Here is a 57,671-nt window from a genome sequence, read left to right as displayed (position 1 = left end):
CACGCTTCCCAGAGCAAGATTTTCCGTTGTTACACTGCCCGCTGAGAGTTGCTTCGATCCCACGCTTCCGAATGCCAGCTTCTCCATCGTTACGCTGCCTGCCGACAATTGCTTCGTTCCAACGCTTCCGAACGTTAGCTTATCAGATGTTACGCTGCCTGCCGAGAGCTGTTTCGATCCAATGCTTCCATGCGCAAGCTTCTCCGTCGTTACGCTGCCTGCCGACAACTGCTCCGTACCCACGCTTCCATGATCTATTTGTTCGGCTTTCACACTTCCCAGCGCTAGCTTATCCGTCGTAATACTGCCTGCCGAGAGCTGCTCATTTCCCACGCTTCCCTGTGCCAATTTCTCCATCGTTACACTGCCGGCTGACAGTTGCTCTTCGCCTACGCTTCCAGGTGCCAGCTTCTCCGTCGTTACACTTCCTGTCGACAGCTGCTCCTCGCCTACGCTTTGGGGCGCCAGCTTCTCCGAAGTCACACTGCCCGTCGACAATTGCTCTGCTTTAACACTTCCGAATGCCAGCTTTTCCGTCGTTACACTGCCTGCCGAGAGCTGCTCTTCCCCTACGCTTTGATGCGCCAACTTCTCCGTCGTTACGCTGCCTGTTGCCAGCTTTTCCTCACTTATACAGCCAAGTGCAAGCTTCTCCGTCGTTACGCTGCTAGCAGCAAGCTGATCCGAACCTACACTTTCCAAAGCCAGCTTTTCTGTCGTTACGCTGCCTGATAACAACTTCTCCGTACTTACACTTTGGGACGCCAGTTTCTCTACACTCACGCTACCGGGTGCTAGCTTCTCCTCCGTTACACTATCTGCGGACAGCTGCTCCTCGCCTACGCTTCTTAGCGCCAACTTCTCCGTCGTTATGCTGCCTGCCGTTAGCTGTTCCTCACCTACGCTTCTGAGAGCCAGCTTCTCCATCGTTACGCTGCCAGCTTCCAATTGTTCAGTTCCAACGCTATCGAGCGCCAGCTTATCCGTCGTTACACTGCCTGTCGAGAGCTGCTCTGTACCTACGCTGCCGATTGCCAGCTTCTCGGTCGTTACGCTGCAAGCTTCCAGCTGCTCTTCTCCTACGCTCCCCAGCGCGAGCTTCTCCTTCGTTACGCTGTCTACCGCCAACTGTTCAGTTCCGATTGCACCCGATTCGATTTGCTCACTGCCGACCGCAGCCGCGAACAACTTCTCACGCGTTACAGCACCTAAAGCCAGCTGCTCCTCTCCTACACTGTTATCAGCTAGTTGCTTCCGGCTAATCGTTCCTTGCCTGACCTTGCTGCCGGGAATCGTATCATCCGATATTTTCTCGAACGCAAGCACTTCGTCTGAAAGATGCCCAAGCGTAATCGTACCCTTACGAATGTGATACCCATGAATCGTATCAGCCTTAAAATGTTTACCCGCTAACGATTCCAGCTGCACGTGCTCTGCCGACACTGCCCCGAAATCAATCTTCACTCCAGTTACACTGCCGTCTGACAGCTGCTCCTCGCCTACGCTTTGGTGTGCCAGCTTCTCCGTCGTTACACTGCCTGACGCCAGCTGCTCCTCACCTACGCTTTGGGGCGCCAGCTTCTCCGAGGTCACACTGCCCGTCGACAATTGCTCTGCTTTAACACTTCCGAATGCGAGCTTTTCCGTCGTTACACTGCCTGCCGACAATTGCTCTGTCCCTACGCTTCCGAGCGCAAGCTTCTCCGTCGTTACGCTGCCTTCTAGCAGCTGCTCTTCGCCCACGCTTCCCATTGCAAGCTTCTCCGTCGTTACGCTGCTTGCAGCAAGCTGATCAGAACCTACGCTTTCAAAAGCCAGCTTTTCTGTCGTTACGCTGCCTGCTGACAGCTTCTCCGTACTTACGCTTCCCAGCGCTAGTTTCTCTACAGACACGCTTCCTGGTGCTAGCTTTTCCTCCGTTACACTACCTGCGGACAACTGCTCCTCGCCTACACTGTTTTCGGCTAATTGTTTCTGGCTAACCGTTCCTTGCCTAACTTTGCTGCCGGGAATCGTATTATCCGATATTTTTTCGAACTCAAGCACTTCGTCTGAAAGATGCCCAAGCGTAATCGTGCCCTTACGAATGTGATACCCTTGAATCGTATCGGCTTTAAAATGTTTACCCGCTAACGATTCCAGCTGCACATGCTCTGCCGACACTGCCCCGAAATCAATCTTCACTCCAGTTACCGCACCATCCTGCAGGGCCGACTCACTTACGCTCGCCGTATCCAAATTCGCCGCCTTCACAGCAGCTGGCTGTAACTGCTTCGAGCTGATTGACAGTTCCGCTATTTTATCAGAGGTAATCGCACCATCTGCCACATGCGCTGTGTTTACAGCGCCTGGCTGCAATGCCGCAGCCCCGACTGATCCGATCTGCAGCTGTTTTTTTCCTACACTGTCTAGAGATAGCTTCTCTTCTGTGATTGAATCATCCACAATATGGCTACTGTGCACACTATTGTCACTTAAATGAATGCCGAGCACCGAAGCATCGGCCAAATGACGGCTCCGCACGGCTTCATCCCCAATTTGTTTGGACTGGACAGAGCCGGCTGATAACTTTTCAACCTTTATCAATCCATCCTGCAGCGCATCTGTTCCAATCGAGTGGGCAATCAGATGATTCGCTCCAATGATACGATTCTGTAAATGCGATGAATCAATCGCACCAAGCCCGATATGCCGATTCAGCACAGCCCCATCCGAAAGATGCTCAGATTGAACCGTATTCGGCGCAATTTTTGTGCTTATTACGCTTCCGTCAGCAAGCTTCGAAGCTAATACACTTAAATCAGCCAGCTTATCTGAAGTTACAGATTCTGGGGACAGCTTGAGTGAATTGACGATATGATCGGCCAAATGATGTGAGAATATGACTCCTGGTGCGATATAACGCTCCGTCACTGAACCATAAGCCAGCTTACTGCTCGTTACCGATCCGTCCTGCAGCTTCTCCGTATCAACCGCATCATTCGCCAGATGGCGATTGTCTATGAGACCAAGCTGAAGGTGCTCCCCGCTCACGGCTTTCGGCGAAATGGACTCCTCCGTTACAGCACCAGCCGAAAAATGATACGCTCTTAGCGCTTCCGGAGCTATTTTCTGAAAAGTAATACTATCATCCTTCAAATGTCTCGACTCCACTGATCCATTCGCCAAAATGGACGCCGTCACCGCACCTTCGGTTAACTTGCTCTTCGTAACGGACTCATCGGCTAATTGCGTCATGCCGACAGCGCCATAACTGATATGTTCCTTCTTAACAGCATGAAGAGCAAGCTTATCTTCATTAATAATTCCATCTTGCACATGCTCTCTCAAAATTGCGTTCGGCGCGAGCTGCTCCATCGATACGGAATCGGCTGCCAGATGCCACTGCAGCACTTGAGCTTCGGCGATTTTGTCTGAAGTGACGCTGAAACGTCCCAGATGTCGTGTAAGTACTGCATCATTTGACAGCTTTTGCGCGTTCACACTTTGATCGGACAACTTTGATAAAGTAATCGAATGATCGACAATTTTGATCGTCGATACCGATTGATCAGCAAGCTTCGCGGATGTAACTGACTGATCAGCAAGATTTCCGCTTTGGATTTGTTCCGCTCCGACATGGCCGCTTCTAACGGCTCCCGCTTGCAGGTGTTCCGAAGTTACCGACCCTGCCGTTAAATGCTTGGCTTTGACGGCGTCGGCTTGCAGTTCTCTAGTACCTATTGCTCCCTCAACCAGATGCTCGGCTGTAATTTCGCCCGGGGACAAATGATTTCCTTGAATGGCACCAAGCGCAACGTGCTCTGCAAGTATTAAGCCAGGTCTCAAATGAACAGCGTTAATCGCTTCCGGCGCAATCTTCTCTCCTGTTACAGCCTCATCGCGCAGCTTGGAGCGAGTAACGGCACCTTCACCCAGTTTGGAGTTGTTAATGATCTCATTAGACAAATTATCAGTACGGATCGCTCCGCTTTTTATTTTATCCGACGTAATCGACTGGTCTGCCAGCAGCTCTGAATTAATAATAAACGATTTTAAATGTCTGGATTCGATCGAGCCTTCAGCTAATTTGTGTGAGCTTATCGTCCGATCTGCTAACTTCTCTGACGAAATGCTCCCGTCCTTCAGCTTGCTTCCGTAGATGGAGTGATCCAAAATTTTATCGCCGGATATCGAATTGTTAGTCAAATGGTTCCCCGTTATCGACTCCAACGCGATTTTAGAAGATTTTATGGCACCGTCCGCAATATGGATACTATCTACCGCGTAATCTGCAATTACGTCTGAATCGACACTTCCCGCTCCGAGCTTACTGTTTTCGATTGCGCCTGATGCAATTTTTTCGGCGGTAACTGCGAAGTCGACCAAATCATCCGTATAAATAAACGGCACAGACGATTCCGGGCTTTTCTTTTCCACAAGCTTCTCCAACTTCTGTTCCCGGCTAATTTCATCATTATCTTCAATCACTTCAAATATTTCTATTAGATCAGACTCTTCAATCTCGATCAAATCCGGCTGTTCTTCGTCTAACACTTCATCTTCAATGATTTCCGTTTCTAATTCCAAAACAGTACTAACTGCATTAATATTCAAAATCGGTTGTTTTTCATCCGCTTCTTTTACCGGTCGTTTGACTACCGAATCTTGTGCAGCCACCTTCTTCCTGTTCAAATCGTCTAGCCACTTTAACTCGGAAGCATTCGGATTATCAACATAAAAAAGCGGCTTTCGCCCCTTCGGGCTTTTCCCTTTTCTGTTTTTTGTCATAGTCCTCTCCTTCTTCCACCTGAAATGTCATAGGTAATATATGCAGATACCCATGGGCTGGCTACTAGGAGTGAAGACAAATATCCATGTACGATTTTCCACAAACAAAAACCGCGGGAGCATGACGCTCTCCGCGGTTTAGAGTGGCTTTCGCCGATTATTTCGATCTGGACAACAAATATAAGAAATAAGGGGCCCCGATAACAGCAACTACGATGCCTGTTGGTATCTCGTGCGGCTGGAACGCCCATCTGGCAAGCGTATCCGCCACAATTACGAGTAATCCCCCGACGAATGCCGACGCTGGCAATAACACTTGATGCTGCGGACCGACAAGTCTTCTTGCCAGATGCGGAGCAATGAGCCCAACGAAACCAATGCCACCGCCGACAGCGACACAAGATCCAGCTAATCCTACGGCTGCTGCAAGAAGCCATGCTCTTTCCTTGTTCACCTGAGCTCCGAGTCCTACCGCCAATTGATCGCCTAGATTCAAAGCATTCAAAGCTTTCGCCTTAAATTGCACGAACGGTAAAATAATGATTAACCACGGCAGAAGCGCTAATACATATTTCCAGTTCGTTCCCCATATGCTGCCTGCCATCCAAACAGCAAAAAATTGATACTTTTCCGGTGTTAAACGTAATATTAACAGCTGCATCGCAGCGCTAATACCCGCCGCTACGGCGATACCTACCAATATCATCCGAGTAGGCAATAGCCCGCGATGCCTTTTATATGAAAGTACGAATATAAGCAATGCCGTAAGTGCCGCACCGATCAGAGCAAGAAAAGGCATCAGAAAGATAGAGCCCTTCTCCGTCGAAGGGTAAAACGAAATAAACAAAATTACAGCTAAACCAGCACCTGCGTTTATACCAAGCAGCCCTGGATCAGACAGCGGATTACGTGACAATCCTTGAATAATGCAGCCAGAAACGGCAAAGCCTGCACCAATAAGAATAGAGATGACGATACGAGGCAGACGAAAATCAAATAAAATAAGCTCCTGCTTTTTCGTACCTTCTCCAATTAAAGTTTTCAAAACATCGATGGGCGCTAAACGGATGTAGCCTGTATTCATACTAATGATAATCGATAGGATAATAAGTGCACCAAGCACCGACATCACTAGAATAGCGCGTTTTATTCTACGCTGCTCCGTTGCTGTAATAAAGTAATTATTCAACACTATTCCCCCTTCATCTTTGTAATAAGATAGAGGAAGAAGGGAACACCAATTACCGCGATAATGATGCCGATGGCTACTTCCTGTGGCGGATTAATCATTCGCCCGCCTATGTCCGCCAGCACCATAAGTAAGCTTCCGAGCACAGCTGAGCAAGGAATGATCCATCTATAATCTACACCGACGAGAAAGCGTGAGATATGAGGAATGATCAAACCGACAAAACCAATCGAGCCTACAGCTGAAACCGCTGTTCCTGCCAGCAACAAAACAATAAGGACGCCTGCCGCCTTCACTAAGCCTGTTCGTTGACCAAGCCCTGCAGCAACATCATCACCTAAGCTTAAGAGTGTAATAGAACGAGATAGAACTAGAGCGCCAAGGAGACCGCCGATGACCCAAGGGGATACAATCTGAATTTGCTCCCATTTCGTTCCGGCTACCCCCCCAGCGTACCAGAATGCCATATCTTGTCCAATTTTATAATAAATCGCTACACCTTCGGTTAGCGCTAGCAGCAACGCTCCGACAGCGGCACCCGCTAACGTAAGACGAACAGGTGTTAAACCGCCCTTCGCTAATGAGCCGATTCCATATACGAGTCCCATAGCAACAGCCGCCCCTGCAAAACAAACAAACATGAGCCCTAAATACGATATCGATGGAAAAAAAGCAAAGCATAAAGCCAACATAAAGCCTGCTCCCGCATTGATGCCAAGCAAACTCGAATCTGCTAGCGGGTTTCTAGTCATCCCTTGCATGACTGAACCTGCGACAGCAAATGCAGCACCTACCAAAGCGGCTGCGAGTGCACGCGGCATGCGAAGCTCCTTAATAATCTGATGCTGAATATTTTCCTCATTGAAGTGGAATACGCTCCCCCACACCGTAGAGAGACTAATATCTGCTGCTCCGACCGAGATCGATAATGCCAACGATAATAATAATGCTGCTATTCCGCCAAATAAAATAATCGTGGCCATCAATGGCCGAGTGCGCAGCTTCGTGCCTGCCAGCTCTTTCGTGTTTGATGAAGAAGCCATCTTCAAACTACCCTTCTGTATGTATTCTTTGGTTGAAAATAAGAGTAATACCTTTACGTTAGGCTATGCTTCACGAACGTATTACTAATTTAAGACATAAAAAAAACCCGCTCCACTGATAACGATTCTCGTTTTCAATATAGCAGATTTTTCATTCATTTTCAATGTAATTATTAAGGCAATTCATACTGATATTAAACTGCACCTATCTAATAGAAAGACTTCCCCTATTAACTATCGTCGTAAAGCGATTTGGAGAAAACCTGCTGATCGAGTGCCTCTCCTTCTTCTCCTCTAACAAATCCGCAACAATGAGTGCTGTTATCGGACTTAACAATATACCGTTGCGATAATGTCCTGCTGCCATAATTACAGTCGGCATACCCTCCACTTCTCCAAGCAGCGGCAGACCATCACGTGTTGCAGGCCGCAAGCCAGCCCACCGAGACGCAGTCTGTTTTCCTACGAGAAACGGAAAGAGCTGATTGCTGCTGCGAATTAAACGGCCAATCCCTCGCTCGGTAACGCTTGTCTCGAAACCTGCAACATCTTCCGATGCTCCGCACACGAGCCGGGCATTTTTTTTGCCTACCCAATAAGCTTGACTGGAAAATATCATATGACGCACCTCAGCAGCCTCATGCTCATAAGAACATATTTGTCCGCGAATCGGATGAATCGGAATCGACAGTCCAAACCATCTTTCGTATACACCTGACCAGGCGCCAGCACATACGACCAGCCGATCTGCGTGAATAGGCTTCACGACAGCTTCTGCACTTACGGATACGCCTCCGCTGGAGTGAACAATCACATCTTCAATCTGTCCGGCATGCGCTAGAATGGCGACCCCAAGTTTACGGCATGCTTCTTCCAATGCCTTAACGAGCTTTGGTGCGTATACATGGCTCTCCTTCGGTGTAAACACACCGGCAACTGCCGAGTGTGAGATCATCGGCTCAAGCTGCCGGAGCTGAGCCGCATCAATAAGCTGCGCCTCCGCGCCCCGTTCATTTTGCCATTGCAATCTAGACTGTATTGGGAGCGCGTCCGCTTCGTGCATGAATACGTTAATACTCCCGCTTTGAACCCACTCCGTCGACATGCCGGAATGCTCCTCGACAGCCCTTATCCACTCCGGATAGTTGTGGTGGCTGTTTAAGCACAGATGAAAAAATTCATCCGGCTGCTCCGTATTTTCAGAATATGGCGCTAACATGCCGGCTGCTGCACCGGATGCTTGCCCACCCAGCTCGCTTGGCTCAATGAGCGTCACACTCATTCCTCTTCGCGCCGCCTCGAAAGCACAGGACAAACCGATGATTCCGCCTCCGAGTATAATGACCGACTGCGACATTACTGCTCGCCTCCTGCGCCGACCCCTGATTCAAACAAAGAACCTGCCCAATCACTGCTGGCAGATGCATAACGTTTCTTCGGTATACGGCCAGCCAACCTAGCTAATCGTCCTGCTTCAATCGCTAATCGGAAAGCACGAGCCATCATAATTGGGTCTTGTGCCTTAGCAATTGGTGTATTCGCCAATATGCCGTCCGCACCGAGCTCCATCGCTTCTGCAGCGTCCTTGGCCGATCCAATTCCAGCATCAATGATAACAGGAACAGTCGACTGCTCAGCAATCAGTCCGAGATTATAGGGATTGAGCAAACCGAGTCCTGACCCGATTGGCGAACCGCCCGGCATAATTGCTGCTGCACCCGCTTGCTCCAGCCTTCGGCAAAGAATAGGATCATCTGAGGTATAAGGGAGTACAATAAAACCTTCGTTCGCGAGCTGCTCCGTAGCACGAAGCGTTTCTATTGGATCGGGCAGCAGCGTGCGGTGATCACCGCTGATCTCGACCTTTATCCAATTTCCCAGCCCTGCTTCTCGCGCCAGCCGCGCAATCCGCACAGCCTCCTCTGCCGTTCTCGCTCCAGATGTATTCGGTAAATAAATAATCGATCGATCCTCAAAATGCTGGAGTACTGAATCGTCCTCCACACTATCCAAATTAACTCTTCTAACTGCAAATGTAATTACTTCAGAACCCGATGCTTCAAGCGCTTGCTGCAGCACTGCCGGACTTGGAAATCTTCCGGTTCCGAACAAGAAACGTGAGCGCAGCGCATGGCCTCCTATTATAAGCGGGTCATCGTTTTTCCAATTCTGCATGCCATTCAACCCCCACCAACAAAATGTATAAGCTCTATGGAACTGCCGCTGGGCAATTCGGTTTCTGCCCATGACGCCCGCTGTACAAGCATCCCGTCAAGCTCAATAACGAGCTTCTTATTTTGCTGTCCCAGCTGGATAACCAGCTCCTCTATCGTCGCTGCGTTAGTCCGCTCCTCGCGACCGTTTATTTTCAGCGTCTTTGATGAAAGTTCCCGCTCATATCGCGACGCATCTATTCGTTCTATGAAAGCGCGGCATACGCTAGCAGGATCAGCATCGCCAACAATTGCTGAAACCGCACAAATCCGCGTAGCTCCAGCCGCAAGCACGGCATCGACATTATCTAAAGTAATGCCGCCTATTGCTACAAAAGGTATAGATACATGACGAGCTGCATCTGTCACATAGCTTGTTGTAACAGCGGTGCGTCCCGGCTTCGTATTCGTTGGATACACAGGTCCAACACCGATATAATCAGCACCATCCTTCTCGGCTGCCAACGCTTGCTCCAGGCTATGCGTGGAAATACCGATAATGCGGTCTGGCCCAAGCAATCCTCTCGCTACGGCAATAGGCATATCATCTTGCCCCAAATGAACACCGTCAGCATCTGTTTCTAGAACGATTTCTGGGTAATCATTGATAATGAATGGAACGTTATACTTTCTCGTTAGTATACGCAGTGCTTTCGCTTGCTCCAGCACCTCGTCCCTCGTGCCTGTCTTATTACGAAGCTGTACTATTTGCGCTCCGCCAATCAATGCTTGTTCGATCACTTCAACGACCGATTTTCCAGGGTGATTGGATTCCGCTGTGATGGCATACAATTGAAAGTTTCGCCATTCTGCTCTACTCATCGTTACTCACACATCCTTCTATCGGTATAATCAATCATTTTTCATTTAGTAAGTAGCTCCTGCAAAGGTTAATGGCGTGCTCAGCATCTGCCGTCCCCTGCACGAGCACACGCCCATCTGGAAATAGAATCAGCTGCTCGCCGCTTTGCAGCAAGGCCTTCACTAAATACCGATTAACCGTAAGCTGACAGCCAAGCTCCTTCAATGATTGCTCTAACCCCGTCATAGGAAGCGGCATGCCTAATGTCACCTGCACCGTATCTCTTCCGCATAGGACAGTCGTGCTAATGGGAGAAGCTTCTGCTATTCTATGATCCAAAATAGTTCTATCGTCAATGGCTGACTTCTGCCTTTGACCGCAATAAGGACATTCCGTTCTACCAAGCGGCAGCTCCGATTCTCGCACTCGGAATGACCATAAATCAGCGCTTAACCATGTTTTACGTATGGCCCGTTGATTACCCGTGAGCAATTTGATCGCTTCGCCCGCCTGCAGCGAAGCAACAAATTCAACCGCTGGTGCGAGTACCCCTACTGTATCGCAAGTATCTACCTCGTTCTCCGAATCGGCAGCGCCGATTAAGCAGCGTAAGCAAGACGTCTCCCCCGGGATAAGTGTGGCTTGCATCCCTTGCGCCCCAGCTACACCGCCATAGACAAATGGAATCCGCTGATTAAAGCATAGATCGCTTAGCAGCAGCCTTGTCGCAGCATTGTCCGTCCCGTCAAGCACGAGCCCCACACCTCCAGCAAAAAGGCCGATATTCGATGTGTTCACATCCGCTACTGTGGCTATTATTTTAACGCTGCTGTTGATCTCGCGAAGCTTATTTGCAGCAGCAATCGCCTTGGGCAGTACAGCAAGCGCATCCGCTTCGTCAAATAGCATTTGGCGCTGTAAGTTGCTGGGCTCGACAAAATCCCTATCGACCAGCCTCACTTCTCCCACCCCAGCTCGAACCATATGCTGCGCAAGCGATGCCCCTAACGCGCCTACACCGACGATGAGCACCGAAGCATCGGCCAGCTTACGCTGGCCTTCTTCTCCGATTTGAGCAAATCTCGTTTGCCTGGAATAACGATTAGCAAATGCCGACTGAGCTGTATTAACCATAAATCATGCTTCCAGCCGCTTTGAATGCATCCGCCTTTTCCTTCATACCCGCTTCAATTGCCTCCGTCGTTTCCATTCCGTTTTGCGCAGCATACTCCCTTATATCTTGAGTAATTCGCATACTGCAAAACTTCGGTCCGCACATCGAGCAGAAATGAGCAGATTTGGCTGCATCCGCTGGCAGCGTCTCATCGTGATAGGCCATCGCACGTTCTGGATCAAGCGACAGATGGAATTGATCACGCCAACGGAATTCAAACCTTGCTTTGGACAACGCATCGTCACGCAGCTTCGCCCCGCGATGTCCTTTCGCCAAATCTGCCGCATGTGCTGCAATTTTATAAGTAATAACGCCTTCCTTCACATCCTCCTTATTCGGAAGACCGAGATGCTCCTTTGGTGTTACGTAACATAGCATAGCCGTTCCGAACCAACCAATCATCGCCGCCCCGATTGCTGAAGTAATATGATCATACCCCGGTGCGATATCCGTAGTTAGCGGACCTAGTGTATAGAAGGGCGCCTCATCGCAAACCGCCAGCTGACGATCCATATTTTCTTTGATCAAATGCATTGGGACATGCCCTGGACCTTCGATCATCACTTGAACATCATGTTTCCACGCGATCTTTGTAAGCTCGCCGAGTGTATCCAGCTCTGCAAACTGAGCAGCATCATTCGCATCGGCAATTGAGCCTGGTCTCAGCCCGTCGCCAAGCGAGAATGACACGTCATATGCCTTCATAATTTCACAGATCTCTTCAAAATGCGTATAAAGGAAGTTTTCTCTATGGTGCGCAAGGCACCATGCTGCCATAATCGATCCGCCCCTTGAGACAATTCCGGTAACACGCTTAGCCGTTAGAGGTATGTAACGCAGCAGCACGCCCGCATGAATCGTAAAATAGTCAACGCCCTGCTCGGCCTGCTCGATTAGCGTATCGCGGAACACTTCCCAGCTGAGGTCTTCTGCTTTGCCATTTACTTTCTCTAGCGCTTGATAAATCGGCACTGTACCGACCGGCACTGGTGAATTGCGTACAATCCACTCTCGTGTCGTATGGATGTTTTTTCCCGTGGACAAGTCCATAATGGTATCGGCTCCCCAGCGAGTCGCCCAAGTCATCTTCTCAACTTCCTCTTCAATCGAAGAGGCGACAGCGGAATTTCCAATATTCGCATTGATTTTCACATGAAACTGACGTCCAATAATCATCGGCTCACTTTCAGGATGATTGATGTTCGTCGGAATAATGGCGCGACCAGCTGCGATTTCGCTGCGAACAAATTCGGCGCTCATCCCTTCGCGGATGGCGATATACTCCATCTCCGAGGTGATGATTCCTTTGCGGGCATAATGAAGCTGCGTAACATTTTGTCCCGCCTTTGCCCGGAGCGGCCTTCTAGCTAAACCTGGAAAGCGTTCAGCACCTCGCTCCTCCACCCTGTCTAACGTTTTAAATCCATTGTCCTCTGGCTTTATTTCTCGGCCCTCATAATTTTCCACGTCGCCGCGCTCCACAATCCATTCGTTGCGAATGGCTGGCAAGCCGCGTCTCACATCTACTTCATATTCTTCATCGGTATAAGGACCGCTCGCATCATATACTCTTACTGCTTCATTCGGCGTCTCTTCGCCGTTTCTACCTGTACTAGCCTCGAGTGCAATTTCCCGCATCGGAACTTGGATGTTTTCCTTCGAGCCTGAGACATATACTTTACGGCTGCCCGGAAGCGGAGTTGTAATTATGGACATAACAAAAACCTCCCAATAGAATGAATTGAATTTCTCCTGGAGGTTAACGCAAGCATATTAGAAAGTATAAAGCACCGCTGAAATACACGTAGCAAGCTGGCTACATGAGCTGCAATCACTGAAGCGTGTTTGGTTAATAGCGAAGCCTCTCATTACGATACGCTTCACTATCAGCCAAACAAAAAAAACCGCTCCAGTGAAGGAGCGGTCGAAGAGTGTCGTTATGCGAGTGTAATCTCGCCGAGGTCTCCCTCAGCAGATTAAGTCATACCTAATTCAACTGACGCATCCGTTGATTTCGGCATACCATGTCACACGCATTGCATAAACGCACAATCCCACTTTCCTACGCTGGCATAACCCAGATCAGGTTCAAAGGGACCAAAGCGTTTCGCTTTATCTCAGCCATGACGGCGCCCCTAGTGGATTTCCTTGTTTGACTATAACGTTTAATAAAGAAGAGTGTCAACCCTCTTTTTTCCATCCACTGCAAAAGTAAGCTAACTACTCCTTCAGCAGCTTCACCCAAAGATCAGCCGTATGGCGCCATGTGAACGTCTGTTACACACGCTATATCTTAAACTTCACTTGGAACAACCCTGCCTTGCGAGCTGCCATATAGATAATAACGACCAGCGGCCCGATGAATACACCAATGACGCCGACCAGCTTGAAACCTACATATAAACTCACAAGCGCGGACAATGAGCCGATACCTACAGAATCACCGAGAATTTTGGGCTCTACGATGCGGCGGAATACGGTGATCACGAGGAACAAAATGATAAGACCTACACCAGCGTAAAGATCACCCGTTAATATTAAATAGCTTCCCCATGGAACAAGAACAGAGCCCGTTCCCAGAATCGGCATAATATCAACGATAATAATAAGCAGCGCGATGGCAAGAGGATACTTAATGTCAAGTACCAGCAAACCGACTAAGGAAATAATATAGGTAAGAGCACTCAAAATAAACTGCGAACGCAAAAAACCAAAGATCGATTTTTTGAGATTAATCAGCAAATTATCAACCTTTGACTGCGACTTCTCATCAAACAGTGATAGTACCGTTGCCCTCATCGTATTCAGACTGAAGCTCATCATGTATACCGCCACCAAAAAGACGATAAAGAAGATAAACATTCCAGGAATGCTCGAAGCGAAAGCGATGACTGAGTTCGATAATGTACCAACCATTTTTGCCAAAGCACTCGTTAGTTCCTTCAGCCAATTTTCTAACGTTTGAATCGTATCAGGCGGAAAGTTCTGATATAACGATTGTGCCTGGAGCATGAGATCGTCGATCATGCCACTGGCATTTTCGAAATAATGGGGTACTTTTTTGAAGAAAGCTATTAACTCAGCTACAATCTTCACGCCTAGCAAAGCGATTAGGCCAATGAGTATAATTGTAAATAAGCTGCTGGTTATCGTAGCTGCTAGCAGTCGATTCATGCGAAACTTCTTCATAAACAGCAGGTTTACCGGCTCTAGAAAAATAGCTACAACAAGCGCTAATAAGAAAGGAGCACCTACCGTAAAAAACAAATAGAGCAACAGCAACCCTAATGCGATAAATACGATTGTCTTAATCGACACAGCTTCTCCTCCTTTCTATTCTTTTATATGCGCTTTATTCCACTCTTAAACCTGGATCTATATACTAATCAAGCACCGCGCTGCGTTCATGGAAGTTTACATCCTTATAGTACATATCCTTGACAAGGAGGTTCGGTCCACAGCATGAGGCAACCGGGCAGTGACAATTCACGCTTTGTGCTAGAGAATGGTCCAGCCATTTATCGAATAAATCTTCCAGTTTTGATTCACCGATGTTACCAAAAGCGGGTACATCTGAGAAATCCGTTACGAACACATCGCCCGTAAACAAGTTGACGTTTAATCGATTGCGGCCATCAGGATCATTACGAACCGTAACATTTGGCTCATTCGCTAATCTTCTTAGAAGCTCACGCTCTGACGAGTTATCACTGCATGGATAAAAAGGAAGTGTGCCGAACAGCATCCATACGGATTGGTCTCGTGCCTTCAACAAACGTTCAATAGCTTCTAGCATTTGTTCACGCGAGAGTACCGGCAAATCCTTTGCAAAGGAGCTTGGATACATCGGATGCACCTCATGACGCTGACAACCCATTTCAACGATCAGCTTATGAATCTCATCAATTTTGTTATACGTTTTATAATTAATCATAGACTCCGCGGAAACAAGGACACCTGTCTCACTAAGGCGGCGCGTATTTTCTATCATTCGTTCATATAGCTTCGTTGCTGCTTCAAGGGAAACATGATGATTAGCCTTCGCAAACCCAATCTGATGGAAATCTTCCGCAGAAGTGTAGTTAAACGAGATATGCATTACATCAAGATAAGGAGCAAGCTGCTCATAGCGGCTATAAGGCAGAGTCACGTTCGAATTGATCTGGGAGCGAATACCGCGGCTGCGCGCGTATTGAAGTAACGGGACCATATACTCACGGACCGTGCGATCAGAGAAGGAGGGCTCTCCGCCTGTAATACTAATCGTTTCGAGATGCTCAACCTCGTCCAGTCGGTCCAGCATCTGCTTAAGCGGCAGCTTGGCGGGTTCTGTCATTACGAGTGTGTCTCCAACAGCGCAATGCTCACAGCGCATATTGCAAAGGTTGGACACGGTCATTTCGACGCTTGTCAATCGATGTCTTCCATATTGCTGCAACGAACGAATCGGGTCCCACGGATCATTCGTTGGTGAAAGTTTAGGTAATGCTCTACTTGATTGTTGCAATTGTATTGTGTTCATTTTTTTCAGCACCTGACTTATGTTCTGGAATGAATCATTCTTTATTTATTGTAATGCGCGACTGCGAAGTAAGCAAATAAAACGGCGAAAAAAAGCAAAAAGGAGCCTCATCGGCTCCTGCTCTCTAAATCGATTAACTACCCGATGCAAATTGCACATCACTTGCGTCATCATTTACGCTGACAATCATCATCGTTAATTGCTTCGATAAGTCAACTTCATATGGCGTCTTCAGTTCCTCGCCCGCTTCATTCATTAATATCCGGATAATAGGCCGATGCGGGTAAGAGCGATTGAGGTCTGCTACAATACCCGACTCTCCCGTGTGCAGCTTCACCGTTATTCCGATGGGGTAAATAGCAACCTTATCGCGGAATAATTGAAGCATTCGCTGCTCGTATAGCGTGCCAGCTCCAGCATATAGACGCTCAATCGCGTGATGCGGAAGCATCGGAGCACTATAGACTCGGTTTGTTGTCATGGCATCATACGAATCAACCATGCCAATCAGCTTGGCGTAATCGTGAATCTCATTTCCCTTGATGCCGCGCGGATACCCGCTACCATCAATACGTTCATGATGCTGGAACGCACAGTGTGCAACGAGCAGCGGCAAATTCGGCTCATCCTTCAGCATTTCATAACCGATTCTAGCATGCTGCTTCATCGCTTCGAACTCCTCTTTCGAGAGAGGGCCCGGCTTTCTTAGCACATCAATTGCAATTTGAGTTTTGCCGACGTCATGAAGAAGAGCACCCATGCCTAGCGTCGTAAGCTCATTCTTCGAGTAGCCGTTCGACATACCTAGAAGCGTGGAGTAAACACATACGTTTAAGGAATGCTGAAATAAGTAGTGATCAACGGAGCTCATGTCCATCAGCATGATCATAGCATCCTTATGACAGGAGAGATCATCGATAATCATGTTCATTGTATTTTTAAATGGCTCAGCAATATAAGGGTAGGATACACCCTTTTTACGTTTCGGGCGATCCATCATTTCACGGAAATTCGTTCGTATTTCCTTCAGAGCGAACTGCATTGTTTCCTCTCTAATTAAAGAGGGAGGTACAATATCCTCTGTCATCGGATCTGCAACATACACATATTGAATCCCGCATTGATCCAAGCGGGAAATTAGTCTCTCTGTCAGTTCCATGTTTTCACCAAGAAGAACGATGCCCTCTTGAGAAAATATTTTTTTGGCTAGCTTCATGCCTGCCCTGCATTTCCCTATTGACACTAACCGCATTTTCTCGATCCTTCCCCATTAAAGATTAGCTAACTATTACATCGGAAAAAACCGTTCGTAATGTTAATGTACGGGAAATGCGAGAAAACCGCAACCATTTTATTCTATTTTTTTCGACATATTCTGTCGAAACTTTTCATATTTATTGTCAGTATGAAACATTATTCCAGCGAAATTGACAACATCCTGCAATTTCATCCGAATTTTGCAACTGAGCCTCGATGACGTCTCGTATAAACTCAGGTAAATAATAGCTTACTTGAACGGCATTAGCCAGCGACTCATAACCAGCCTTGAAGCTGAACATATCGATTGTTCCCAGTCTATAATTCCGTTCATCTTCGAGGATCTCTCCATTTACTTCTACCTTAATGAGCCTATTCATTGGCGGTCTTGTGGAATCATAGGTAACGGACAAGCCGTCTATCGCAAGCGTACCAAGCACTTCCCCGCGAAAGCCGTAACCCTTGATCGGCTTATGAATGAATTCGGGCAGCAGCGCTTGCTCCAGTGCTGCCCTTATATTCGTGCCTGCAATGATCATCAGGCACGGATTAATCGGCGACGGACAGAGGGCGTGCAATTCGCCCGCTGTCACGTCCCCTTGCGCGAGGCCGCCGAGCAGCTGCCCAGCGTTGACGATGCCGATCTCGGCATCGGTCCAGCGGCGCAAGCCCGCGGCCAGCAGGTTGCCGAGCGGTGATTCCCGCTCGGCTCTGGCGGGCAGCGGCGTGGCGAGCCGGGCAATGACCCGGCTTAGGCGCTGCTGTCCCGCCAACAGGAAGCTGCCGATGATGGCGGCAGCTTCAGGGTGCTCCGCCATTGCGGCCGTAGGCACGCAGGCTGCGCGGAACAGAGGGCGTCCAGTAACGTTGTCGATTCCGATTTCGACTCGCCCAATGTACTCTCCGAATTTTCCGGCTGCACAAATCGTCGTTTCACCGATGACAATCGGTTCCTCCAATAAATGATGGGTATGAGCGCCCAGAATAAGATCAATGCCTTCCAGCTTCTCCGCCATTTGCTTATCCAAGAAGAGACCAAGATGGGACATCACTACGAGCACATCGACCTTTTCTCTCATTTGAGCTGCTTGTTCTCGTACTGCTTCCAATGGATCGCTTACTTCCCATCCAAGCAAACAATAAAAATTCGAAAATGCCGCCGTAACAGCGATGATGCCGATCTGAAGCCCATTTTTATCAATGATTGTGCTGGGCAGCAGCCACTCGGGCTGTTCCCCTGTCGCAGAATCATGCATATTGGCGCACACGACCGCGAATTTCGCTCGATTCCTATAAGCGTCCGAAATCGTTTGAGCGGTATATGTAAGTCCCTCATTATTGCCTAGTGTGATCACTTCATAGCCAGCTTGATTTAACAGCTCTACGTTAACGATCCCATCGCTGCCTTCTGTCTCTACCCTCATACGATCCATGTGATCGCCGCAGTCTACAGCTAGCACGCGTTCACTGCCATAGATCCGTCTTTCCTCCGCAATGTAGGAAGAGATCTTGGCGGCATGCTCTAGACGACTATGTATATCATTGCTATGAAGAAGCACTACTCGTGTACGAAAACTGTCCGTCAAATTCATGCTCGCCTCCTTATGACCTTTTCTCAGCGCCGCCTAAGCAACTTACTTGTTCATACGCAAATCATCATACGAAAATGTATGCTTAAAGCCGTATGTGGCCTCCGCTTGCTCATTTTCTGTATGATGACCGATTTTGAGTTTGACGATACTTTTCACATTTAAGCATTTACTGCTCCCATTAGGCACATATAGTCGGATAGGGCCTGCCTTCATCAAGGGCGAACCATCAAGGGCGTACAGTACTGCTGCCTGCTCAAGCTGCTCCCAAGGGATCGAAGCCTCGAACGAATCTGCTGCTTCTACACTCAAATATGATGGTGTTATGAATGTTTCAGCTTGGCTGCTTTGCTTCATCCACGCCGCATACCAAGCATGCCAATCAAATGCTGAACCGATTGCATCCGGCACTCTCTCAGATATAGGGAAGCTTGCTCCCGCTAGCATAGCCATTTCTTCAGCACTCGTAAATAAATTTCCAAGCTCAAAGTGCTCGATCTTGATCTCATGCATCAGTACTCATCAGCCTCCAATTTGCGACATACGTCGATCTGTAGGGATGTGATTTTGAGCGCTGTCCGCAAGCTTAGCTGCCATCTCATGATTTTCCGGCTTAATGTCCATCGATCTCAGCAGCAGTTGCTTCATTTCTTCCGGATGCCCGAAAGCCGCTCTCACATTCAATTCATCTACCCAATATAAGCAAGGCTTAATCGAACCGTCCGCTGTTAGACGCAGACGATTGCAAGAGCTGCAGAAGTGATCACTTATCGGGTGTATGAGCCCAAATGAACCGCGGCCGCCCTTCATTTGCCAGTCGTCTGAGGGTCCATTTCCGTGAACATTTAGTCCTCTGCTAATCTCGTAACCCTCTTGCTCCGCTACTTCCAGTACACGGGAAAGAGGCAAATAATGTTTTTTCCAATTCTCATCGGCATGACCAATCGGCATATATTCAATAAATCTGACATGCATCGGCTGTTCGAATGCCAGCTTTAGAAATGCTGCAATTTCATCTTCATTTACTTCTTTAAGGAGTACACAATTCAACTTAATCGGAGCAAAGCCTACAGCTGCAGCTGCCTCAATACCTTCCATTACACGCTTCAATTCCCCGTTCCGTGCGATGAAACGAAATCTCGCTGAATCTAATGTGTCTAAGCTTATATTCACTCGGTTCAAGCCAGCTGCTCGAAGCGATTCCGCTTGTTTGGCTAAAAAAATACCATTTGTCGTTAATGCTATATCTTGAATGCCGTCAATGGCAGATAATCGGCTTATTAAACCATCGAGACCTGGACGAATCAACGGCTCGCCGCCTGTAATACGCAGCTTCGTAATACCAAGCGCTGCGCCAGCCTCGACGACCTCTACAATTTGATCATAGGATAATAAATGTTCAGATTCCGTGAATTCCATCCCTTCTTCTGGCATGCAATATAAGCATCGCAAATTACAACGATCCGTTACGGAAATTCGTAAGTAATCGTGTACCCGTCCAAAACGATCCGTCAATATCGGCATGACCTTCACTCCCTTTCTGCTCGACTACAAGCATAACATTTTTTCTTGAATTATGATATTATATAAACAGCTTCAAGCCTATATGATGAGAGGTTATGTATCATGAAATATGACTGGTCAATTAAACTTTTTGCAGGGCTTCCCGAGCGCCTTGGGTCCCCTTCTATACATTTGAAATCCGATGTTGAGCAAATGAGCGTAGCTGAATTAAAGGCAGCTATTTCTTCCTTATACTCAGAGCATCATGCTTTAATTCAAATATCTTTTATCGCTCGCAACCACGTTTATGCTGCTGAGGACACGATTTTATCCGTCTCAGATGAGCTGGCACTGCTTCCTCCCGTCTCGGGAGGCGAAGAACAATCCATCTCTGGCAAAGAGTCTATGGACTTTTATGTTGTTACATCCGATGTCATTAACTCTGACAATGTACTTGCTAAGGTAATCGTACCAGAGCATGGCGCCGCCATTGCCTTTGTTGGAACAACACGTGAATGGACACAAGGCCAGCGTACAGTCAGGCTGGAATATGAGGCATATGCCCCAATGGCTATAGCAACGATGCAGCAAATTGGCAATGAAATCGCTGAGCGCTGGCAAGGCGCTTTATGTGCCATTAGTCATCGCATAGGTGTCGTTGGTCTGGCAGAGACAAGCGTCGTTATCGCGGTGTCTTCACCCCATCGTGACAGCTGTTACGAGGCGAGCCGATATGCCATTGAACGTCTCAAGCAAATCGTTCCCATCTGGAAGAAAGAAATCTGGGAGGACGGCTCAGAATGGAAAGGTCATCAGCTCGGACCTTGGAATCCCACTGCACAGCTAAGCGATTTTTGATACTGCCGCTCCGGCAAATGCTACATCACGAATGCTCTTAAGGAGATTATTAAATATGGACAAACTAAGCACGGAAATTAACGCTGCTCCAGTACAGGCTCCCCCTCATCAATCACGCTATGCTAGACAAATGCGTTTCACTCCAATAGGTGAGAACGGCCAGAAGATTCTTTCCGGCAGCCGTGCAGCAGTCGTCGGTATGGGCGCACTCGGTTCAGTCATCGCTCAACATCTTGTTAGATCTGGTGTTGGGTATGTACGTATTATTGACCGAGACATTATTGAATGGAGCAATCTACAGCGCCAAATGTTGTATACCGAAGAGGATGTGCAGTCGCTGCTTCCAAAAGCGCAGGCCGCAGCCTCTCATTTGCGTGCATTGAACAGCTCTGTTGTTGTTGAACCGTTTGTCGCTGATTTGACTGCCTTGAATGCGGAGGAATTACTCGGGGACGTTGATCTTATTCTAGATGGCAGTGATAATTTTTCTGTGAGATATCTAATTAATGATTATAGTACAAAGTACAACGTTCCATGGATTTATGGCGGTGCTGTCGGCGCATCTGGCATGACGATGACGATTTTGCCTGGTAAATCCCCTTGCTATCGCTGCTTATTTAATGAACCGCCTCTGCCAGGAACAACCGATACTTGTGAAACGGCAGGCGTTATTTCTCCTGTTGTAGACATTATTGGTTCAGTTCAAGCTACAGAAGCAATCAAGCTGCTCTCCGGCAATGAGAAATCACTTCACGGAACATTATTTCAAGTGGATCTGTGGAATCACGCATGGCTTCCTATATCGATTGCCCATTCAAAGCGCAGCGATTGCCGCTGCTGTGTAGAGCAAAGCTTCGAGTTCTTGGATGAACAAGGATCAGGATCAGCTGCTGCCCTTTGCGGACGTCATTCCGTGCAAATCTCACCAAGTCAAAAGGTTAACCTTCATTTGGAAGAGTTATCTGAACGATTAAAGCTGGCAGGTAAAATAACGAGTAATCGCTTTTTACTGCGTATCGAGCTGGAGGACAACCTTACTTTAGTCCTATTTCGCGATGGTCGCGCCATCGTGCAAGGCACCGACCAATTAACCAAAGCAAGGTCGATTTATGCCGAATTATTAGGTATATAGTCGTGTTTATCATGCCCTCATATTGCCATTACAATTAATCATTGCTACTATGCTAGGTATATATTCTCTACTAAAATCAATAGAGGTGTCTTGATGAGGGTTCATGTTACAGAATTAATAAGTGGAGACCGTTTAAGTAATGATGCATTCAATAATTACGGTCTTCATGTGCTCTCCAAAGGTACGATACTCAACAACGAAGATATATCAAGATTATTTCAACATCAAATGGATTATATTGATATAGATGATAGAGTAAGTGATGAGACGGAAGGCAGGACAATTGAATCGACCATCAATCCGAATTGGCTGCCTACCGTAAAGCCTCTTTACGAAAACGCTGTCAAACGCTTTGAAGGCCTATTCACCAAGGCAAATGAACAAGGTACAATCGACGCAGAAGAGGTTTCCTCCATCCTCCAGCCGCTTCTTAACAACCTCCAGTTGGAGCGCGATGTCGTATCCATGCTTCTATTGCTAAATTCAAAAGATGACTATACCTATCAGCATTCCGTCCAAGTGGGGATGTTATCTTACTATCTCGCTACTTGGATTGGATACGCTAATGAAGAGGCTGTTCAAATCGGTAAGGCTGGCTTCCTGCATGATATCGGAAAATGTCGAATCGAAGAAAGTATTTTGAATAAACCCGATAAACTTTCCGATGAAGAGTTCGAGGAAGTGAAAAATCACACCATTTATGGCCATGATATTATTGCTAACTCACTGGATGAACCGTTTATAGCCATCGGAGCGCTTCAGCATCATGAACGTAATGACGGCACCGGATATCCTCATGGCTTGAAAGGTGACGAGATTCATCCCGTTTCAAAAATTATTGCCGTTGCCGATATTTACAGTGCGATGATCTCAGAGCGCGTCTATCAGCAGAAGCGTGATTTACTTTTCGTATTGAAGGAATTATACCAGCTCAGCTTCAAAGAGCTTGATCCGCATACCACTCATACGTTCATTAAGCACATGATACCTAATTTCATTGGCAAAAGAATCGAGCTTGTAGGCGGTGAAAGCGGCTTAATCGTCATGACCCACCCCACCGAGTTTTTTAGTCCGCTCATTCAAATTGGTGAACAATTCATCGATATGACTATCGAGCGTGATTATGAAATTCAGCACGTATATCTATAAGCAGCATCATAATAACTCTCGACGCCGATATTTATGCGATTGAGGGTTATTTTTTATGCCCGCGTGATCGCAACATATTCAAAATCCTCGTATCTATAAGCTCAATAACGCGATGATTTTTTATTGGGCACATGGCAATATGGATGAACCAGCAAAGCTGGGCACCTATTTCGATAACGCAGCTGAGCTTCTAGCGGCAAAATAAATAGATGAACATTATGTGATATTGGATGGGAAATGTGCAGCATTATTGGAGGGTTACATCAAATGCATGCCGCTGTACGATATAAGTATACACAAACAGAAAGGATGATAAGATTGATTTCCTTCTTGGTCTTATGTGCATGCTTCGTTGGAGGCATCATTTATATTTTGTATGCAGGAGCAGGCATTATTAAAGATGATGAAATTCAGCAGGATCAAATTATTCAAAATTTTTAAAATTCATATTTACAAACAAAAGCAAGCCCGAGGATCTCCTGCCTGCGGGCTTACTTATTTTATTCCACTATATATTTTTGTTGCCATCGTCATGGTCTTCCCAACGTCTTGAATAAGCCTTATTCGTAATCCAAAATGTAATCCATGAAAGAATGACTACGATAATAAATGAGGCGACCCACACCACTACAGGTACTTCCATATTATTTCCCCCTTTTTATTTATAAAGAAGCAAGCTTTCCATCTTCTCACTGAATTCAGGATTAATCATAATAATAAAAGAAAAAGTAAAAAAAAAGACCATCCAGCGACAGATGATTTAGAGCCATCCACTTGTAAAAACTATTTGTTCCGTGTCTATGTTCTATAAATTCTTAAACATCTGCCATAGTTAGAGTGAAATCTGCGTCTATATGTTTGAAATCAGTGGTATGATAAAAGTCACAGATATGTTTTAGTTACAAACTGAAGGAAGTGAAAATGATGTGGAAGCTCGATCGAAAAAGTAAAAAACCTCTATATGAACAAATTGCCGACCATCTAGAGCAGCGAATTTCATATGGTGAATTTCCACCGGGCAGCTTACTTCCATCTGAGAGAAAACTAGCTGAACAATTATGCGTAAATCGAAGTACTGTCGTTTTAGCTTTCGCTGAACTCCGGTCGATGGGTATCATCGAAAGCCGGACAGGCATTGGAACACTTGTGAGCAAGACCAAATGGGGTGCAACACCCAAGCATACACCAAACTGGAGTAGGTATGCCGAAGGCGGGAGTTTCTTACCTAACTTGCCATTTATGCGACGAATTCGGGAAGCACTCGCGCAGAACTCTTCCTTGATTGATTTTGCGAGCGGTGAGCTGGCCGCCGATCTGGCTCCAATCGATGAAATTACGACTCTCATGAGTGAAAATAAATATACATCTTATTTGGGCTACGACAATCCGCAAGGACAGATTCCGTTGAGACAAGCACTGGTTTCGTATCTCGATCAACATCGGGACATCCAAACGACTGAATCATCCATTTTGATCACATCCGGATCTCAGCAATCATTGTATCTGATTACCCAGTGTTTATTGTCACCAGGAGACGCAGTTGCAATTGAAGATCCCTCCTACTGCTACTCACTGCCTATGTTTCAATCAGCTGGGCTTCGATTGTTTCGACTCCCCGTTGACAGCCATGGAGTCCGTCCTGAGGACATTCGTTCATTATACAAAAAGCACCGTATTAAGATGGTGTTTATGAATCCTAATTATCAAAATCCGACTGGCACTGTGCTAGGCGAAGAACGACGGAAGCAGCTGCTTGACGTTGCAAGTGAACTGGCATTGCCTATTGTCGAGGATGATCCTTTCAGCTTGACCGATTATGAGGGAGCACCGCCCTTCCCGCTCAAATCAATTGATTCGATTGGCTCTGTCCTTTATATCGGTTCTTTCTCCAAGATCGCAGCTTCTGGTCTTCGTATAGGGTGGATGGTTGCCCCGAAATCTATTGTGGAAAGACTCGCTGATGCCAGGCAGCAGATGGATTACGGACTAAGCGTTATCCCGCAGCAGGTAGCCGCGCAGTTTCTGAAGTCTTCTCACTTTAAACCTCATTTGGAGCGCTTGCGAATGCAGCTGCAGTTCAAACGGGACCTGCTTGTTGAATCCTTGCAGAAGGAGCTCCCTGATCTGGTCAAGTTTACGATCCCTCAAGGGGGGCTTCATTTGTGGTGCAAGCTTGTTCCAGAAGTCCATGATGGAAAGCTGCTTGAAGAATCCATCAAGCGAGGAGTTGTCTTCGTTCCGGGAAGTGTTTACGGTTCAGATTCCGGATATGTCAGGTTTACTTTTGCAAGAGCAAAGGCAGATGAAATCGGCCTTGGAATCTCGAGATTTGCTGAAGCGCTCAAAGAGCTAATTGGTGTGCGCTCAAATATTTAAGTTTTTCTTTCAAAGAACTAAAGGTTGATCATCAATCATTTGAGATCAACCTTTAGTTCTTTTATTTTTTTACAGTGACTCGTTCTCTCCCCCTCCTGATACTGAAAGCATTCTATTTATATAAGGCTATTATCCTACCATAACAAACATCCAATCACTTAGCTCTATCAGCTCATAAACTGCATGGTAGTCACAAAGCAGGGAGGTGAATACTTAATGTCTGATTCTCGTAATCATAATAATAACAGTATCGGTGTTATTTTGGTGCTGTTCATATTACTGGTGATTATCGCATGCAGCTGCCGCTCATAGGTGCCCAGGCATCCTGAATGGATAACTCTATTCATTCAGGATGCCTCGCTGCCCTTTATAACTTCACAGTACACCTAAGTCGTATGGAGGGAAATTAAAAAATGAAAAATAATGTTGGCCTGATTCTAGTGCTTTTCATCCTTTTAGTGATTATTGCTTGCAGTTGCGGCGTATTAGGCAGCAATGTGAGAAATGATGAAAGAAAAGACGAGAGAAAAGATGAAAATAGTAATGAAAGAAACCAAAACAGAAGTAACGTAGGCGGCTTCAACAACGGATGCCGATGCGGCTTAGGTTACTAATCATATAGATGATTACCTTGCTACAATTTTCACACCAATAGGCCCATCTTATGGGTCTTTTGCGTTTTGAATATTTCCTATTCCCGTATCAACCTAGGCTAATATCATTACAGTACAAACGTCCAATCCTAAAGCGACTTCCGCACATATTCTACAGAGTACTTTAAACATTAGGAGGCGGATGTTTGATGGGTGGATTAGTTCACGGTAACAATATTGGTATTATCTTGGTATTGTTTATTTTGTTAGTAATTATCGCATGCAGCTGCGGTATTTTCGGCGGTTGTGGTGTCGGCGGAGTCGGCGGATATGGTAAAGGCTACTAAGTAATCGCTAAGCCTCATATTTCTCCTGCAAATTGTGAAGAAACCATTGAAATAGCAGCAACACAAAATACCCATTCTATGGGTATTTTGTGTTGTTTATAGATCAAACAATGTTCTTCCCTATTTATAAAATCAACAGAAACCCAAAATATCAAGTGTCCAATCAAATTTATCAAATTATTAATATGATAGGTTATCTTCTAGTAGAGGAGGTGATTTGAATGGGATGTGGAAAAAAAAATAAAGTCATTGTTGTGTTTGTAAAACCTGGTCAAAAAGTTCTTGTTATCGGAGTCAATCATCGTAAGCATCGTAAGCATCGTAAACATCGTGATCATCATTGTGATTGTGATTGCTAATTTCGAGGAGTGCTTGAACCGCATTGATCAATCCCTGAAGGCAAAAAAAGAATCCGTAGAAATATCTACGGATTCTTTCTTTTATTAACCGATTGAACCTTCCATCTCGAACTTGATCAAACGGTTCATCTCTACCGCATATTCCATCGGAAGCTCTTTTGTGAACGGTTCGATGAAGCCCATTACGATCATTTGCGTTGCTTCCGCTTCGCTAAGACCACGACTCATCAAGTAGAACAATTGATCTTCAGAAACCTTCGACACGGTTGCTTCATGCTCAAGTGTGATGTTGTCGTTCAAAATCTCGTTGTAAGGAATCGTATCTGACGTTGATTCGTTATCGAGAATGAGCGTATCACATTTGATGTTCGCTTTCGCGCCGTCAGAGTTGCGTCCGAAGGATGCAAGACCACGGTATGTTACTTTGCCGCCGTGCTTACTGATCGACTTAGAAATGATTGTGGAGCTCGTATCCGGTGCAAGGTGAGTCATTTTTGCCCCTGCATCCTGATGCTGGCCTTTACCGGCAACAGCAATGGACAATACCATGCCTTTCGCGCCGCGACCACGAAGTACAACAGCTGGGTACTTCATCGTCAGCTTAGAGCCGATGTTTCCGTCTACCCACTCCATCGTTGCATTCTCGTCCGCTACCGCACGTTTAGTAACAAGGTTGTAAATATTCGGTGCCCAGTTTTGAATCGTTGTATAACGAACACGAGCATTTTTCTTAACCAAAATTTCAACTACCGCACTATGCAACGAGTTCGTGCTGTATACCGGAGCTGTACAGCCTTCAACGTAGTGAACGGAGCTGTCTTCATCAGCAATGATAAGCGTACGCTCGAATTGCCCCATGTTCTCGGAGTTAATACGGAAGTATGCTTGCAACGGCACTTCACATTTAACGCCTTTTGGCACGTAGATGAAGCTTCCGCCTGACCATACTGCACTGTTCAAAGCTGCGAATTTATTGTCATTCGGAGGAATAATCGTTCCGAAATATTCTTTCATTAGCTCAGGGTACTCACGAAGCGCTGTATCCGTATCCGTGAAAATTACACCTTGCTTCTCTAGATCCTCTTGCATGCTGTGGTAAACAACCTCGGACTCATATTGAGCCGATACGCCGGCAAGAAACTTTTGCTCAGCCTCAGGAATACCCAGTTTGTCGAACGTTTCTTTAATTTCGGAAGGAACTTCCTCCCATGTTTTTCCTTGTTTGTCGGAAGCACGAACATAATATTGGATGTCGTCAAAATCAAGCTCATCCATGTTGCCGCCCCATTTAGGCATTGGCATTTTGAAAAACTGCTCAAGTGATTTCAAGCGGAAATCCAGCATCCACTCCGGCTCGCCTTTAATTTCCGAAATCGTACGAACGACTTCTTCTGTTAAACCTTTGCCTGATTCGAATACGGCTTTGTGCTCGTCACGGAAACCATACTTATAATCTTCCATTTCCGGCATTGATTTAGCCATGGTCATTCACGCTCCTTATAAATCTAGTTTAATGTGATTCTTGCTGCTCGATCCCTTTACGCAAGGCGTTCCACGCAAGTGTCGCGCACTTGATTCTTGCTGGAAATTTGTTTACACCCGAAAGTGCATCCAATTCCTCATATTCATCAAATTCAACCGGTTCACCTTTCATTAATGCTGAGAATTTCTCAGCCATGGCAAGCGCCTCATCAAATGTTTTTCCTTTTATCGCCTCTGTCATCATCGATGCAGAGCTCATGCTGATTGAACAGCCTTCACCGCTGAATTTCGCGTTGGCCACTTGGCCGTCTACGACCTGCAGCTGCAGCGATATCCGATCACCGCAGGTAGGGTTATTCAGGTTAATGGTAACGGACTCTTCATCCATGGTGCCGCGATTTCGAGGGTTTTTATAATGATCCATAATAACTCTACGATATAAATCATCCAATTGCATGACCGAAGAACTCCTTTGTTTGTAGTAAGGCATCGGCTAAGCGGTCAATTTCATCTTCAGTATTATATAAATAAAAGCTTGCTCTTGCCGTTGCCGATACATTTAACCAACGCATTAGCGGTTGGCAGCAATGATGACCTGCACGAATCGCAATGCCTTTGGAATCAAGTACGGTAGCTACATCATGTGGATGTACATCATCCAAGTTGAAGGTTATAAGTCCAACACGATTTTGCTTCGGACCATAGAGCGTCATACCCTCAAGCGAAGACAGCTTCTCGTAAGCATATGAGGCTAAACGTCTCTCATGCTGATCGATTTCTTCTAGTCCGATTTCTTGTAAAAAGTCAATTGCAGCGCCTAGTCCAACCGCACCCGCAATAATAGGTGTGCCGCCTTCGAAGCGATACGGAATCTCTTTCCAAGTAGACTCGTAAAGATCAACAAAATCAATCATCTCACCGCCATACTCAATCGGCTCCATATTGTTCAGCAGCGCCTTCTTGCCATATAATGCACCGATGCCCGTAGGACCACACATTTTATGACCAGAAAAAGCATAAAAATCAACATCCAAATCCTGGAGATCAATTTTCATATGCGGCGTGCTCTGCGCACCGTCAACAACCATGACAGCGCCATTCCGATGAGCAATTTGGGTAATTTCTTTAATCGGATTAATGAGTCCGAGCACATTCGATACGTAGGTAACTGAAACCACCTTCGTTTGCGGAGTGATCGTCTTCTCAATGTCCTCAAGTGAAATTGTACCGTCAGGCTGCATCGGGATATATTTCAATGTTGCGCCAGTAGCCTTAGCAGCCTGCTGCCACGGAATCAAGTTACTGTGATGCTCCATTGGTGTGATGACAATTTCATCACCTACACCGCACACTCCGCGAGCATAGCTTGAAGCAACCAAATTTAGTGCTGTCGTTGTGCCGCGTGTGAAAATAATTTGCTCCGGTGCTCCCGCATTCAAAAACCTTGCAACCTTCTCGCGCGCTCCCTCATAGGCATCAGTCGCCTTGGAACCAAGTGTATGCACACCGCGATGAACGTTTGCATTATCCAGCTCATAGTACCGATTAACCGCATCAATGACGGAGCGCGGCTTCTGCGAAGATGCCGCGCTGTCCAGATAAACGAGCGGGTGCCCGTTTATTTCTTGATGCAATATCGGGAACTGCTCCCGAATCGCATTTATATTCATCCCTCTAGCTTCCTTTCGAGTAAACGCTGAAGCTGACTGCGTACCGCCTCGACTGGAATTTCCGATACGACTGGAGCCAAGAAGCCGTAAATAATTAGACGTTCAGCGTCTTGCTTAGATATACCGCGTGACATCAAGTAATATACCTGCTCTGGGTTAACTTGCCCAACGCTTGCCGCATGACCAGCAGTTACATCATCTTCATCTATAAGCAAAATCGGATTGGCGTCGCCGCGCGCTTTAGGGCTCAGCATGAGCACCTTCTCGGTTTGTACACCGTTCGCTTTCGTCGCACCCTTCTCGATTTTTGTAATTCCGTTAATGATCGCAGAAGAGGAATCCTTCATTACTGCACGTGTTACCATGTTGCTGTCCGAGCTTTTGCCGAAATGAACGGCGCCAGTCGTCAAGCTATTTTGTTGAGCGTTTTTGCCAACGCTGATCACTTTTGCATCAGATGTTGAGCCCGTGCCCTTTAGTATGGATTTGGTGTCAGACAACGTGTTACCGTCATTTAAATCACCGATAATCCATTCCATTTGACCATCATTTTCAATAACTGAACGACGGATCGACATATCAACACCAGTCTCGCCCATATGATGGATAGAGCTGAAACGAACGTGAGCGCCTGGCTTCACGAACACTTCAACAACCGACGGATGTACGAAAGGAGCACTGCTCGCGGCTGCCTCGGATACAACACAATCCACATAAGTCACGCGGCTGTTATTGTCCGCAACGATAAGGATATGCGGCGCAAATGTCGCTTCAGCATTATCGTTGTAGAAAATCGCTTGAAGCGGCAGCTCTACTTCAACATTTTTAGGAACATAGATGAATACGCCGCCGTTCCAAAGTGCTGCATGAAGAGCTGTAAGCTTATCGTCGTCTTTCGCTACTGCTTGGAACAAATATTGTTGAACGAGCTCGCCATGCTCTTTGCACGCTGTCTCCAAATCTGTGAAAATAACGCCTTTACTAGCTAATTCGCTTGAAAACTGATTCCATACGATGCCGGAATTGCGTTGTACAAGCAAACTTTCTGTTCCTTCTGCTACCAATTCACGAACAGCTTCAGGCAGCTCGCTAATCGCTCCTACTGCTTTCGGTTGCTCATAGTTGCCAATTGCCGTCAAATTCCACCGTTCAATACGAACCTTCTCAGGTTTTGGCCATCCGAGAGTTCCGGCAAGGTCTGCCGCTTCTCCGCGCAGTTCAACAAGCCAGTTCGGCTCGCCTTTACTGCGTGCCAGCGCTTCAGCAGCTTGACGGTTGGCCTGCGTTGATAGTTGTGTACTCATCCGTTTTGCCCCCTTCTCTGCTTAAGCCTGGCCGACCGTTTCATCTTCGATGCCAAGTTCTTCTTTTACCCAATCATAACCTTCGTTTTCCAGACGCTCTGCAAGCTCAGGACCACCGGATTTCACGATGCGGCCTTGCATCATAACATGTACGTAGTCTGGAGTAATATAGTTAAGTAAACGCTGATAGTGAGTTATGATAAGGAAACCGCGATCTTCAGAACGCATAGCGTTTACACCTTGCGATACGATACGAAGAGCGTCGATATCAAGGCCCGAATCGATTTCATCAAGAACAACGATTTTAGGATCGAGAAGCATCATTTGCAAAATTTCATTACGTTTTTTCTCGCCGCCTGAGAAACCTTCATTAAGATAACGATGAGCGAATTCAGCATTCATTTCAAGCTCTTTCATTTTGCTTTCCATTTTGCGAATGAATTTAATCAACGAGATTTCATTGCCTTCGCCAAGACGTGCATTAAGTGCACTGCGTAGGAAGTCAGAATTCGTTACACCTGGAATTTCACTCGGATATTGCATTGCAAGAAACAATCCAGCAAGCGCACGCTCGTCAACGCCCATTTCAAGAATGTCAACGCCATCAAGTACTGCTGTACCTTCTGTTACTTCATATTTAGGATGACCCATCAAAGCGGATGCCAACGTAGATTTACCTGTACCGTTCGGGCCCATAATTGCGTGAATTTCTCCACCTTTAATCTCTAGGTTAATTCCTTTCAAAATCTCTTTTCCGTCGATAGCCGCTTTCAGGCCATCAATGACAAAATGAGTTGACATAATATGCTGATCCCTCCAAGGTTGGTTTAATACGTTAGTCACTTCTATATATAATAGACTTTCTATTATAGAGTGATTCTCAGTGATTCTCAATAATCATTTTAATATAGTTTTTGTTATAAATCAATGTGAGATGTCTTTATATCAATGATTATGTCTTTTTTCTGTATATAAAAAAAGCTTATCTACAGCTTCATTTCCGTTTATGTTTCTCCTATTTTTCTTTAATCAGGCTAAAGCTTTTTTAACTTTCTGAACTTCTAAATGAAAAGCTTCATCTTCCATTACAGGTATCATCTCAATAGAAGATATCTCATCTTCCATTCTTACCCAAGATTTGCATCCATTATAAGCAGGTCGCAGCGTTATTTCTAAAGGTGTCACGAGTCGATAAACCCGAAGCAGCAAAACATGCAGCGGCTTGGTCTTTTTCCAGCGTAATCTTTCCTCAGCGAACGTATCTGTCCATATATGCAAATCGCGCAAACGATCGAGTGTATCCTGATCCGTTATTTCGATATCTTCTATAACCTCGGCGTAGGCTTCCATCTTAATCGTGTCCATTTCTGGAGACCAGTCCGCCAGAGTTTCATCCAAGTCGCCTACATATTGTTCCTTCAATAGATGTTTTTTCTGATGCTCATATGCTGGCATTAAATAAAAATTAGGGCTAATTAGCTGAAAATCACGCGTTTCTTCAATAATTCCACCTTTACGCATTACGATAATTTGTTGACCCTGAACGAGCGCTTTTATACTGACAGCCCACTCTTTCAACGCGATTGGCTGCTGTTCATTTATTGAAGTCACTATGTTTCCTCCATCCAACTTGTCTATAATTGATAACATTATATCAAATGAGGGTATTCCAAGGCGAAATAATATACATTATACTATGTTGAGATGAATACTGGGCATTGCTGCCCTACTACTATGATCTGGAGGTGGACAGCCGTGTCTGCATATCATCCTTTATCCGAACAAGAAGCCATTCAAATAGCGCTTACGCTTGACGGGTTTTTCCCAGAGGGAGCAATGCTAACCAGCCGAGAAATTGGAGACGGTAATTTAAACTTGGTTTTTCACATCATTGATTCTGTTAGCGGCAAGAGCCTGATTATGAAACAAGCCTTACCTTATGCTAAAGTTGTAGGTGAGTCATGGCCGCTTACGCTCGATCGTGCGCGTATCGAGAGTGATAAGCTTATTTTGGAGGGCGAGCTTGTACCTGGTCTGGTTCCTAATGTCTATAAGTATGATCCAGAGCTGTATCTTACAATCATGGAAGATCTCAGCGACCACGTTATCATGCGCCAAGGACTGATTAGCGGGACACGCTATCCCAAATTTGCAGACGATATTTCCACATTTATAGCGAAAACCTTGTTTTTCACCTCCGATCTTGGTATGAACCAGCAGGAAAAGAAGCTGCGTGTAAAAGCTTTTGTTAATCCAGAACTGTGCAAAATAACAGAAGATCTTATATTTGACGACCCTTACACGGATTCTTCTAACAACAGCTTCGATCCGGCCATCCGGGATGCTGCAGAAGCGCTTTGGCAAAATTCTGAGCTTCACTTCGAAGTAGCTTTACTTCGTGATAAGTTTTTAACGAATGCTCAAGCACTGCTTCATGGTGATCTTCATACGGGCAGCGTTTTTGTAACGCCTGAATCTACAAAAGTCATTGATCCAGAGTTTGCTTATTACGGACCAATTGGGTTCGATATCGGTGCTGTAATTGCCAATTTGCTGCTAAACTTTGCAGGTCAAGAGCACTGGAGTTCAGATGCGGACAAACGCAGCGACTTCCGTCGTTATCTAACCGATTCAGTGCGCGATGTTTGGAATTTATTCGATCAAAAATTCCGTGCTTTATGGAATGAACATGGACTAGATCGTCTTGCGAATTCAACTCCCGGATACCAGGACTACTATATGAGTCGCCTGCTGCAGGACACAGTTGGTTTTGCAGGCTGCAAAATCGTACGCCGAATCGTCGGCTTATCACATGTCATCGATATTGATCGCATACCGGATGCAGCGACGCGCGAGAAAGCTCAGCGCTTAGCGCTTGCCATAGGAACAACGCTCATTAGCAATAACCGCAAGACGCAATCCATTGAGGAAGTTATCGATGTTGCCTTATCACTTGCAAATAAATGATTGAACAGAGAGGATATGACACCATGACAACAAATTACGCTGGCTTACAGTCACTTATTTGGACCGAAGATAGACTTGATCTGCTTGACCAACGGCTTCTACCAGAAGAAATCGTTCATTTGCCTTTAACAACTTCAGAGGGTGTATGGGAAGCCATTCGCCATCTAAAGGTACGCGGGGCACCAGCCATCGGCATTTCTGCTGCTTATGGGGTAGTTCTAGGCAGTCGTGACGAGCAAACCTCTGAAGCATGGCTCGCACAAGTTATTAAACAAGCGGAATATCTCGCTACTTCAAGACCAACTGCCGTTAACCTGTTCTGGGCTCTTGATCGCATGAAAGCAGCTGCTGCTTCTTTCATAGAGCAAGGTTTGTCTCTTGAAGCAAGCAAAGCTGCTTTGCTAACGGAAGCCATCGCAATTCAAAGCGAAGATGAAGAAACGAACAGAATGATTGGGGAACATGCTTTGTCATTGTTCAAGGATGATATGGGTGTTCTTACGCACTGTAACGCCGGCGGCTTGGCAACAGCTAAGTACGGTACAGCACTTGCACCTTTCTATTTAGCATTAGAACGCGGTATTACGCTGCGTGTTTATGCCGATGAAACTCGTCCTGTCCTTCAAGGCGCTCGTTTAACTGCATTCGAGCTGCAGCAAGCTGGCGTTGATGTTACACTTATTTGCGATAATATGGCGGGTATGATCATGGCTAAGGGCTGGGTAGATGCGGTAATCGTAGGTACTGACCGCGTTGCAGCAAATGGTGATGTCGCTAACAAAATCGGAACTTATAGCGTTGCTGTTTTGGCCAAAGCACATGGCATTCCTTTTTATGTAGCAAGTCCGCTTTCTACGATCGATTTGAATACACCAACAGGCGCTGAAATTCCAATTGAAGAGCGCAATGCGGAAGAAATTACGGAAGGCTTCGGCAAACGTACTGCACCGCAAGGCATCAAAGTATACAATCCGGCTTTCGACGTAACGCCTAATGAATATGTAACAGCGATCATAACAGAGAAAGGCATCGTCCAAGCACCATACGATGTTAATCTGCGCAAGCTTTTCGAATAGAAGCTAATATACAAGCGACAAAATAGAGCCCTAATCCTTTGCTCATGGCATCTTTGCCGAAAAGTAGATTAGGGCTTTTTTCGTTGTCTTATCGCATTAGTTGGAGCGCTTCCGAGCCCTTCATGCCAACGACAACACCCTTTGTCTCTGCTGTTAATGTAACGGACTCCAAAGGGGCTTCCATCAGCTCCTCCAACGTTTTCACACCGACAGCCCTCCCAGCAATAATCTCTCGGTCTTTGAGCCGCTCATTAAGCAGAGAAACATCAAGCGCACCGCACATAATATATCCTATGTCCGTCATGATGGCGAGCAAAGTTGTTTTGGGCAGCTTTACTTCAACGCCAAGAACGGTTTCTCCATTCTCCAGTGTGAAAGGAACCATCCGCATCATATAGGATCCACCCCCTTCTTTTGCATAATGTAAGAGGCAAAGCACTGCACCATCATTATATGCAAAAGTCGGTTTACAGTGTTTGATATTTTCTCATTTATGCGGTGGTTGAGGGGTGAAATCACAGATGCGTTTCTTACTTCTTGAATTTAGCCTTAATAAGTACGATTACTCCACCAATAAAAATTCCAATTATAGCCCAAGCTGCAATAAATAATATCGAATCCATCGTATGCGCTCCTTATTTGTAACTATTTTTTAAATAAATATAGATCTTATTATAACATGTTTGATTATTGATTTTTCTTACGTTATTATAGCTTCCCTGAATTCATCACCTATGTTCCCATTGTTCACTATACTTGAAATGTCGATTTGGTGGTATATTAGTACTATATCGCACAGTGTTCGGAGGACCTATGAAAAACAACAGCTCATCCCAAGATTATTCATCCTTTGTTTTTAACATTGAGGTGCTTGTAGAAGGGAAAAACAATGCTGCAGCGCTTGAGCAATTACTTCACACGTTAAATGGCTCTGACTTTGTTGATTTCCGTATATTGTCCGGCATTCAGCTTGGTGAGCAAATCGATTATCGCAAGAACAGTACAAGCGCTCCTCAGGATATTTCTCTGCCATCTAATCTAACTAAAATCAATTCTGCTTCTGATCAGTCCGGCAATCCATTAGTAGCATTAAACTATTTCGACAAAATTAGAACGATTATGAAAAACAATACGTTAGTCCGTATTATTGTGAATAAGGGACTTGGTATTAAGCTCAATATCCCTTGCAGAATCATTAACATGGATGAGGCTGAAAACATTATTACTGTTTACCATGTCGACGAGAAGCAAGTATATACGTTTCGAATTAACGAAATTGAAGACTTCTCATACTAATCTTGCTCAAAAGCAAAAAAAACCGTTCAAAGGACTGTATAATCAGCCAATGAACGGTTTTTCATATTTAACCAGTAGATAACATCTGTTCAATATTGTCACTCGATACGGGAGGGCTCCAGAAGAAACCTTGCATTTCATCGCACTTATGCTTGCGAAGAAACTCCATTTGCCCTTCTGTCTCCACACCTTCTGCAATAACCTGAATATTAAGGTTGTGAGCCATTGCAATAATTGCTGCTACGATTTCTGCATCGCTTGGATCCTGTTGAATATCACGTACGAAAGAACGATCAATCTTCAAACGATCAATCGGGAAATTTTTCAAATAATGAAATGAACTATAGCCAGTGCCAAAATCGTCGACACTGATATTGACCCCTAATTCCGTTAAATCAAGCAAGCATCGAGATACTTGACTAATATCCATTGTCATGGACTCGGTAATTTCAAGGTCCAAATATTTGGCATCCATGCCTGTTTTCTCAAGCACTCCTGCAACCTTACTGGCCAAATCTTTTTGAACAAATTGCCTGATTGAGAAATTAACGGATATCGGTATCAATGGCAAACCTGCGTCTTGCCAAGCTTTATTTTGACGGCAAGCCTCCTCCAGCACCCAATCACCAATTTGAACAATCATCCCGCTCTCTTCTGCGAGCGGAATAAAGCTTCCTGGCGGTATCATCCCTTTAAGCGGATGGTTCCATCTTACAAGTGCCTCTACACCGACCATCTCACCTGATTTCAAATCATATTGCGGCTGATAATGCAAAATAAACTCTTCTCGCTGAATAGCGCGGTACATTTCGTGCTGCAGAGTAAGTCGCTCAAGCGACGAGTTGCTCCAGCTCTCCGAGTAAAGCAGGCAATCATTTTTCCCACTTTCTTTCACTTTGACAAGCGCCATATCTGCTTTCTTGATCAGTGCATAACTATCGTCTTCCTCGTTGAGGTTTGTAACCAAACCAATGCACGCTGTAATATGTACTGGGAAGCCGCTTAGCTCATAGGGCTCTTCAATCGACTTTAAGAGCTTCCTGCACAGCTCAAGCAAATGGTTCTCCGATTGTAAATTGCAAAATAATAATGCAAACTCATCGCCTTCCATCCGAGCGGCAAAATCATTATCAGATAGATCGCGATTCAATCTCTCTGCAACCTGCATGAGCAGAATATCACCAAATTCCCGTCCAAATGAAGCGTTAACCAGCTTAAAGCGATCTAGATCCAGATAACAGATACCAACTACTCGATCTTCTTCCTTCGCTCGTGTCAGCGTCTCAGTCAGCTTCATTTGAAACAAGGTGCGATTCGGCAAGCCGGTCATATCATCGTGATAAGCCATGTACCGTATCCGTTCAACATTACGTCTGCGCTCGCTTAAATCCTGACTGATTAATACCGTTCCGATAACCTCTTCCTCTTGTATCATTGGAGAGCATACAACTTGAAGCTCAAGCGGGAAACCGGAGCCATGCGTAATGTTAATATTGATCTGTTTCGCTTCACCAAGCAGAGCATTCTCGAAAGTTTCTTGCAGCAATTGCCGGCTCCCAGGCTCGACTAATCGCAATATCGGTTCTCCTATAAGCTCTGTGCGGTCATAACCAAGCGTCCGACCAGACGCTTCGTTCAACTCCATGACGATACCGCTTTTATTCAATATTGCAAGCGGAACGGCATCCGAACGAAGCAAAGTTTCAACAATGGCGGTATGGTAATTTTGGAAACCAAATGTTTCCGTTCGTTTTATATAAACAATTAATGCAGTTACGAATAACGATGAGGTTATGGCCATAGCAGTCCATTTGTACATCGTATTAGAGATTAATATAAAAGATTCAATAACCCAGACGAACCCGAGTGCTGTTAATAAACAGCTAATGACTAACGATCCATTCAACGCGTGCTTGAAGAACTGTCTCTTTCTTTCAGGAAAACCATCTATCCGTTTCGTCACGCACAAACGTCCTTCCTCTTATTCGAGTCAAGTCAGTGTTCGCTTTATTATAAACGATGTACGCACTCCGGTATAGAAATATTTACTAAAGCAACTCGGTTTTTTGTTGTATTACAGAGTATTATGTCGTCTATTTAATGCGTTTTTCTATTTAAGACTCTCTTTTTTAAAAGCAGCAACAATAACACAGATCCATCCAGCGATCATCGCTACGCCGCCAATCGGTGTAATCATACCTAGTTTACTAAAGCTGGTAAGCGCCAATACATACAAGCTGCCGCTAAAAATGATCGTTCCAGCAACGATGAGACGCCCTCCGTTTAGAACTAGCTTGCTCTTACCGATTTGATTGGCGAACAAGGCGATAAGCATAAGCCCGAGTGCACTATACATGTGATAGCGAACTCCGGTTTCAAAAACCTCCAAATAATGGTCAGTCACCTGCTTCTCTAGCCCATGTGCTCCGAAGGCACCTAAAGCGATTGCCAATGCAGCATTTATCGCGCCTATTGCAAAATATTTTGGAAACATATAGTTTTCATTCCTCTCGTATTTGTGTATAATTTTACCGTAATTAGTAAAGGAGATGATAAAAATGGAAAATGACAATAATAACACTACTAACTATTCTTCCCAAAACGAACCTTTTTCCTCGAAGCCCGTTTTCTCAAACGAGCCGATTGTTGATGAAGGTCCGAAGAAACAATCCGGCCTTGGCATTGCATCCTTCATCATTGGCTTGCTTGCAGTCGTACTTCTTATTATTGCTTTCGTCTCTGGGTCCTCATTTGCCGATAAGATCGCAAACACAGATGTTCAACTAGTGGACCCTGCTGTTGATAGTGCAGCATTTCAAGCATCCATTGAAGCGCTTGGAGAAGAAGTCCTTGTTTCTGTTGTCGTAGCTGTCCTCTGTATCTTCGGAGCAGGCTTACTTTCGTTTGTTGGACTTATATTGGCTATTATCGCTGCGGTTTCCAGCAAACGCCGCAAACTGTTCGGTGTGATCGGCATTGTATTAAACATTCTCGTTTTTGTAGGCGGTATCGCATTATTTTTTGCAGGCACAGCTGCTATTGCCGCAAACATCAGCGTTTAAACGATAAGCAATCGGATATGAAAGTCTGCCTCAGCCTCAAACGAGCGCTTGAAGCAGACTTTTTGCGTTTATTTTACCGTTATTCTCGTACGACTAAAGCCTTCCTTCGTCTTGTTGACTTCAAGACAAGCTGGAAATGCATCCTTAAGCTCCTGCACATGGGATATAACGCCAATCATCCTGCCTGACTTCTGCAAATCAACAAGTGCTGTTATTGCTTTCTGCAGCGACTCTTCGTCAAGAGAACCAAAGCCCTCGTCAATAAACATCATTTCAATCGTCACACCGCCCATATGAGACTGAATAACATCCGTCATACCTAGCGCTAGACATAACGACGCGTTAAATTTCTCGCCTCCGGACAACGTCTTCACATCACGATTTTGACCCGTATATGAATCATAAACATCAAGGCCAAGACCGCTTTGCTTTCCACGATTTTCAAGGCGATCACTTCTTTGCAAGGAAAACTGCCCATTCGATAAATCCTGTAGACGTGTATTGGCAGCGTACAAAATTTGCTCCAGAAACTCGATCAAAATATATCGTTCAAACGAAATCTTGAGAGCATTGTCTCCTTTCAGCATATGGAATACATCCATAACCTCTTCTAGTTTAGCCTCAAGCTCGCTTACAAGCTCATTAGCTTTGCCAATAGATGAGGTAAGCCGCTGAGCCACTTGCCCAGTTCGCAGCGCTGTTTGAGCTGCAGCAATCATTTTCTCCTGCTGCTTCTTCAATACGGTAAGCTGCTCCTGAAGCTGAGCCAAATCGACCCTAGGTTTGCCTGCAAGCTCACTTTGGAGCTCAACCAACTGCTGCATTACTGAGGTAACTGCTGCTTGATACGTTGTTATTTCCACTCGAAGCTGCTCTCTTCCAGCGTCTGACAATACTGCTTTCCGATATTGTTCAACCGTATTAAAGCCTGCTTTCACAAGCTCTTCCATCAGACGCTGCTCGGCTAGCCGCATATTGCTTTCCGCTTCCTGATGCTGTTGCTCTGATTGAATGGCATATGCTCGCTGTTCAGCTAGCTTCGCAGTCATTTTTTGATGCTGCTCTTGAACAGACTTCCATGCTGCTGCCATGCGTTCAGATAATGCCTGCTGCTCACTTAGCTTAGCGGCCAGCTTCTCAGGGGTACGGAACGTTTCCGGAATACGCCCTATCTCCTGCTGCAATGCCGATTGCTGCGATGTTCTCTCGAGCATTAAACGCTGCTGCTCTTGCTGCAGCTGCTCCTTCACAAGTCGATGCTTTTCAAGCATCTGCTCTTGTCGTTCGATCAGCAGCTTGAGTTCAGGAAGCTGCTTTGCCTTGAGCAGAAGCTTGTCTGTTTCTTCTTTAAGCCCGCGCCATTGCTGCAGCAGCTCTGCTCTTTGCTCCTCCAGCTTCACAGCCTGCAATCCAAACTCCGCCAGCTCTCTTGCGCCATCCTCATGAGTCGCTTGTGCTGCAGCAGCCTGCGCTCGCGCTTCCAGCCATTCGCGCTCCACTGCAGCTAACTGTATTTTTGCTTCTTGAAGCCGCTCACGTGAAGGCACGTCGGAATGAGTGACCGACTTTTGCGGGTGTTCCTCGCTCCCGCATACGGGACATGGCATACCATCATGCAAATGAGCAGCGAGCAGTGATGCTTGGCCTCCGATCCATGAGGCTTCAAGCTGATCGTGCTTATCTTTGGCTTTCCTAAACGATTCAGCAAATTCTTTCTCGAGCAGGGCGATTCGTGTCATTTCTTTCTCAATATCAACGAGACGCTTTAGCTGTTTTCCTTGCTGCTCCACAAGACGCAGCTTGTCCAGCTTATCTGTGAGCTCTGCTGTTTCGAGCTCCGTTTCTTTGACCTGCACACTCGCAGCAAGCTTCCCTTCACGCAGCTTAATCAGTTCTGTTTCCGCTGCTTCGAGCTTGACCGTACAGTCTTTCTCTGCTTTCGCCAGCTTATCGATCGCTTGCTGCTGACTAACAAGCGTCTTAACGATTGGAACCATCTCCAGCAATTTGTTCAGCTCAATTTCCGCTTTACGCCGTTCCTCCCCGCGCTGCTCCTCCACTGTATAACGTTCAACAGCCCGCGCATGCTCACGCTCCGTTATTTCCAGCTCAGCTTGCTTAGCAGCTAATTCCTCCCGCTTCGTCTTCGAATCAGAAATGGTTCTTTCGGCATGCTCCTGATAAGGAGCCAAGTGTGCAGCCTTCTCCGCGAGCGCTAGCTGCTGCTCCTTCATCGCATAGTCCGACTTCTGTCCATTCAACTGCTCTAGCTGTGTCTGCTTCTTAGCATGCTCCTCATGCTTGCTATTAAGCGTTAATGCTAGTCTAAGCTGTATTTCCTCTGCTTCAAGTCGAAGGGCTAATGCTCCCTTCTGCTCCTCAGCCTCTGCGGCAAGCTGATTATAATATTCAAACTCAAGTTTCAGTGCATCGGTTACCTGTGCTGCGCTAAATACTTCCTGTTCAAAGGTTTGGGAAAGTGCGCTGCCTGCGCGCTCTGGCAATGCCTCTTGAACCTGCTTCATATAAGCATTCAATGTCGCTTTAGCTTCCTTCAGTTGATCCTGTAATCCACGGTTTTTTTGCAGAAATCGATTCTCCAACCGCTCATATAATTCAGTGCGAAATATCCGACGCAAAATCTCTTCCTTATTGTCAGTATCCGAAGTAAGCAGCTTACGAAACTCACCCTGCGGGAGCATAACGATCTGACTGAATTGTTCCTTAGTTAGGCCGATAATCTGCTCCAGCTTGGCATTCACATCCGATAAAATAAAGCGATCAACCGCTGGAATCATTTCTCCGCTAGTCGTCTCATAAAGCTCGGCCTTGCCGCCCGTTTCACTTTTGTTACCGCCCTTGCGATGAGGCATTTGTCTAATAACCAAGTAGCTTCTTTGACCGATTGCAAAATCGAATTGAACGGAGGTGTGTATATCCTCAGCAGCAAAATGACTGCGCAGCATACGAGGATCTGCTCTATCCTCACCGCTTGCCGTTCCATAAAAAGCAAAACAAATCGCATCAAAAATCGACGTTTTGCCGGCACCCGTATTACCCGAAATAACGAACAAGCGTCGATGTTCGAGTAAGCTGAAATCAATAGTTTCCGTGTCTCGGTAGGAGCCAAACGCCGTCATCGTTAGCTTAATCGGCCTCATAGTACGCCCCCTTCCTCACGCAGCAGCTCCGCATACGTATTCGCGAACAATTGTTTTTTCGCTTCAGACAGCGGCTGTTGCTTTACTTCCTGATAGAAAGCGGCAAACAGCTCGATGGGATCAGCCTCTCGTCGTCCTTTAACAGATCCCGCTTCCAAGCTGCTGCCATCCCCAATTAAGTTGGATGCTGCTGGCCTTCTCTCCACATGAAGCGCATTTGGGTAAACCGCACGCACCTTCTCCATAGGAAACAAAACCGGATTATCATTTAATAGAGTGACAAAAACATAATCCTCATTAATAGGATGCTTAGTGATTTCTTCAATGGAAGCAGCTACCCGGCGCATATTCCGCAGGGGCAGCAGCTCCCGCTTCTCAATTTCGACTTCGCCCGCAGCATTAAGCTCAATGACGAAGTAACCCTTCACATGGTTTTCCTCGGAAATTGAATATTTAAGCGGTGATCCTGCGTATCTTATCTTCTGATTACGCACGAAATGTGCCTGATGTAAATGTCCGAGCGCTGTATAATGAAATGGATCAAAATAAGCCGCGCTCACATGCTCAGCACCGCCTACCGATAACGGCCGTTCAGAGTCACTCGTGTTAAGCTCTGGTCCACCTGTAGCCGTAACGAAAGCATGTCCAACAAATACATGTCGTGCTGCTGAATCCATTGTGTCAACGATATTTCCAATAATAGCCCGCATGGCGTCGTCGTGGGACTTGATCGACTCGTCTTCTAGCTCATAACGCACCTGAGCTGGGTCTGCGAAAGGTACAAGATGAAAGTGCACCTCTCCATGCTCATCGTGCAGAATGACCGGCTCCATCGTTTTGCGAAGCTGTCCAGCCAAGTAGAGGCCGCGATTCTTCATCATTTTTGTTCCAAAATTGATACGGTCCGGGCTGTCATGATTACCGGATATCGCAAGCACCGGCGTTTCCAAATCGATGACGATGCGGCTGAGCAGCTCGTCTAGCAGCTCTACCGCTTCTGTTGGCGGCACAGCCCGATCATAGAGATCACCAGCAATAATAACAGCATCCGGCCGCTCTTTTTCAATCGCATTCAGCAGCTGCTCCAATACGTAACGCTGGTCTTCTGTCATATATACGCCTTGAACGAGCTTACCTAAATGCCAGTCTGCAGTATGAAATAGCTTCATTCGTTTCAAACACCCCTTCCTTGCAAATGACAATTCAGCTCAATATTATATAATCCTATCTTTTATTTTACCATTCGGTTAAGCATGTCGCATAGTTTGGTCTATATGTCATGATTTCCACTCTTGCACATCCTAAAAATACAAGTTACAGTTACTTCTATCCTTCTTTATCGCATGTTGAGCAAAAGGAATGCTATCTTATAAAACAAACTGCCCCTGCACGCGCTCATTCACAGCACGCAGCAGGGGCAGCTTTATATTTCTTGCATTTGTGCTGCCTCGTTAGAAATATCGCGAAGTTATCATTTTTTTCTTCGTGTAAAATTCCACTCCATCCTTCCCGTTCGCATGCAGATCGCCGTAAAATGAGTCCTTCCAACCCGAGAACGGGAAGAAGGCCATTGGTGCGGGTACACCTACATTGACACCCAACATTCCAGCTTCCGCTTCCTCACGGAACTGCCGCACCGCCTTCGCGTTTTCCGTATAGATGACCGCTGAATTCCCGAATCTCGAGCTGTTTACAATAGTGATCGCCTCATCTAAATCTGCTGCACGCAATACAGACAACACCGGACCGAATATTTCCTCCTTAGCAATCGTCATTGTTGGTTTAACCTCATCGAATATCGTCGGTCCGAGAAAATACCCCGCTCCCTCACGCTCCGCTGCGAGTCTTCCGTCAAGCAGGAGCTTAGCGCCTTCAGCCGATCCGCGCTCAATGTAGGTTTCAATTCGCTTACGATGCTCATCGCGTATGACTGGCGTAAGCGTAACGTCATCATGCATCCCAGAACCGATTACCATCCTTTCTGCAGCAGCCTGCAGCGCCTTCATGAACTCATTACCATCACCGACCGCAACAACTGCGGAGCAGGCCATACATCGCTCGCCAGCGCTGCCGAAGGAGGAGGCAATGATGTTCTCAACCGTTTTTTCTATATGGGCATCAGGCATCACAATATGGATGTTTTTGGCTCCGGCCAGTGCTTGAACCCTTTTACCGAAAGCTGCTGCACGTTTATATACGTATTTGGCAACTGGCTGAGAGCCGACGAACGATACAGCCTTTACACTAGGATTGCTCGTCAAGGCATCAACAACCTCGTGAGCACCGTGAACCACATTAAGCACACCATCCGGCAAGCCTGCTTCCTGAAGAAGCTGTACAAGCTTATTGGCAGTTAGCGGCGTACGCTCCGATGGCTTAAGCACGAAGGTGTTGCCCAGCGCGATCGCAAGCGGAAACATCCAGCATGGCACCATCATCGGAAAGTTGAACGGCGTAATCCCGCCTACTACGCCAAGCGGTACACGGAATAGCTCCGAATCCAGATCCGTGGCGATATTAGCAAGAGCTGCACCCATCATATGCGTTGGTGCTCCCGCCGCAAACTCCACATTTTCGATGCCGCGCTGCACCTCGCCGAATGCTTCCTTATAACTTTTACCGTTTTCTGTCGTAATGATCTGAGCCAGTTCCTCAGCATGCTCCTGCAGCAGCTGCCAGTAACGGTACAGCACCCGCGCTCTGCGAGGAACAGGTGTTTTGCTCCATGCCGGATAAGCCTGCTCGGCAGCAAGCACAGCTGCTGCGACATCCTCCTGCACCGATAACGGAACATAAGCAATCACTTTACCTGTTGCGGGATTCATCACTTTATTTGCTTGCTCAGTCGCCGAATCTACCCACACTCCATTAATTAAGTTTTGCAGTTTAACTTTTTCCTCCAAGGCAGCAGGTTCGGCGGCCATACCCTCTGCTCCAGAATGTACAAATTTCACATAATATTTGCGAGCGTCTGCCGTTTCAATATGCAGAGAGGCTTCATCACCAGCAGGATTTCTAAACTCTATCCAGTCACCGTTTAACCCTTCACGCACACCTGTTATCCTATATTGCTGCTGAATATACGCATCAATTTTGTTTTTCTCATCCACATATTGTTTATAAGCAGACATGCCTCTCCCTCCCTCGACACTATTGCTTCGTTTCTTCCTTCAAGTTGATTGCCGTTGTGGTTGCCGCAGTATTAACCGTCGTATATGGTTTACGCTTCACGTATCTCCCTGCACCAAGGGAGCCTACAAATTGACGTTCCTGAATGACATACTCGCCGCGCGATAGTACACTCACGGGTAAACCAGTCACCTGCATTCCTTCAAACGGGTTATAGTCCACATTCATATGCTGAGTATCGGCCGAGATCATACGCTGCGCGATTGGATCGAAAATAACGATATCCGCGTCACTGCCAACGGCAATCGTCCCCTTCTGCGGAAAAAGTCCGAATAGCTTTGCACTTCTCGTCGAAACGATATCAACGAATTGATTAAGTGAAATACGCCCTTTATGAACGCCCTCCGAGTAAAGGATCGAGAAGCGATCCTCAATGACCGGGCCGCCATTAGGAATTTTGCTGAAATCCCCTCGCCCCAAATCCTTCTGACCATGAAAATTAAAGGAACAATGATCCGATCCCAGCGTTTGCAATTGACCGCTCTTCAGCGCATTCCACAGCACCTCCTGATGGAATGCTTCTCTAAGAGGAGGAGACCATACGTATTTAGCCCCTTCAAAATCCGGCTTCTCAAGCTGTGACTGATCCAGCACCAAATATTGCGGGCAGGTCTCGCCCCATACATCCACGCCTTTGTTTCGCGCCTCAGCGATTTGCTGCACCGCTTCCTCGCATGTCACATGCACGACATACAGCCTTGCACCAGCAAGCGCAGCAAGCTTTGCTGCTCGTCCCGTCGCCTCACCTTCAACAATCGATGGTCTCGTGAGAGCGTGGTATATCGGATCAGTGTTGCCTGCTTCCAGTGCCTGCTGTATGAGAAAGGCAATGACATCTCCATTCTCGGCATGCACCATCACCATAGCACCAAGCTCCTTGGCTGCAAGCATCGTCCGAAATAAAGTGCCATCATCCGCCTGAAATACATTTTTGTATGCCATGAATACTTTCAAGGAGGTAATGCCTTCCTCTGTAACAATCGACGGCAGCTCAGCGAGCACCTCATCATTGATTTCCCCGATCATCAGATGGAAACCGTAATCGATGACGGCTTTTCCGTCTGCTTTCTTATGCCATGCAGCTATCGATTCGCTCAGCGGTTTCCCCTTCGTCGTCAAGCAAAAGTCAACGATGGTCGTCGTTCCTCCGAATGCCGCAGCAGTTGTGCCTGTTGCAAAATCATCAGCCGTTACCGTTCCGCCGAACGGCATGTCGAGATGCGTATGCGGGTCAATCCCGCCGGGAAATACATATTTGCCTGAAGCATCGATGATTTCATCAGCTTCCGCATCTAAATCAAAGCCGATCTTGGCGATAATCCCCTCTTTAATCAACACATCGGCTTTATACGTATCTGCCGCCGTTACAATCGTACCGTTTTTGATGAGCCTCACCGTCATCCTACATCGCCTCCATCTTATCGGTATCGTCTGAGTCTAGATTATTACCCTTCCCAATTACTGCAATTGCAGCTTGCCTCTGATTCCAACTAAGCGGCAGTTCGGTAGAAGGTACCTCTATCATCGCAATTGCGCCTTCAACGGGACAGACGATCGAACAGAGATTGCAGCCTACACAATCCTCCTCGCGAACCTTGAGGAAGGCCGTCCCGTTATCATCTGTATGCCTCTCAATACACTGGTGCGAGGTATCCTCGCAAGCGATATGGCATTTATTGCAAACGATGCAGGTATCTTGCTCGATTCTCGCAACTACTGCGTAGTTTAGGTCAAGATCACCCCAATCCGAATAGCGCTCTACCGATTTCCCGATCAGCTCATTAACCGATTTCAGACCCTTTTCATCCAAATAGTTGTTCAAACCGTCAAGCATATCCTCTACGATACTGAACCCATGATGCATCGCTGCCGTACACACCTGAACTCCTGTCGAGCCCATCAATATAAATTCAACCGCATCGCGCCAGTTCGAAATACCGCCGATGCCGGAGAGCGGTACGCCTACTAGCGGATTACGAGCACACTCAGCAACCATGTTAAGCGCAATCGGCTTCACAGCAGGCCCGCAGTATCCTCCATGCGCGCCTTTCCCGCCAACATGCGGAATCGTATTCCACGTATCAATATCTACACCAGCAAGCGAGTTTATCGTATTGATCAGCGAGATTGCATCTGCTCCCCCGCGAACGGCCGCTTTGGCTGTCGCAGTAATGTCAGTGATATTAGGAGTGAGCTTAACAATGACAGGTGTCATTGCAGCCTCCTTGACCCACATCGTCTGTATCTCAACCAAATCCGGCTGTTGTCCTGATGCAGCGCCCATTCCCCGCTCAGCCATACCATGCGGACAACCAAAGTTCAGCTCCAGCCCATCTACGCCGATGGCCTCAACCTTTTTTACAATTTCATGCCACTTCTCGCGCTTCGGCTCCACCATCAACGATACGACAAGCGCATGATTCGGAAATCTCTTTTTCGTTTCATAGATTTCTTTTAAATTCACTTCGAGCGGTCGATCTGAAATTAGCTCAATGTTGTTAAATCCAGCAACGCGCTGTCCATTGAAATGTATAGCAGCGAAGCGAGATGAAGTATTAATGATCGGATCACCGAGCGTCTTCCATACAGCCCCGCCCCAGCCTGCTTCAAATGCTCGTTGAACCTGATAACCGGTATTCGTCGGAGGCGCTGATGCGAGCCAGAACGGATTCGGCGACGATATGCCCGCTAACTGAATACGTAAATCAGCCATCATTTTCCCTCCTCGCAATAAGCGAATTATAGATCGAATAGGCAACAAGCTTCCCTTGCTGCGCTGCGGCAACCACCATCGCTTCACCTTGACCATCACTGAATATTACATCCCCAGCTGCGTAAACGCGAGGATTTGAGGTTTGATAGGTAGCTGTATTCACCGACACAATTCCCTGTTTATGATTTAAGCCAAGCTGCTCTATGAGGGGCAAATGCCTTGTCTGTCCAATTGCTTTGATGACCGCATCAACCTCTAGCACGAAAGAAGACCCTTCGATCGGAACAGGCTTCTTTCTACCGCCTGACTCGCCTGCTTCAAGCTTCATCCGCGTGCATTCAAGCGCCTTCACTTTACCATCTGCATCACCAATAATCCGGATTGGTGCGCTTAGCCATTCAAACTCCACGCCATCCTGCTTGGCGAAGTCAAATTCATAATCGTAAGCTGTCATTTCCTCACTTGTCCGGCGATAAACCATCTTTACGTTCGCCGCTCCCAGCCTCACTGAGCAGGTTGCAGCATCGACAGCCGTATTTCCTGCCCCAATAACAGCAATCCGTTTGCCGATAAAGTCGGACGTGAGTTCCTTTTTGGTCGCTTCTACAAAATCAATAGCATCATAAACGCCTTCCAAAAGTTCTCCCTCGATGCCAAGAAAAGGCACTTTGGACATGCCTATCGCAAGTACTACAATGTCATACTTCTCGAGCAAAGCTTCCACACTAATATCACTTCCAACCTCTGTGCTCGTGCGAATATCTACGCCCAGATTCTTCACCTGCTCGACTTCCCAGAGAGAAATGCTCTGCGGCAAGCGAAACGAAACGATGCCATATGTATCAAGTCCACCCGCCTGCTCCTTCGCTTCAAATATCGTAACGGCGAAGCCAAATCTCGCAAGCTCGCGCGCCGCAGATAGTCCAGCAGGACCGCCGCCTATAATCGCGACCGATTCACCGTTGCTTTGACCAGCCGTGAACAAGTTTGGCTTGTTCTTCATCGCCCAATCCGTCGCGTAGCGCTGCAGGTCACCAATCATAATCGGCTTAGAGGAATGGTTGAGCACACAAGCCCCCTCACAAAGCTCTTCTGTTGGACAAACACGCGCACAGGTGGCGCCCACTGGATTGGAATCCATAATCATGCGCGCAGACCCTTTCATATTGCCGGATGCAATTTTTTTAATGAAAGAAGGGATGTTGATGCCGGTTGGACATGCCTTTATACAAGGAGCATCATAGCAGTATAAACAGCGATTCGATTCCTCGACAGCTTCCTTTGGACGCATCCCTGCCTTCACCTCGGCAAAATTCCGCCTTAGTGCATCAATGGGAATAAACGTTGAATTAACCATCGCGCTCATGCTTATCCCTCCTCATAAGCTTAATTTCCGAGCCGTCCGATAAAGGAGCTCTACTCCAAGCTCAATATCACTTGGCGATGAATACTCCTTCGGATTATGGCTGATCCCTTCCCTGCAGCGAACAAAAATCATTCCGTAATCGCACACATAAGACATCGTTAACGAATCGTGGAAGGGACCGCTCATCAGCTCAGGCGGATCGAGCTTCATCTCGGCTGCTTGCTCCTGCATAAGTGCTCTTAGCTCAGGTGCACAGTACCTCGGATCGCTCTTTGTATCCTCACGAATGGTGTACGTCAAACCGTGCTCTAAGCAAACAGCGTTTATGCGGGCAAGAAGCTGCTCCTCCAGCATATTTCTCCGCCCTAGTTCAATATCTCGAAAATCAACAGTGAAGCTTACTTTCTCAGGAATAATGTTGCGGGAATCTGGAAAAACCGACAGCGAGCCAACCGTTCCGACCGTCGGTGCACCATGTTCAATACTTGCTAATTCGTGGAGAGCAACTATGACCTTAGCACAGCCGACCAGTGCATCCTGCCGCATAGCCATCGGCACCGAACCCGCATGACCTGCAAAGCCGGTCATTTCAACCGTCCACCAGACCGGTCCAGAAATCCCGCTCACAATGCCGATAGGCTTGCCTTGCGCCTCCAGCACCGGCCCTTGCTCAATATGCAGCTCCAAGAAAACACCGATCCGCCCTTCCTCAAACACATATCCTTCAAACGCAGCAGGGTCACACCCAAACTCGATAAGTGCTTGCCTGCGCGTTATTCCACTCTTGTCTGCACGGTCCAGCTCCCCCTCCTCAAGTTTTCCAACCATGCCTCGAACACCAAATAATCCTTTGTTAAACCTGCATCCCTCTTCATCACAAAATGCGACAACCTCGATATTTCGAGAGGGCCGAAATCCTTTTTCAACCATCGTTTGAACCGCTTCGATCGCTCCCAGCACCCCAATGACACCATCGTAACGTCCGCCATACGGCTGAGAATCAATATGAGAACCTAGCATTAATACAGCTGCCGCAGGGTCAACACCTTCCAGTACACCTATTAAATTGCCGAACGGATCGATTCGCGCCTCTAAACCTGCTTCAGTCATCCAACCGCGCACCAACTCTACCCCTGCCAGATCCTCCTTCGAGAGTGCAAGGCGGCAAACACCTGTATCACCGATTTTCCCAATCTGCGCCAGCTCATCAATGCGCTTATGCAGCCTTATGGCATCAATATTAATCTCAGTATTCACTTCCCTCTCCTCCTTCCTCAGTTCCCAAAAACCTGGAGCAGTGTATCAGCGATAAACTCAATTTCATCATCCGTCGTCGATAGAGGGGGACTCAGCGTCAAAATATTCATAAAGCCCGGTACTGTATCACCATTTTTGCTGATGAGGAGACCCTTTTGCTTGCAGCTCGCAATAATTGCCGTTACTCTCGCAGCGGAAGCCGGTTCCTTGGTCTGCTTATTCTCTACCAGCTCAATACCGATAGCCGAGCCAAAAATCCGAAGCTCTCCCACATGCTCATAGGATTCCAATGATTTGATTCGGCTAAACAGATCTTTACCAATATTGGCTGAGCGGACGACTAGATTTTCACGTTCTATTATTTCAATGTTTTTCAGCGCTACCGCACAGGAAACAGGATTGCCTCCAAATGTGTTAACATGACGGAAATGGCTGTCTGTCCCGCTTTCTTTAAAGCTCTCATATATTTCTGCAGACACGGCTGTAGCTGATAAAGGAGAATATGCGCTTGTCAGCCCTTTCGCCATCGTTACGATATCCGGTCTGACACCGAAGTTCTGATGCCCAAATTTCTCGCCTGAGCGGCCGAATCCGCAAATAACCTCATCAACAATAAGAAGAACATCATGTTTATCGCAAATGGCTCGCAGCTTTGCCAAATAATGTTCAGGCGGCACGATCATTCCACCACCCGTAATTACTGGTTCAACGATAATGCCTGCGACTGAATTCGCCCCCTCCCATATGATCGCATCCTCAAAGGCTTGAGCGCATTGCATCTTGCAGGTCTCCTTCGTCTGCCCAAAAGGGCATCGATAGCAATACGGCGGAGGCACATGCGAGAAGCCGTTACTTAACGGTTCATACTTGAGCTTGCGTTGTGCCTGCCCAGTGGCGCTAAGCGCTCCCATTGAATTACCGTGATAGGCGCGATGACGTGAAATGTACTTAAATTTTGAGCCTTTCCCTCGTTGATGATGATATTGACGACCGATTTTGAAGGCAACCTCGTTTGCATCGGAACCTGAATTTGAGAAAAAAATACGGTAATCACCAATTAGCCAATCATTTAGCTTCGCAGCAAGCTCAATCGCAGGAACGTGGGATTGAATAAGCGTCGAATATGCTATTTTCTTCATCTGCTCCGCAGCTGCTTCAGCGATTTCTTCCCTTCCATGACCAACATTGACGCACCACATGCCGGACATCCCGTCTAAATAACGGTTCCCGTCAATATCGGTAATCCAGCTGCCTTCTCCCGACACGATAACCATCGGATTATCATTATGGGGAGCAATATGATGCCATACATATTTGCGATCCTTCTCTAGCAGCGCTTCTTTTGCTTCCTCTTCCATAGCTGCCTCGTTTACATCCATAGCCTGCTTCTCCTCCTTCACGGCTGCCGCTTCTAAAATAAGAGTGGACCGCGGATGATACCATCCACGAGCCTTACAGACTAGCTTATGCGGCTGCTTCGCCGCATCTTCCAAAATTGTTTTAAAGTCAGCTGCCGATTGGTCTATGCAGCTGTTCATCACCAAATAGAGTTGATCAGGCTTAATGCTAGATTGCTAGAAATGAACTAATTTTCGTTCACATAACCGCTCTGCTCTTGAATATATTGAGTAACAGACAAGAAATAAGTGATGATTACCAAAGGCTTTTTTCATGCTGAAGCGCTAACTTAATGGAATGAGGTGAGGGAAATGGAGTCAGAGCCGCTGTTTATTGTATCAAGGGAGGATTGGTCACTCCACCGCAAAGGCTATGAGGATCAAGCCCGACATCAGGAAAAGGTACATGAAGCCATTAAACAAAATCTTCCCGATCTGGTTTCCGACGAAAGCATCGTATTGTCCGATGGCAAGCGTACGATCAAAGTCCCTATTAAAAGTCTCGACGAAACCCACTTTATATACAACTACAACAAGAAGCAGCACGTCGGACAAGGAGACGGAGACTCGCAGGTAGGCGATGTGCTAGGCGTCGACCCGCAAGCCGCCAAAGGACCTGGCAAAGGTCAGGATGCAGGGGATCAGCCGGGAGAGGACGTCGTCGATACGGAGATAAGCATCGATCAATTGGAGGATATGTTGTTTGAGGAGCTGGAGCTTCCTAATCTGGAACAAAAGCAAAAGGATCAACTGCAAACGACAGAGATCGTTTTTCATGACATTCGCAAGAAGGGCATAATGTCCAATATCGATAAGAAACGTACATTGATTGAAAACCTGCGCCGTAACGCCAATGCTGGCAAATCTGGCATAGGTGGCATTTCGCCAGACGATCTTCGTTACAAGACATGGAACGAAATCGTCAAACCACAATCCAATGCTGTCATCCTAGCTCTCATGGACACCTCAGGATCCATGGGGTCCTTTGAAAAGTATTGTGCCCGCAGTTTTTTCTTCTGGATGACTCGTTTCCTGCGCCGCAAGTATGAACATGTGGAGATTGTGTTTATCGCACATCACACCGAAGCGAAGGAGGTCACAGAGGAGGAGTTCTTTAACCGAGGTGAAAGCGGCGGCACGATCTGCTCGTCTGCTTACCAGAAAGCAATCGATATTATCGATAGTCGCTACCCAACGCCAAATTGGAACATCTACCCTTTCCACTTCTCCGACGGCGACAACCTTACCTCCGATAACGAGCGCTGTGTGAAGCTTATTGGCCAACTCATGGAGCGATGCAACATGTTTGGTTACGGAGAGGTCAATCAATACAATCGCAGCAGTACGCTAATGTCCGCCTATAAGCATATCTCCCACAAAAAGTTTATGTATTCGGTAATTAAAGAGAAAGGTGAAGTATATAAAGCACTCAAAACCTTTTTCTCAAAACAAGTGACTGGCACCTAACGAACAAATCCCGTCTTGCAGCGCAGTACGCAAGGCGGGATTTGTTATTCATCGGTCATACAATTATTAAACAGAACGCTTTAGACAACCAAATCAGAGGCATCTCTGTCAGGGTCCGTCCCTTTTGTTTCAATGCCAAAAAACAAGACAGCAAGCGCTCCAACTACGATCGTCACAAAAAATATTATAAAAATAGAATGAATCGCAATCTCCCGCGCGACCAGTATACCTACAAGATAGGGGCCGATAATCCCACCAATTCGCCCAAAGGAAGCAGCGAAGCCAACGCCCGTCCCGCGCACAGCAGTTGGGTAAAGCTCAGGTGTATAGGCATACATGCCTCCCCAAGCACCAAGGTTAAAAAAAGAGAGACATATGCCGGATGCGATCAGTACCCCTTCCGTTTCTGCACTGCCGAACCATAATGCACTTCCAGCCGTTAAAAATAGAAAAGTAACGAGCACAAACTTGCGTCCAAATTTTTCGATAAAGTACGCAGCTGTAAAATAGCCCGGAAGCTGCGCCAGTGACATGATCAAAACGTATTGAAAGCTTTTTACGAGATCAAAGCCTTTTAACAGCATGACAGAAGGCAGCCAAAGGAACATCCCATAATAAGAAAAGACAACTGTAAACCATAAAATCCACAAAGTAATCGTTGCTCTCCTGTGTTTTGAAGACCAAATGGAGGTTGCCCTCTCTCTAAACGAGAGCTTCTGATCTCGAATAGCTTTGAAGCGAGGTGAATCCTGAATCGCTCTTCTCAAGTACAAAGCATACAGGGCTGGCAGCATTCCAATGAAGAAAGCCATCCTCCAGCCATATGAGGGTATGACAAAGTAGGCAATTAAAGCAGCAAGTATCCAGCCGCATGCCCAGAAGCTTTCAAGCAGCACGACAGCTCGCCCTCTCTCCTGAATAGGTACGGATTCCGAAACGAGCGTTGATGCGACTGGCAGCTCACCGCCAAGCCCGAACCCTGCGATAAAACGCAATACACACAGTACGAGAAATCCTGTGGCAAAAGCCGACAAGCCGCTAGCAATAGAGAAAATAAGCAATGTCCAAAGCAATATTGCCCTTCGACCGTATCGATCTGCCAGCAATCCGGATATCGCAGCTCCAACCGCCATACCGATTGAATTAATAGCCATCAGCAGTCCAACTTGCTGCGCGCCTAATCGCCATTCTGTCGCCAATGCGGTCACAATGAAAGAAATCATTCCGACCTCCATTGCGTCGAACAGCCAGCTCAGACCGGCGCTGAACAACAATTTCCGCTGCTTCGGTTCTTGCAGTAACGTCATATTTTTCATAGCCAAAGCCCCTTGCCTGTCATTTATAACATAATACCAACAATTAGAAGCTAATAAACAAAGAACCTTATCCCTAGTTATAGGTTAAGGTTCTGTATTCTAATTTACCTTATTCATAATTAGTGACCAGCTGATCCAAACTTTTAAACACATAGCCCTGTCGATGCGCTTCATCAATGATTCTCCCTAGAGCCTCCGTATTGTCCTTAGAAATGGAATGCAGCAAAATAATAGCACCAGGATGCAGCTGTTTAACAACCTCGTTATACGCATGCTGAGAGCCCCTTTGGGCATTTACATCCCAGTCCTTATAAGCAACCGACCAGAACACATTTATGTAGCCGAATTGTTTGCTCGTTGCTAATACTCGTTCGTTAAAAATACCTCTTGGCGGACGGAGATATTTCATTTCCTTTTGTCCGATCAGTACATCAACTTGCTCCTTTACCTTGTCGAGTTCAGTCTTAATGCTCCCCTCTGAGAGCTGTGACATATCGGGGTGGCTCCAAGAATGATTGCCAATGATATGTCCTTCTGCTGCAAATCGTTTAATTAGCTCCGGCTGATCCTTCACATAATGTCCCGTAACAAAAAAAACAGCTGGTACATTTTTTTCTTTCAGCACATCAAGAATTCGCGGAGTAAAACCATTCTCATAGCCGTTGTCGAACGTAAGAAACAGCTCTTTCCGCCCTGTATCTCCAAGAAAAAGCGCCCCGTGTTTGGTTACGATATCTTTGAACCCTTCCTCATCTATAGAAGGCAATCGTCCGTCTACACTTTTCTTAAATCCAAAGTGAAACACGCCTGGCTGTCCAAATGCTATGTCAGAACTTACAAGGCTGCATAAGATCACGACCAACAATGCGGTTATCCTCACACTAAGCTTCAAAAGCAGTACCTCCTGTTTCAATTGATGGATATGACGCATGATCGACATATTGCGATTATATTTCCCCATTGGAGCATAAAAAAAACCGCTATTCTCAAAGTCCAGCGGACTTGTAAGAATAGCGGCTTTATGTGTCGTTCATTCATTTAAAAATATGGTCGGGACGACACGATTTGAACATGCGACCCCCTGGTCCCAAACCAGGTGCTCTACCAAGCTGAGCTACGTCCCGAGAAAAGATGGTGCCGTCGAGAGGACTTGAACCCCCAACCTACTGATTACAAGTCAGTTGCTCTACCAGTTGAGCTACAACGGCACATCGATTATGTCCACCATTTCTGGTGGTTGTAATGCTGGTTTGACGTTAGCCAAGCTGCATCTGAAGAAAAATGGTGCCGTCGAGAGGACTTGAACCCCCAACCTACTGATTACAAGTCAGTTGCTCTACCAGTTGAGCTACAACGGCATATGGATGATGTTCACCATATTATGGTGATTTGGTTGCGGGGGCAGGATTTGAACCTGCGGCCTTCGGGTTATGAGCCCGACGAGCTACCGGGCTGCTCCACCCCGCGTCATTCAACAAAAATTATGGTGACCCGTAGGGGACTCGAACCCCTGTTACCTCCGTGAAAGGGAGGTGTCTTAACCACTTGACCAACGGGCCTTAAAAAATTGGAACGGAGAGAGAGGGATTCGAACCCTCGCACCACTTACGCAGTCTAACCCCTTAGCAGAGGGTCCCCTTGAGCCACTTGGGTATCTCTCCAAACTTGGCTCCCCGAACAGGACTCGAACCTGTGACAACTCGATTAACAGTCGAGTGCTCTACCAACTGAGCTATCAGGGAATATATGGTGGGCCCTAGTGGACTCGAACCACCGACCTCACCCTTATCAGGGGTGCGCTCTAACCAGCTGAGCTAAGGGCCCTAGGCATAAACATTTATCTTATATAAGATTATTTGTTTAAGCATAGCAGGCAAATTACGCCCTGAAAACTGGATACGAAAGATAAGGTTTGCTGAAAACCTTTTATGCTGCTGTCTACCGGATGTATGGGTCACGGCAAACGTGTTTAGGATAAGCCCTCGACCGATTAGTATTCGTCAGCTACACACATTGCTGTGCTTCCACCCCGAACCTATCAACCTCGTCGTCTTCAAGGGGTCTTACATACT

At 46.5% G+C, this 57,671-nt stretch carries 48 protein-coding genes, 8 tRNA genes, 1 rRNA gene and 1 riboswitch (1 of these 58 running past the window's edge); of the genes, 14 read left to right on the top strand and 43 right to left on the bottom strand.

The window, feature by feature from the left end; genetic code table 11:
* The 14 genes from AC0YN6_RS13980 to moaA all read right to left on the bottom strand — a co-directional run.
* Positions 1 to 4,770, bottom strand: the 5' portion of a protein-coding gene (locus tag AC0YN6_RS13980; protein WP_475747543.1) for a WIAG-tail domain. 2,727 nt of this gene lie to the left of the window's left edge; the window shows 4,770 of its 7,497 coding nt (coding positions 1-4,770); its start codon is at positions 4,768 to 4,770; its stop codon lies beyond the left edge, outside the window.
* Positions 4,771 to 4,927: 157 nt separating this feature from the next.
* The gene (locus tag AC0YN6_RS13975; protein ID WP_475747775.1) at positions 4,928 to 5,899 is read right to left on the bottom strand and encodes a FecCD family ABC transporter permease; all 972 of its coding nucleotides are present in this window, start codon (positions 5,897 to 5,899) and stop codon (positions 4,928 to 4,930) included.
* 62 nt (positions 5,900 to 5,961) lie between these two features.
* Entirely contained in the window at positions 5,962 to 7,002 is a 1,041-nt protein-coding gene (locus AC0YN6_RS13970) for a FecCD family ABC transporter permease (RefSeq protein ID WP_475747541.1), read from the bottom strand.
* 205 nt (positions 7,003 to 7,207) lie between these two features.
* Positions 7,208 to 8,359 (bottom strand): glycine oxidase ThiO, encoded by a 1,152-nt coding sequence (gene thiO / locus AC0YN6_RS13965; protein WP_475747540.1) that lies wholly within the window; start codon positions 8,357 to 8,359, stop codon positions 7,208 to 7,210.
* Positions 8,359 to 9,177 carry a thiazole synthase gene (locus AC0YN6_RS13960; RefSeq protein ID WP_475747539.1) on the bottom strand — a complete coding sequence of 273 codons (819 nt, stop codon included), beginning with the start codon at positions 9,175 to 9,177 and terminating at the stop codon, positions 8,359 to 8,361. Before AC0YN6_RS13960 ends, thiO begins: the two co-directional genes overlap by 1 nt.
* 5 nt (positions 9,178 to 9,182) lie before the next feature.
* Positions 9,183 to 10,037, bottom strand: coding sequence for a thiamine phosphate synthase (gene thiE, locus AC0YN6_RS13955; RefSeq protein ID WP_475747537.1), 855 nt, complete (start codon positions 10,035 to 10,037; stop codon positions 9,183 to 9,185).
* A gap of 34 nt (positions 10,038 to 10,071) precedes the next feature.
* Positions 10,072 to 11,151 carry a ThiF family adenylyltransferase gene (locus tag AC0YN6_RS13950; RefSeq protein WP_475747536.1) on the bottom strand — a complete coding sequence of 360 codons (1,080 nt, stop codon included), beginning with the start codon at positions 11,149 to 11,151 and terminating at the stop codon, positions 10,072 to 10,074.
* Positions 11,144 to 12,907 carry a phosphomethylpyrimidine synthase ThiC gene (gene thiC / locus AC0YN6_RS13945; RefSeq protein WP_475747534.1) on the bottom strand — a complete coding sequence of 588 codons (1,764 nt, stop codon included), beginning with the start codon at positions 12,905 to 12,907 and terminating at the stop codon, positions 11,144 to 11,146. Before thiC ends, AC0YN6_RS13950 begins: the two co-directional genes overlap by 8 nt.
* A 326-nt stretch (positions 12,908 to 13,233) precedes the next feature.
* Positions 13,234 to 13,338: riboswitch (TPP riboswitch) on the bottom strand.
* Positions 13,339 to 13,477: 139 nt separating this feature from the next.
* Positions 13,478 to 14,509 carry a sporulation integral membrane protein YtvI gene (gene ytvI / locus AC0YN6_RS13940; protein WP_475747533.1) on the bottom strand — a complete coding sequence of 344 codons (1,032 nt, stop codon included), beginning with the start codon at positions 14,507 to 14,509 and terminating at the stop codon, positions 13,478 to 13,480.
* Between the two features lie 64 nt (positions 14,510 to 14,573).
* On the bottom strand, positions 14,574 to 15,713 hold the full coding sequence (yfkAB, locus tag AC0YN6_RS13935; RefSeq protein WP_475747532.1) for a radical SAM/CxCxxxxC motif protein YfkAB: 1,140 nt from the start codon (positions 15,711 to 15,713) through the stop codon (positions 14,574 to 14,576).
* Between the two features lie 133 nt (positions 15,714 to 15,846).
* Positions 15,847 to 16,965, bottom strand: a complete 1,119-nt coding sequence (locus AC0YN6_RS13930) for an HD-GYP domain-containing protein (protein WP_475747530.1) — start codon at positions 16,963 to 16,965, stop codon at positions 15,847 to 15,849.
* 148 nt (positions 16,966 to 17,113) lie between these two features.
* Entirely contained in the window at positions 17,114 to 18,562 is a 1,449-nt protein-coding gene (locus AC0YN6_RS13925; protein WP_475747528.1) for a bifunctional metallophosphatase/5'-nucleotidase, read from the bottom strand.
* A gap of 42 nt (positions 18,563 to 18,604) precedes the next feature.
* The gene (locus tag AC0YN6_RS13920; protein WP_475747527.1) at positions 18,605 to 19,072 is read right to left on the bottom strand and encodes a hypothetical protein; all 468 of its coding nucleotides are present in this window, start codon (positions 19,070 to 19,072) and stop codon (positions 18,605 to 18,607) included.
* Between the two features lie 9 nt (positions 19,073 to 19,081).
* The gene (gene moaA / locus AC0YN6_RS13915) at positions 19,082 to 20,083 is read right to left on the bottom strand and encodes a GTP 3',8-cyclase MoaA (RefSeq protein WP_475747525.1); all 1,002 of its coding nucleotides are present in this window, start codon (positions 20,081 to 20,083) and stop codon (positions 19,082 to 19,084) included.
* Between the two features lie 102 nt (positions 20,084 to 20,185).
* On the opposite strand from moaA, the gene AC0YN6_RS13910 reads away from it, so the two are divergent.
* From AC0YN6_RS13910 to AC0YN6_RS13895, 4 genes are all read left to right on the top strand, one after another.
* Complete coding sequence (locus tag AC0YN6_RS13910; protein ID WP_475747524.1) at positions 20,186 to 20,920, top strand: molybdenum cofactor biosynthesis protein; 735 nt, start codon at positions 20,186 to 20,188, stop codon at positions 20,918 to 20,920.
* A 55-nt stretch (positions 20,921 to 20,975) separates the two neighbouring features.
* Positions 20,976 to 22,052, top strand: coding sequence for a ThiF family adenylyltransferase (locus tag AC0YN6_RS13905; protein ID WP_475747523.1), 1,077 nt, complete (start codon positions 20,976 to 20,978; stop codon positions 22,050 to 22,052).
* Positions 22,053 to 22,145: 93 nt separating this feature from the next.
* Positions 22,146 to 23,201 (top strand): HD-GYP domain-containing protein, encoded by a 1,056-nt coding sequence (locus tag AC0YN6_RS13900; protein ID WP_475747521.1) that lies wholly within the window; start codon positions 22,146 to 22,148, stop codon positions 23,199 to 23,201.
* A gap of 267 nt (positions 23,202 to 23,468) precedes the next feature.
* Positions 23,469 to 23,642, top strand: a complete 174-nt coding sequence (locus AC0YN6_RS13895) for a hypothetical protein (protein WP_475747519.1) — start codon at positions 23,469 to 23,471, stop codon at positions 23,640 to 23,642.
* Between the two features lie 67 nt (positions 23,643 to 23,709).
* Here the strand turns inward: AC0YN6_RS13895 and AC0YN6_RS13890 are convergent, their stop codons facing one another.
* Entirely contained in the window at positions 23,710 to 23,844 is a 135-nt protein-coding gene (locus AC0YN6_RS13890) for a hypothetical protein (RefSeq protein ID WP_475747517.1), read from the bottom strand.
* 281 nt (positions 23,845 to 24,125) lie between these two features.
* Here AC0YN6_RS13890 and pdxR point away from each other — a divergent pair, with 281 nt between their 5' ends.
* The 5 genes from pdxR (at position 24,126) to AC0YN6_RS13865 (ending at position 26,876) form a co-directional block, all read left to right on the top strand.
* Positions 24,126 to 25,577 carry a MocR-like pyridoxine biosynthesis transcription factor PdxR gene (gene pdxR / locus AC0YN6_RS13885; protein ID WP_475747774.1) on the top strand — a complete coding sequence of 484 codons (1,452 nt, stop codon included), beginning with the start codon at positions 24,126 to 24,128 and terminating at the stop codon, positions 25,575 to 25,577.
* 216 nt (positions 25,578 to 25,793) lie between these two features.
* Positions 25,794 to 25,889, top strand: a complete 96-nt coding sequence (gene yjcZ, locus AC0YN6_RS13880) for a sporulation protein YjcZ (protein WP_475747516.1) — start codon at positions 25,794 to 25,796, stop codon at positions 25,887 to 25,889.
* A 101-nt stretch (positions 25,890 to 25,990) separates the two neighbouring features.
* Positions 25,991 to 26,191 carry a hypothetical protein gene (locus tag AC0YN6_RS13875; protein ID WP_475747515.1) on the top strand — a complete coding sequence of 67 codons (201 nt, stop codon included), beginning with the start codon at positions 25,991 to 25,993 and terminating at the stop codon, positions 26,189 to 26,191.
* A 188-nt stretch (positions 26,192 to 26,379) separates the two neighbouring features.
* Positions 26,380 to 26,517: a sporulation protein YjcZ gene (yjcZ, locus tag AC0YN6_RS13870; protein WP_475747514.1), complete on the top strand. Its 138-nt coding sequence runs from the start codon at positions 26,380 to 26,382 to the stop codon at positions 26,515 to 26,517.
* Positions 26,518 to 26,738: 221 nt separating this feature from the next.
* A complete protein-coding gene (locus tag AC0YN6_RS13865) occupies positions 26,739 to 26,876 on the top strand; it encodes a hypothetical protein (protein WP_475747513.1) in 138 nt (45 codons plus the stop codon).
* A gap of 84 nt (positions 26,877 to 26,960) precedes the next feature.
* Here AC0YN6_RS13865 and sufB read toward each other — a convergent pair whose 3' ends face one another.
* From sufB to AC0YN6_RS13835, 6 genes are all read right to left on the bottom strand, one after another.
* Entirely contained in the window at positions 26,961 to 28,358 is a 1,398-nt protein-coding gene (sufB, locus tag AC0YN6_RS13860; protein ID WP_475747512.1) for a Fe-S cluster assembly protein SufB, read from the bottom strand.
* A gap of 28 nt (positions 28,359 to 28,386) precedes the next feature.
* On the bottom strand, positions 28,387 to 28,815 hold the full coding sequence (gene sufU / locus AC0YN6_RS13855; RefSeq protein ID WP_475747511.1) for a Fe-S cluster assembly sulfur transfer protein SufU: 429 nt from the start codon (positions 28,813 to 28,815) through the stop codon (positions 28,387 to 28,389).
* Positions 28,802 to 30,028 (bottom strand): cysteine desulfurase, encoded by a 1,227-nt coding sequence (locus tag AC0YN6_RS13850; protein WP_475747510.1) that lies wholly within the window; start codon positions 30,026 to 30,028, stop codon positions 28,802 to 28,804. The genes sufU and AC0YN6_RS13850 overlap by 14 nt, the downstream gene beginning before the upstream one ends.
* Positions 30,025 to 31,332: a Fe-S cluster assembly protein SufD gene (gene sufD / locus AC0YN6_RS13845; protein ID WP_475747509.1), complete on the bottom strand. Its 1,308-nt coding sequence runs from the start codon at positions 31,330 to 31,332 to the stop codon at positions 30,025 to 30,027. Before sufD ends, AC0YN6_RS13850 begins: the two co-directional genes overlap by 4 nt.
* Before the next feature lie 21 nt (positions 31,333 to 31,353).
* Positions 31,354 to 32,133: a Fe-S cluster assembly ATPase SufC gene (sufC, locus tag AC0YN6_RS13840; protein WP_475747508.1), complete on the bottom strand. Its 780-nt coding sequence runs from the start codon at positions 32,131 to 32,133 to the stop codon at positions 31,354 to 31,356.
* Positions 32,134 to 32,361: 228 nt separating this feature from the next.
* Positions 32,362 to 32,943, bottom strand: a complete 582-nt coding sequence (locus AC0YN6_RS13835) for a DUF1802 family protein (RefSeq protein ID WP_475747507.1) — start codon at positions 32,941 to 32,943, stop codon at positions 32,362 to 32,364.
* 144 nt (positions 32,944 to 33,087) lie between these two features.
* Here AC0YN6_RS13835 and mtnK point away from each other — a divergent pair, with 144 nt between their 5' ends.
* Positions 33,088 to 34,299 carry an S-methyl-5-thioribose kinase gene (gene mtnK, locus AC0YN6_RS13830; protein ID WP_475747506.1) on the top strand — a complete coding sequence of 404 codons (1,212 nt, stop codon included), beginning with the start codon at positions 33,088 to 33,090 and terminating at the stop codon, positions 34,297 to 34,299.
* 23 nt (positions 34,300 to 34,322) lie between these two features.
* Entirely contained in the window at positions 34,323 to 35,375 is a 1,053-nt protein-coding gene (gene mtnA, locus AC0YN6_RS13825; RefSeq protein ID WP_475747504.1) for an S-methyl-5-thioribose-1-phosphate isomerase, read from the top strand.
* A gap of 88 nt (positions 35,376 to 35,463) precedes the next feature.
* Here the strand turns inward: mtnA and AC0YN6_RS13820 are convergent, their stop codons facing one another.
* Positions 35,464 to 35,769, bottom strand: coding sequence for a YunC family protein (locus tag AC0YN6_RS13820; protein WP_475747503.1), 306 nt, complete (start codon positions 35,767 to 35,769; stop codon positions 35,464 to 35,466).
* A gap of 419 nt (positions 35,770 to 36,188) precedes the next feature.
* Between AC0YN6_RS13820 and AC0YN6_RS13815 the strand changes: the two genes are divergently transcribed.
* The gene (locus AC0YN6_RS13815; protein ID WP_475747502.1) at positions 36,189 to 36,671 is read left to right on the top strand and encodes a hypothetical protein; all 483 of its coding nucleotides are present in this window, start codon (positions 36,189 to 36,191) and stop codon (positions 36,669 to 36,671) included.
* A 67-nt stretch (positions 36,672 to 36,738) separates the two neighbouring features.
* Here AC0YN6_RS13815 and AC0YN6_RS13810 read toward each other — a convergent pair whose 3' ends face one another.
* Positions 36,739 to 38,634 carry a putative bifunctional diguanylate cyclase/phosphodiesterase gene (locus AC0YN6_RS13810; protein WP_475747501.1) on the bottom strand — a complete coding sequence of 632 codons (1,896 nt, stop codon included), beginning with the start codon at positions 38,632 to 38,634 and terminating at the stop codon, positions 36,739 to 36,741.
* 147 nt (positions 38,635 to 38,781) lie between these two features.
* Positions 38,782 to 39,165, bottom strand: a complete 384-nt coding sequence (locus AC0YN6_RS13805) for a DUF423 domain-containing protein (RefSeq protein ID WP_475747500.1) — start codon at positions 39,163 to 39,165, stop codon at positions 38,782 to 38,784.
* Positions 39,166 to 39,229: 64 nt separating this feature from the next.
* On the opposite strand from AC0YN6_RS13805, the gene AC0YN6_RS13800 reads away from it, so the two are divergent.
* Positions 39,230 to 39,733, top strand: a complete 504-nt coding sequence (locus AC0YN6_RS13800; protein ID WP_475747499.1) for a hypothetical protein — start codon at positions 39,230 to 39,232, stop codon at positions 39,731 to 39,733.
* Between the two features lie 68 nt (positions 39,734 to 39,801).
* Here AC0YN6_RS13800 and AC0YN6_RS13795 read toward each other — a convergent pair whose 3' ends face one another.
* From AC0YN6_RS13795 to AC0YN6_RS13760, 8 genes are all read right to left on the bottom strand, one after another.
* On the bottom strand, positions 39,802 to 42,894 hold the full coding sequence (locus AC0YN6_RS13795) for an AAA family ATPase (RefSeq protein WP_475747498.1): 3,093 nt from the start codon (positions 42,892 to 42,894) through the stop codon (positions 39,802 to 39,804).
* A complete protein-coding gene (locus AC0YN6_RS13790; protein ID WP_475747497.1) occupies positions 42,891 to 44,063 on the bottom strand; it encodes an exonuclease SbcCD subunit D in 1,173 nt (390 codons plus the stop codon). The genes AC0YN6_RS13795 and AC0YN6_RS13790 overlap by 4 nt, the downstream gene beginning before the upstream one ends.
* A 282-nt stretch (positions 44,064 to 44,345) precedes the next feature.
* Positions 44,346 to 45,818 carry a CoA-acylating methylmalonate-semialdehyde dehydrogenase gene (locus AC0YN6_RS13785; RefSeq protein WP_475747773.1) on the bottom strand — a complete coding sequence of 491 codons (1,473 nt, stop codon included), beginning with the start codon at positions 45,816 to 45,818 and terminating at the stop codon, positions 44,346 to 44,348.
* 226 nt (positions 45,819 to 46,044) lie between these two features.
* Complete coding sequence (gene hydA, locus AC0YN6_RS13780) at positions 46,045 to 47,484, bottom strand: dihydropyrimidinase (RefSeq protein ID WP_475747496.1); 1,440 nt, start codon at positions 47,482 to 47,484, stop codon at positions 46,045 to 46,047.
* A gap of 1 nt (position 47,485) precedes the next feature.
* Positions 47,486 to 48,796, bottom strand: coding sequence for an NAD-dependent dihydropyrimidine dehydrogenase subunit PreA (gene preA / locus AC0YN6_RS13775; RefSeq protein WP_475747772.1), 1,311 nt, complete (start codon positions 48,794 to 48,796; stop codon positions 47,486 to 47,488).
* Complete coding sequence (locus tag AC0YN6_RS13770; protein ID WP_475747494.1) at positions 48,789 to 50,162, bottom strand: NAD(P)-dependent oxidoreductase; 1,374 nt, start codon at positions 50,160 to 50,162, stop codon at positions 48,789 to 48,791. Before AC0YN6_RS13770 ends, preA begins: the two co-directional genes overlap by 8 nt.
* Before the next feature lie 12 nt (positions 50,163 to 50,174).
* Positions 50,175 to 51,419, bottom strand: a complete 1,245-nt coding sequence (locus tag AC0YN6_RS13765; RefSeq protein WP_475747493.1) for a M20 family metallo-hydrolase — start codon at positions 51,417 to 51,419, stop codon at positions 50,175 to 50,177.
* Between the two features lie 17 nt (positions 51,420 to 51,436).
* Entirely contained in the window at positions 51,437 to 52,798 is a 1,362-nt protein-coding gene (locus AC0YN6_RS13760) for an aminotransferase (RefSeq protein WP_475747771.1), read from the bottom strand.
* Between the two features lie 330 nt (positions 52,799 to 53,128).
* Here AC0YN6_RS13760 and yhbH point away from each other — a divergent pair, with 330 nt between their 5' ends.
* The gene (yhbH, locus tag AC0YN6_RS13755; RefSeq protein ID WP_475747491.1) at positions 53,129 to 54,283 is read left to right on the top strand and encodes a sporulation protein YhbH; all 1,155 of its coding nucleotides are present in this window, start codon (positions 53,129 to 53,131) and stop codon (positions 54,281 to 54,283) included.
* A gap of 80 nt (positions 54,284 to 54,363) precedes the next feature.
* Here yhbH and AC0YN6_RS13750 read toward each other — a convergent pair whose 3' ends face one another.
* The 11 genes from AC0YN6_RS13750 to AC0YN6_RS13700 form a co-directional block, all read right to left on the bottom strand.
* The gene (locus AC0YN6_RS13750) at positions 54,364 to 55,599 is read right to left on the bottom strand and encodes an MFS transporter (RefSeq protein WP_475747490.1); all 1,236 of its coding nucleotides are present in this window, start codon (positions 55,597 to 55,599) and stop codon (positions 54,364 to 54,366) included.
* Between the two features lie 109 nt (positions 55,600 to 55,708).
* Positions 55,709 to 56,530: a delta-lactam-biosynthetic de-N-acetylase gene (gene pdaA, locus AC0YN6_RS13745; RefSeq protein WP_475747770.1), complete on the bottom strand. Its 822-nt coding sequence runs from the start codon at positions 56,528 to 56,530 to the stop codon at positions 55,709 to 55,711.
* A 116-nt stretch (positions 56,531 to 56,646) separates the two neighbouring features.
* A tRNA-Pro gene (locus tag AC0YN6_RS13740) sits at positions 56,647 to 56,723 on the bottom strand.
* Between the two features lie 8 nt (positions 56,724 to 56,731).
* Positions 56,732 to 56,807 (bottom strand) — tRNA-Thr (locus AC0YN6_RS13735).
* Between the two features lie 74 nt (positions 56,808 to 56,881).
* Positions 56,882 to 56,957: transfer RNA gene (locus AC0YN6_RS13730), tRNA-Thr, on the bottom strand.
* A 32-nt stretch (positions 56,958 to 56,989) separates the two neighbouring features.
* Positions 56,990 to 57,066: transfer RNA gene (locus AC0YN6_RS13725), tRNA-Met, on the bottom strand.
* 17 nt (positions 57,067 to 57,083) lie between these two features.
* Positions 57,084 to 57,158: transfer RNA gene (locus AC0YN6_RS13720), tRNA-Glu, on the bottom strand.
* A gap of 14 nt (positions 57,159 to 57,172) precedes the next feature.
* Positions 57,173 to 57,260, bottom strand: a tRNA-Ser gene (locus tag AC0YN6_RS13715).
* 5 nt (positions 57,261 to 57,265) lie between these two features.
* A tRNA-Asn gene (locus AC0YN6_RS13710) sits at positions 57,266 to 57,341 on the bottom strand.
* A 5-nt stretch (positions 57,342 to 57,346) separates the two neighbouring features.
* Positions 57,347 to 57,423, bottom strand: a tRNA-Ile gene (locus tag AC0YN6_RS13705).
* A gap of 146 nt (positions 57,424 to 57,569) precedes the next feature.
* A 23S ribosomal RNA gene (locus tag AC0YN6_RS13700) occupies positions 57,570 to 57,671 on the bottom strand; the annotation flags it as partial.

Source organism: Paenibacillus sp. J22P15, assembly GCF_056269345.1.
This window is presented reverse-complemented; position numbering and strand designations above follow the sequence as displayed.

Coding starts and splice junctions, on each gene's coding strand:
- AC0YN6_RS13960 (WP_475747539.1), bottom strand. CDS start 9,177: ATGCAGAATTGGAAAAACGATGACCCGCTTATAATAGGAGGCCATGCG.
- yhbH (WP_475747491.1), top strand. CDS start 53,129: ATGGAGTCAGAGCCGCTGTTTATTGTATCAAGGGAGGATTGGTCACTC.
- pdaA (WP_475747770.1), bottom strand. CDS start 56,530: ATGCGTCATATCCATCAATTGAAACAGGAGGTACTGCTTTTGAAGCTT.
- AC0YN6_RS13930 (WP_475747530.1), bottom strand. CDS start 16,965: ATGCGGTTAGTGTCAATAGGGAAATGCAGGGCAGGCATGAAGCTAGCC.
- AC0YN6_RS13815 (WP_475747502.1), top strand. CDS start 36,189: ATGAAAAACAACAGCTCATCCCAAGATTATTCATCCTTTGTTTTTAAC.
- sufD (WP_475747509.1), bottom strand. CDS start 31,332: ATGAGTACACAACTATCAACGCAGGCCAACCGTCAAGCTGCTGAAGCG.
- AC0YN6_RS13920 (WP_475747527.1), bottom strand. CDS start 19,072: ATGCATGAGATCAAGATCGAGCACTTTGAGCTTGGAAATTTATTTACG.
- AC0YN6_RS13975 (WP_475747775.1), bottom strand. CDS start 5,899: ATGTCGGTGCTTGGTGCACTTATTATCCTATCGATTATCATTAGTATG.
- AC0YN6_RS13875 (WP_475747515.1), top strand. CDS start 25,991: ATGAAAAATAATGTTGGCCTGATTCTAGTGCTTTTCATCCTTTTAGTG.
- hydA (WP_475747496.1), bottom strand. CDS start 47,484: ATGACGGTGAGGCTCATCAAAAACGGTACGATTGTAACGGCGGCAGAT.
- AC0YN6_RS13865 (WP_475747513.1), top strand. CDS start 26,739: ATGGGATGTGGAAAAAAAAATAAAGTCATTGTTGTGTTTGTAAAACCT.
- AC0YN6_RS13905 (WP_475747523.1), top strand. CDS start 20,976: ATGGACAAACTAAGCACGGAAATTAACGCTGCTCCAGTACAGGCTCCC.
- thiE (WP_475747537.1), bottom strand. CDS start 10,037: ATGAGTAGAGCAGAATGGCGAAACTTTCAATTGTATGCCATCACAGCG.
- thiO (WP_475747540.1), bottom strand. CDS start 8,359: ATGTCGCAGTCGGTCATTATACTCGGAGGCGGAATCATCGGTTTGTCC.
- AC0YN6_RS13800 (WP_475747499.1), top strand. CDS start 39,230: ATGGAAAATGACAATAATAACACTACTAACTATTCTTCCCAAAACGAA.
- mtnA (WP_475747504.1), top strand. CDS start 34,323: ATGACAACAAATTACGCTGGCTTACAGTCACTTATTTGGACCGAAGAT.
- preA (WP_475747772.1), bottom strand. CDS start 48,796: ATGGCTGATTTACGTATTCAGTTAGCGGGCATATCGTCGCCGAATCCG.
- AC0YN6_RS13790 (WP_475747497.1), bottom strand. CDS start 44,063: ATGAAGCTATTTCATACTGCAGACTGGCATTTAGGTAAGCTCGTTCAA.
- AC0YN6_RS13900 (WP_475747521.1), top strand. CDS start 22,146: ATGAGGGTTCATGTTACAGAATTAATAAGTGGAGACCGTTTAAGTAAT.
- pdxR (WP_475747774.1), top strand. CDS start 24,126: ATGTGGAAGCTCGATCGAAAAAGTAAAAAACCTCTATATGAACAAATT.
- yjcZ (WP_475747514.1), top strand. CDS start 26,380: ATGGGTGGATTAGTTCACGGTAACAATATTGGTATTATCTTGGTATTG.
- AC0YN6_RS13760 (WP_475747771.1), bottom strand. CDS start 52,798: ATGGATGTAAACGAGGCAGCTATGGAAGAGGAAGCAAAAGAAGCGCTG.
- yfkAB (WP_475747532.1), bottom strand. CDS start 15,713: ATGAACACAATACAATTGCAACAATCAAGTAGAGCATTACCTAAACTT.
- AC0YN6_RS13820 (WP_475747503.1), bottom strand. CDS start 35,769: ATGATGCGGATGGTTCCTTTCACACTGGAGAATGGAGAAACCGTTCTT.
- sufB (WP_475747512.1), bottom strand. CDS start 28,358: ATGGCTAAATCAATGCCGGAAATGGAAGATTATAAGTATGGTTTCCGT.
- AC0YN6_RS13970 (WP_475747541.1), bottom strand. CDS start 7,002: ATGGCTTCTTCATCAAACACGAAAGAGCTGGCAGGCACGAAGCTGCGC.
- thiC (WP_475747534.1), bottom strand. CDS start 12,907: ATGTCCATAATTACAACTCCGCTTCCGGGCAGCCGTAAAGTATATGTC.
- AC0YN6_RS13890 (WP_475747517.1), bottom strand. CDS start 23,844: ATGGAAGTACCTGTAGTGGTGTGGGTCGCCTCATTTATTATCGTAGTC.
- sufC (WP_475747508.1), bottom strand. CDS start 32,133: ATGTCAACTCATTTTGTCATTGATGGCCTGAAAGCGGCTATCGACGGA.
- AC0YN6_RS13910 (WP_475747524.1), top strand. CDS start 20,186: ATGAAATATGACTGGTCAATTAAACTTTTTGCAGGGCTTCCCGAGCGC.
- moaA (WP_475747525.1), bottom strand. CDS start 20,083: ATGCCGATATTGACGGATCGTTTTGGACGGGTACACGATTACTTACGA.
- AC0YN6_RS13770 (WP_475747494.1), bottom strand. CDS start 50,162: ATGAGCGCGATGGTTAATTCAACGTTTATTCCCATTGATGCACTAAGG.
- AC0YN6_RS13850 (WP_475747510.1), bottom strand. CDS start 30,028: ATGAATATAAATGCGATTCGGGAGCAGTTCCCGATATTGCATCAAGAA.
- AC0YN6_RS13925 (WP_475747528.1), bottom strand. CDS start 18,562: ATGAATTTGACGGACAGTTTTCGTACACGAGTAGTGCTTCTTCATAGC.
- AC0YN6_RS13950 (WP_475747536.1), bottom strand. CDS start 11,151: ATGGTTAATACAGCTCAGTCGGCATTTGCTAATCGTTATTCCAGGCAA.
- sufU (WP_475747511.1), bottom strand. CDS start 28,815: ATGCAATTGGATGATTTATATCGTAGAGTTATTATGGATCATTATAAA.
- AC0YN6_RS13795 (WP_475747498.1), bottom strand. CDS start 42,894: ATGAGGCCGATTAAGCTAACGATGACGGCGTTTGGCTCCTACCGAGAC.
- AC0YN6_RS13895 (WP_475747519.1), top strand. CDS start 23,469: ATGCATGCCGCTGTACGATATAAGTATACACAAACAGAAAGGATGATA.
- yjcZ (WP_475747516.1), top strand. CDS start 25,794: ATGTCTGATTCTCGTAATCATAATAATAACAGTATCGGTGTTATTTTG.
- AC0YN6_RS13805 (WP_475747500.1), bottom strand. CDS start 39,165: ATGTTTCCAAAATATTTTGCAATAGGCGCGATAAATGCTGCATTGGCA.
- AC0YN6_RS13785 (WP_475747773.1), bottom strand. CDS start 45,818: ATGGCCGCCGAACCTGCTGCCTTGGAGGAAAAAGTTAAACTGCAAAAC.
- AC0YN6_RS13750 (WP_475747490.1), bottom strand. CDS start 55,599: ATGAAAAATATGACGTTACTGCAAGAACCGAAGCAGCGGAAATTGTTG.